Genomic DNA, 44368 nt, shown 5'->3' with positions numbered 1-44368 from the left:
GCATCTCGTCGATGACCAGGTGGTCACCGCCGTGGGCGAATGCGGCGGCCGCGGCGCACGCGGAGTGCAGCATACGTCGTCCGACGTGGCCGTAGCGGATGACCACGATCGGGTGGCCGTCCGCGTCGTGGCCGGTGCGGTCATACCAGAATCCGCCTCTGCTGAGGGGGCCGTTGCGTCCGCCGCCCCAGTTCGGCGGCACCAGGCCGAGCAGGGTGTCGATTCCCCAGTAGAGGAACGGGGTGTCGCTCTCGTCCTGGATGGCGCGGGCCAAGGTGGTCTTGCCCGAGCTCGAGGTTCCGTTGAGGAAGATGACACGGCTGGGGGTTCTGTGCTCGGCATCCGACCAGACTATTCAGCCGATCAGGGTGGGGAGAGAGGAGTCGTTAGCGAGATGGACCCTCCGCGTTTTCCGCACGTGGACGACTCATGGCTTGTCCCAGGGTTCCGGCAGGATTATCGCCGAGACCGGTACGGCCGGCGGCAGGCCGATGGCGATGACGAATCCCAGCGTGATCACTGTTCCGGCCTCTTCGGCACGGTGCGTGCCGACCGCAGCGGATACTCCTGTGCTTCAGTGATCGAATCAGCTGCTTCCGTGACCACCCACCACGGGGTGTCGGGTTCGAATGTGCCGATGCGGGGAATCACTACCGTGATGTTCCGCCGGAAACCTGCCCCGCGCTGCGTGTCCTCCGATACCGTGTCGGTGACGAAGGGCTGGAAGGCGCTGCTGTCACAGGCCATTGGGTTCCGGCCGGCCAAGGGGGGCGCCGCCACGATTCGAGGAGGCATCCCTGTCATGCGAACTCGCCGCATATACCTGATTCTGGGCGCCGCGGTGTCGGCCGTTGCGCTGATCGGCACGGCAACCGCGTCCGCTGAACCCGCCGACGTCATGTCGCACGATGGCGACTATCTGGTGGGGGCCGATATCCGGCCCGGTATCTGGGAAGCGCCCGGCACCGCCGATCCCGCCCGCGAATGTGAGTGGAAGAGGCTGTGGCGGCCGTGGACCGCCGACGACGATATCAACCAGAAATCGAGACCACTCCTCGATCAAGGCTTCACTCGCGAGCATCCGGTGCGAGTCACGATCCAGTCGACCGACGCCGCGTTCAAGACCACCAACTGCGGCGAATGGCGGCTGGTTTCACCGCTATCCAGCGGCTCGACCGGTGGCTGAACTTCTGCCGACCGGGGCATCGACTTCTCCTGTCTTCCGGAGTCGATGGGCCGGGACGCCTGTTCGGCGGCGTGGAAATCAGCTGAACACCGGTAGTTCGTGCCTGCTACTCCCGTAAGCGACAGCCGCCCCGTCGAAATGGGAATTCCGCGCGGTCCGGCTCGTAGACGGTGAGCGCGCCCTCGGCCGGAAGGCACGGTCGGAGCAGCGCCGATCCGGCGACGAGGTGTTGCCTCGACTCGTTGGAGCCGAACACCGTTCACTCCCGGAACAGTGCCACGGTGAGCCCGATCAACCCGAGGGCGAGCCGATGAGGGTGAGGTTCGCGCCCACTACCGTACGACCGCCGACCGGTGACGGCAGCGCGGGTCGGTGTATCGCGCCGGTCGGTGCGGACTCGGCGATGTTCGTGCTCTCGGGTGAGGGGCCGACAGTGGTTGCTTCAGCCATTGAGCCGGTCGAGCAGGAAATCACGTGCGACGGTGGAAGCCCGCTCGAACTGCTCTTCGTATACGGCGAAATGGCCACCGGGTATCAGCGCGAGTTGTTTGGGTTCGAGGGCGTCGGCGTAGCTGCGCAGAGCAACCTCGGTGGGAGTCAACGTGTCCTGTTCGGCGACCACCATGAGCAGCGGAGTGGGTGATACCCGGGATACGAAGGCCTCGGGAGCGTAGGACTGGAATTTGTCCACGCTGGACAGGGTCACTTCGTTACGCCAGGTCGGGATCTGCGGACCGTTCGCCATCAGCCATTCGTAGACTTCGAGGCCGGGCATCGCCACCATCTCGGTGGGGTCGTCGGAGGCCGCTTTGATCGTTTCGTGTGGTTTCCCGGCGAGCCGGCCGGCGCGGTCCGCGGCGATGGCCGCGTGGACGGTGGGCAGCATGACCGAGGGAACCAGCCGGGTGAACGTCGCCCAGCCGGCGGTCAGCGGCACCTGGGACACGACGGCCCGCACCCGTCGATCGGTGGCGGCGACGACCAGTACGTGCGCACCCGCGTAACTCGTTCCCCAGACGGCTATCCGCTCCGGGTCGACCCCGTCCAAGGTTTGGGCGAAGGTCACCGCGTCTCGATAGCCCTCGATCTGGGCCATCGGATCCACCTCGTAACGCGGTTCGCCATCGGAGGTGCCGAATCCCGGGTGGTCGTAGACCAGGCAGGCGAGGCCGGCGGCGCTGAACACCTCGGCGAACGGCGCGACCCACTCCTTGACTCCGGCGAAACCGTGCGTCATCACCACCAGCGGGGTTGGGTCCGTGGATTCGCCGGGGCGGTACAACCAGCCGCGCAACGTCACGCCGTTACTGTCGAACTCGATGTCCGTCCGCATGCCGACTCCTCTGATTACGTTACGTATCGTAATCAATGTAGGGCCGTCGAAACGTGACGTCAACCATAGATACCGCGGACGCGGTATAACTCTGTTCAGTGCCTGCGGTAGCCGACCGCGTCGAGGGCCGAACGCACCGTGAGCCGAACCAGTTCCGCATCGATCGGGCCCAGGGTGGGAACGAGCGCACGCATCAGCATGGGGCCGGTGATCAGATCGCAGAGCCACTCCGGGTCGGTCCCCGGGGCGATCTCTCCACGCAGCACCGCGCGTTCCAGAATCGAGGCGGTCGAGAGCCGGCGCGGCCCGAGAAACCGTTCATGGAAACGCTGTGCCAGGTCCGGACTGCGCGCCAGGTCGGCGAGCAGGCCGGGTAGCGCCTTGCGCATGACCACGTCGTTGAACAGCTCTTGCTGGTGCTGCTGAATCGCCAGCAGTTCCGCTTCGATTCCGCCGAGATCCTCGGCGCCGGGCTCGAGGCCGAAACGCTCCATCAGCATGGATGCGACCAGATCGGCGAGGTCGGTGTACCGGCGATACAGCGCGGGCCGGCTCGTCCCGGCAGCGTCTGCCACCGCCTGCAGGGTGACCGCGCTGTATCCGCGCTCGGCGATCAGATCCGCTGTCGCCGCCAGCAATGCGGAATCGAGCCGGGTGTCGCGAGGGCGGCCGGCGCGGGCCGCGGCTGTGCTATCGGTCATACGATGACCGTAGCGTCGGGGTTGCCCGCGATACGCCCGGGCACGATCCGACCGAGAGTGAGCCCGCGGCCGATTGGCGCCGGGGCATCCGGATGGGTATCACCACCGGCCGGCTCACCGAACCGCACGAGACCGCGGCGCTGGTCACTTTCCTGGCCTCCCCGGTCTCCGGGAACCTGACGGGCGCGGACCATCTGGCCGACGGTGGGGCGATAAAGACCGTCCGGCCCGAGTGGCGAGCTCTGAGCCGGGTGATCATGGGTGAAGCCCTTGGTTGATCGTATCTTCTTGCGACAGAAAACTTTCGACAACCAAAGGCTTCGATGATCAGTATGCACGATACCGACCGTGCCGGCCCGACCTCATCTCGCGCTCGGCTGCCAAGGGTGAGCAGTGGGCTCACCCTTGGCAGCCGAGCGCGAGAAGAAGATCAGTCGTCGGTGTGCGAGCAGGAGGTGATCTGGTCCACGAGCTCACGCAGCGGGGCGAGGATGCCGGTGAGTTCGTCGCCGTTCAGGGCGTACAGCCGAAGCGTGCCCCGGCGTTCGACGGTGAGCAGTCGCGCCGCTCGGAGAATCTTCAGGTGATGCGAGACCGCCGGTTGGGAGAGGCCCAACTGCGCGGCGATCTCTCCCACGCCGGCATTTCCCCCGGCTTTCAGCAGTAGGGCGATGATCGTCTGGCGCCGTTCGTCTCCGAGTGCGGTGAACAACGGCCGGCAGTGGGTGAAGGTGGCCAGGATGTCCTCGGGGGCGGTCACAGCGGCGTCCGAACCGGGAGACCGCTGCGAAGTTCGCGCAGCCGGGTCACCGGCAACGCGCGGGCCTCGCCCTCGGCGACCCAGCCGTCGAGCATCAGTCGGGTCTGATCGGCCACCTTGGTGAAATGGGCTTCCAGGTACCGTGCCAGGTCGAACGGGGTCAGGGCAGGCAACAACCGCAGCGCCATCTTCACCACCGATTTCGGCGTGCGGGGCCGGCGGCGTCCGCCGATCCGTGCGGCCACGATCGCTGACGCTTCGGCGGCGGCTTCGAGTGCCGGATCGACGTCGGAGAGCAGAGCGGGCAATGACCAGTTCGCCACCTCCAGGGCCGCGATGTAGGGCATGGTCAGGGCGGCGATGCCTTCGCCGGCATCGGCCCGGGTGGTAGGCCGGGCGCGCAGGCCACCGGCCCGCAGGGCGGTCGCCACCGCCTCGGCCCGAGTCCTGTCGGCTCGGTCGCCGAGCACCTCCAGGGTCGAGCCGGGTGGTATCCAGTACGCGATTCCCGGTGTCGGAACCTCGGCGGCCAACGGTGCCGAGTAGGCGAACATGGACGGTGCGACCTGCACGATCTGCTCGGCGGGCCAGACTTCCTCCAGTACGGCGCGGTCGTGGAGATCCTGACCGATGCTCACCACGGTCGCGGTGCCGATCGCGTTCCGCAGCTCGGACAACCACGACCCGCGCAGCGCCGTCGAAGACACGCACAGCCACACCATGTCCCATGTCCCGGCGGGGGTCTCGGCGTGCACTCCCTCGGGCCGGAGCCGCTGGGTGACCGGTTTCCCGAGCCTGCGCAGCCGATACAGCGTGCGACCCGTGTCGGCCCATCCGGTCCGTCCGGGCTTGACCAGGTAACTCACGGCCGCGCCGCCGAACCCGAGCCGTATTCCGAAGACCTGGCCGAGCGCGCCGTCGCCGACCACCAGAACCCGCATATTTACTCCATTCAAATATTTAAATGGAACAATACATGGCCCGGCTACTGCGTCGAATACCGTTGGCCGGCAAGGTCTCCGCTATCCGGTCGGATCGGCGGCACACCGGTATTGTGCTGGTGATCAGGCCGGGACCCGATCGGCGGCGACGAAATCGTCGACGAAGCCGATCGCCCGCGCCTCCAGTGCCGCGTAGTGGGCGTCGCGTGCGGCGCCGGTGAGGGCTTCGTCGAACAGCAGGTTGCCGTCGGCGTCCACACGCTGTCGTTTCTCCTCGGCACCGGGCAACAGTCCCACCGTCGACTGGGCCAGGCCGCAGTAGTAGGCGATGCCGTCGTTGAGTTGAGCGCTCAGTGACTGCTGCATGATCTCGACGACCGCGTCGTCGTCCGCCGCGCCGGCCAGACCGAGCCACAGCATTCGCTTACCTGCGAGCCGGGGTTTGCTGCGGCCGTACGCGAATCCGTAGGTCCACACCCGATCGATCCAGCCCTTCAGGATCGCCGGGATGTGTATCCAGTACACCGGGAACACCGCGATGACGATATCGGCGGCGAGGATTCGCCGCATATGGCTCTCGACCTCGGGGGAGTAGGTCTTGTCCCGATTGTTCCAATCCGGTGTGTCGGCAACGGTCATACGGGGATCGAAGTTCTCGGCATGCAGGTCGAGCAGGTCGATTCGGCAGCCGACCGCGGAGAGTCGGCGGACGGCCAGTCGGGCGATATGGGCGGTGAGCGAGTCGGGGCGAGGGTGGGCGACGACGACCAGGGCGGTGCGGTCGGTCGCGGTGTCTTCGTTCGGGGTGGGGGGCACAGGTTCCTCCATCTCGGTCCGGGTTTCTCGGACGAATCGGTTGGGTAGGGATCGGATTTCATTCCATACCCCGGACGATGGACGATCTATGGGTAAAGATCTACATTCGATAGGAGTTCGTCTACGCTTTTGCCGTGGACCCCTTGAGTAAGCTGCTGGGTGGTATTCGGGCCGAAGGCGCCCTGCTCACCCACGCGGTTCTGGAAGCGCCCTGGACAATCCGCTTCGCCGACCGCGCGCCACTGACCATGGTGACCGTGTTGCGCGGTGGGGGCACGCTGTTGTTGCCCGGTGGTGTCGAGCGTCGGGTTTCGGTGGGGGATACCGCGATCGTGCGCGGTCCCGAACCGTTTCTCCTCGCCGACAGCGCGGAGTCGGTCGAACTGCCGCATGAGGAGTACGAGATCGCCTGTTTCGCCCCCGATGCGATCTGTGAGGTCGGTCTCGCCGGCGGGCGGGGAGGAAACGACCCCGTCGGCGAGACCGTTCTGATCGTCGGCGCCTACCGGGCCTCGGGCCGGCGTCATGAACGGCTCCTCCGCGCGGTGCCACCCCTTCTGGTGGTGTCGGACGACGTGGACGTATGCGCCTGGATGGCATCCGTGGCCGCGGATGCGGCCCGTCGGCCCGCCGGGGCTCAGGCGCTGATGGACCGGCTGCTCGACTGGGCGTTGGTGTGCACGCTGCGCGACTGGTTCGAAGGGGAGGGCGCCGAAGCGCCGGGCTGGTATCGCGGGTCGGCCGATCCGGTGGTCGGACCGGCGTTGGAAGCGATGCACGGAAAACCCGCCGCCGGCTGGACCGTAGCGTCCCTGGCATCCGAGGCCGGCGTGTCACGGGCCCTGTTCGCGAGACGTTTCACCGAGGTGATGGGGCAGTCGCCGATGGCCTATCTCACCGAATGCCGGATGGACGAGGCGGAAGAACTGCTGGCCGACCCCGGTCTCACCGTGGCGCAGGTGGCGAAGGCCGTCGGCTACGCGGACGCTTTCGGTTTCAGCGCGGCGTTCAAACGACACCGGGGCATCCGTCCGAGCGACTTTCGCGCCCTCTCCGATATCGGGGCGTAGCAGAAACCGACAGTCACCCCAGTTGTGAACTGCTCCCCGGGAGTCGGACCGAGGAATTCGATCTCCGGATGCCTTTGAAATCCATTGTGGTCACAGCTGATCAAGCTCTACTGCGAGCTGGCGGCACCGTCGGTAGCGACTTCTTTCCACTTTCAATCTATAGCGCACCGGGGGGCTTGCGGCAAGACCGGGGTCATGCCGCACAATCGTCGGCCTGGAGTCAGTGCCTGCGGAAACGGGAGTAGAGAATGCGTGTGCTGTGGTCGACGGACGGACCGTGTGGGGACGTCGAACCGTCGGCGGGTGTTCGTGCGATTCAATGAGCTCGGTCGAGGAGGGGCCGGCGCCCACGTGAACCACACCGGATCGTCGCGTCGGGAAAGCGAGGGGTACGTGTCATCTCAGAGGTACGAGGACGAATTGCGGTCCGAGCAGGACTATGTGGCCGGGCTCTACACGTGGCTCGACGCCGAGCGCACGCGGGTGAAGGCCCGGTACAGCGCGGCATTGCGGGGAAACGGCGCGACGCTGGGGGACCGGGATGTCGAGGTGCGCACCCTGGCCAAAGAGGCGCAGCGGCTGACCGTGGCGGACAACGGGCTGTGTTTCGGTCGATTGGACACCCTCTCGGGCGAGCGTTCGTATATCGGCCGGATCGGCATATTCGACGAGGAGAACGAGTACGAACCGCTGTTGCTCGATTGGCGGGCGCCGGCGGCGCGCGCGTTCTATGTCGCCACCGCCGTGAATCCGGAGAACATGCGTCGGCGGCGCCAGTTCCATACCCGCGGACGTCGGGTGGTCGATTTCACCGACGAGGTCCTCGGCCGGCCCGGTGGTGGGGAGCGCGGTGATGCGGCCCTGCTCGCGGCGGTCAACGCGCCGCGCGGTGCGGGGATGCGCGATATCGTGGCGACGATCCAGGCCGAACAGGACGAGATCATCCGGCTCGACCACCCGGGGGTGCTGGTGATCGAGGGCGGTCCGGGAACCGGGAAGACCGTGGTGGCGTTGCACCGGGTCGCGTACCTGCTCTACACCCAGCGGGAGCGGATGGAGCGCCACGGTGTGCTCGTGGTCGGGCCCAACCCGGCGTTCCTGAACCATATCGGCCGCGTACTCCCGTCCCTGGGCGAGACGAACGCGGTGTTCATGACCACCGGCGATTTCGTGCCCGGTCTACGCGTCACCGCCGAGGACACCCCGGACGCCGCGCGGCTCAAGGGTTCGCTGAAGATCCTGGATGTGCTCGCGGCGGCGATCGCCGATCGGCAACGACTGCCGGAACAGCCGTTGCCGATCGAATTATCGGATGTCACGGTGCGGATCGACGCCGAGACCGCGGAGTGGGCCAGGGAGGAGGCGCGCGCGAGCGGGCTGCCGCACAACGAGGCCCGTGCGGTGTTCCGCGAGATCGTCACCTATGTTCTCACCGAGCGGGCGATAGCCCGGATCGGTCGGGGTTGGCTGACCCGGAAGGACCGCGCGGCATGGGCGGACCTGCGGGCGGACCTGCTCGCGGAGCTCGCGGAGCACGAGCGGTTCACCGCCGCGCTCGACGAACTCTGGCCGATACTGACCCCGGAGACACTGTTGGCCTCGCTGTACACGTCCCCGGAACGGTTGCGAGCGGCGGGCGCCGAGCAGGCGTTGTTCCGCGCCGAGGGCGAAGCCTGGACGGTGTCGGATGTGCCGCTGCTCGACGAACTGGTCGATCTGCTGGGCCGCGACAGGCCGGCCGACCGGACCGCCGAGCGGGAGCAGCACGCCGAAGCCGAGTATGCGGCCGGCGTGCTGGAGATCCTGATCGATCGCGAGGATCTGATGGACGACGAGGACCACCTGATCGCCCAGGACCTGCTCTACGCCGAGGACCTGGCGGATCGCTTCCTCGAACGCGACACCCGTGAACTCGCCGAACGCGCCGCCGCGGACCGGGACTGGACCTATCGGCACGTCGTGGTCGACGAGGCCCAGGAGCTGTCCGAAATGGACTGGCGGGTACTGATGCGGCGCTGCCCGAGCCGATCCTTCACGGTGGTCGGCGATCTCGCTCAGCGCCGGTCGGCGGCCGGAGCGACATCGTGGAACACGATGCTGGAGCCGTATGTGCCCGGCCGCTGGGTCTACCGGTCGCTGTCGGTGAACTACCGCACCCCGGCGGAGATCATGTCCGTCGCTGCCGCGCTGCTCGCCGAGTTCGCACCCGAGGTCCGGCCGCCGGATTCGGTTCGCGCGTGCGGTGTCCGGCCGTGGGCCAGGCGGGTCACCGAGGACGAATTGGACACTGCCGTCGAGGAATTCGTCCAGTACGAAGCCGGGCGCGAGGGTACCAGCGTCGTGATCGGGCCGCCGGGTGTGCCGGGCGCGGTGGTGGCGTCGGAGACGAAGGGTCTGGAGTTCGATGCCGTCTTGGTCGTGGAACCGGAACGGATCCTCGCCGACGGCCCGCGTGGCGCGGCCGAGCTCTACGTCGCCCTCACCCGCGCCACCCAGCGCCTCGGCGTCCTGCACCGGGGCCCATTGCCACCGGCTTTGAGCGGACTCGCCGAAGCCGTGGCATCCACTCGGGGCGGGGACCAACGGTTGGTGTAGCGATTCGCGTGCGGCCTGTTCCGGGCCTCGGCATGGCCGAAAGGCAACGGGGCCCGAGGGCAGGTGATGTCCTCGGGCGGGCCGTCGCCGAAACCGACCGCTTCTAGAGGAACATCATCATGGTGTACATCATGAGCATAAATGTCATCATGTCGTAGAACATTTCAACCCCGTTTCCGTCGATTCGATATCTCGTGCCCGGCTCCGCGTCCGGGCGCGACCAAATGTGCCGCTGTATGACGGTACGATACATAACGGCTTGTTTCTATGGAAGTCGTTCCCTGCGACGGGAATACGTGATCGACTCCCCCGGCCGCCTCTCTCGGACGTTCGGGGTGTGCGGAAGGGGGCGCGACAGACGTTCGGGGGCATCGGTTCGGCCGAAGCGCTCGACATCGCCCTGCCGCATGCCTTGCGCCCCTTGCGATCCCAGTCGGTGGTCCCGCTGTCCGGTGTCGATGCTCCGATATCGGTCCCTCGGCTATCGACGCGGTCCGCTACCTGCCGAACCGGTTCGCCCTCGTGCCGCGTGGTGCGCCGGCCGGCACTCTGCCGCGGGGCCGGCCGCCCGAATGCCGGTCGAGGAGCTGTCCTCAGGTCTCGGGGTTGCCTGTCGGAGAAGGCAAATACTTTTTCCCGCAGACCAGATCATGCGCGAGATTTTCGTACGAGACGTACGCGCGGGCCAGCTGTTTGCGGTTCTTCCCCTCTGGGCCGTCCAGTACGAACCGGTTGAACGAAATCGTGTACAAGTAGGCCATACGGCAGAAAATCGTGCCCAGGCCCTCGTGATGTTCCACGGAACCGATGGGGGGTTCACCCAGGATCCTGCATGCCTCCAGGTCGATTGCCGACATGTGCCGCTGTGCCTCCTCCCAGATGTCGAGGAACGGATCGGCGTCGACATCCATCGACGGCAATACCATGCCCCCGGCCCCCGAACTCCACATCGTCACCCCATCGCCCCAGCTCGGCCGCACCGCTTCCATGCGCCGGTGCACGTCGACGAGACCCGCGATGGACCCGAGTATCCCGCACCCGGGATCGGTCGCGCCCTTGCCGTAATCGGCTGTTCGGGCAAATATCGTCGACACGGCCCGGCTGTCCGGCAACGGACCGAAAACACCACGGCCTTCCACTGCGCCCCCATTCCTCGCCGCCGCAGCGGTCCTCATCGAATTCCCGAGATGGGACCTAGGGGCACGCCCGCACACAGCACCCCCTTCGCCGGCCCCGGCGGATTGCCGCCCACAGCCTAATCAACCTTGTTGAGCGCCGGCGGGAGATTCGTCCTCTCCGATCGAAACTCGTCGCCACGGCGGCGTCTCGCCGCACGGCCGGGGTCGAGTCGCGATGTCGTCGGTTTGCGGATGGCGTGCTCGACGCGCCGAAGGATGAAACGTCGTCTTTATTGCGAAGTGTGAGGTGGACGTGGTTAGCATGACTCCGGCGTTCTATAGCTGTTTGCTCTAAGAAGTGTCCGACTGCAGGGGTGTGGACACCGCTTCGGCCTGGCCGGAGTGCATATACAGGCGATCTCGAGCATGGGCAGGGGACGTGGTTCTGCCCGCCGCGGGGGCCTCCGAATCTGAGCGAGGGGTTGGAGAATGAATCCGAAGTCGGCCGCGGCTGTCGACCACGACCTGGATCTGATACCGCTGTCGCGGGCGCAGTACGGCATGTGGCTTGCCGACAATCTACCCGGCAGGCCGGCCGTCAATATCGCACATTACGTCGAGATCGAGGGCACGATAGACGTCGATGCGTTCACCGAGGCGGTGAACGACACCGGCAGGGAAACCGAGTCCCTTGTCGTCCGCGTGGTCGAACGCGACGGACACCCCTATCAATTCGTCGACCGCGGCATCACCTACGCCGAGCCCGTGCTGGACTTCAGCGACGAGGACGATCCGTTCGCGGCGGCCATGGAATGGATGCGCCGCGATTACAACACCAAGGCAATCGACCTGAGCCACGACCGGCTCACCGTGACACGGCTCATCCGGATCGCCGAAGAACGGTATCTATGGTATGCGCGCGCCCACCATCTCGTGATCGACGGCTACGGTGCCTTCAATTTCATGAGCCGGACGGCCGCGCGCTACAACGCCATCCTCGAGGGCACACAGCCGCCTCCCCTGATCGCGGCCGACCTGCGCGAGGTGGCCGAGGCCGAGCGCGCGTATCGCGCCGGATCCCGCTTCGAGGCCGACAGGGCATACTGGCTCGACAAGGTTGCCGACCTTCCGGCACCGGCGAGTCTGTCCGGCCGTACCGCGCGATGGAGTGAAGACGATCACTTCGCGGGCCGGCAGCTGCCGGCGCGGCTGTCCGAGCTGCTCGACCGTTTCGCCGACGACCTGCAGGCATCGCCCGCGCAGGTGGTGGTCGCCGCATTCGCCGCATTCCTCGCCCGGATGACCGGCGCCGACGATGTGGTGCTGTCGATGCCGGTCAGCGGCCGGGTGACGCGGCGCCTGCGCAACGCCTTCGCGATGTTGGCGAATATGGTGCCGATCCGCTTCGCGGTGAACCCGACGACCACGGTGGAACAGCTGGTCCGCGTATCGGTGTCCGAACTCGTCTCGGCGATACGGCACCAGCTCTACCGGTTCGAGGATCTGCGCCGCGACTCGAATGCGATGGACGCGGCGGCCAATTCGTTCGGCCCGGTCGTCAATATCCTCTTCTTCGACTCCGAGATCCGCCTCGGCTCGGCCGTGGGCCGCTACCGCGCCCTGACCTCGGGTGCCCTGGACGACCTGCAGTTGAACCTGTACCGGCCCGGAGCCGACGGGCCACTGCTGTTCGAACTGCACGGCAACGCGAATCTGTACGCTCAGGACGAGCTCGAATCGCACACAATACGGTTCATCGAGTTCCTACAGCGGCTGATGGAATCGCCCCTCGACACCCCCGTGGCCGAGATCCCACTCGTCGATTCCGCCGAGGAATCGCGCATTGTCGGCGAACTCGCCGGCCATGACGGCACGACCACCGATGCGACACTCGTGGATCTGCTCGCACGCCAGGCCGCGGCAACACCCTCCGCCGTGGCCGTGACGTCGGGGGCGACCACCCTCACCTATCGCGAGCTGGACGAACGGTCCGACCGACTCGCTCGCACGCTCATCGCGCGCGGTGCGGGGCCGGAAACACTGGTGGCCATCGCGATGCCGCGGGACGCCGATCTGCTCGTCGTCGCGCTGGCCGTACTGAAGTCGGGTGCCGGGTACCTGCCGCTGGATATCGCGCACCCGACCGACCGGCTGGAGTATGTGCTCGACGATGCCGATCCGATCGTCGTGGTGACGAACCGCGATATACGCGAGTACGTGCCCGCCGATCCCGGCCGCGTCGTACTGTTCGACGACGACCCCACCGAGGCCGCGGCGCCGATCACGGACGCCGATCGGACGGGCACGCTGCGCCCCGACAACATCGCTTATGTCATCTACACCTCCGGATCGACGGGCCGGCCGAAAGGCGTGGCGATCAGCCATCGAGCCGCCGCCACCTACCTGGTGAACGCGTGCGCCGAGATCGGTGTCCGCGGCGACGACGTGTGGACGCTGTTCCATTCGTTCGCGTTCGACTACTCGGTGTGGGAGATCTTCGGTGCGCTGGTCACCGGCGGCCGGGTGGTGGTGGTGGACGGCCTCACCGCACGTTCGCCCGACGATGTCGTCCGTCTGGCGGCACGCGAGAAGGTGACCGTCTTCAACCAGACTCCGTCGGCCTTCCATCAGTTCGCGGCGGCACGAGAGCGGTACGCGGACGCGGGCGCCCCCGAGGGGGAGCTGTCGTTGCGGCTGGTCATCCTGTCGGGCGAACGCCTCGATCCGGCGGGACTGGGAAACTGGTACGAGCGCAATCCACGGCACCCCGTGCTGGCCAACAGCTATGGCATCACCGAGACCACGGTTTTCGTCACCTACCTCCCCATGACACCGGCTATCGCGGTGCCGGGCGCGCCGAGCGCCATCGGACCGGCGCTGCCGGGTTTGCACACATATGTCCTGGATGAGCGGTTGCGGCCGGTGCCACTGGGTGCCTGGGGCGAGATCTATGTCGCGGGAACCCAACTGTCCCGCGGATATCTCGACCGACCGGCGCCGAGTGCGGCGCGCTTCGTTGCCAACCCGTTCGGCCGGCCGGGCGAGCGGCTCTACCGCAGTGGCGACGTCGCGCGCCGGAACCACCGAGGCGAGTTGGAATACCGCGGACGGGCCGACCAGCAGATCCAGCTGCGTGGATTCCGAATCGAGCTCGACGAGATCCGCACCGTGCTGCTGACCCACGACGCGGTCTCGACAGCGGTCGTCGTGGTGCATCGCCCCGGTACGGAAGCGGCCCGGCTGGTCGCCTATGTGGTATCCGCCGGCGACGAGGTCTGTGCCGGCGACGCCCTGCGCGCACATGTGGCGGCGGTACTGCCGGAATACATGGTGCCGGCGAGCATCGTCGTATTGCCCGAGTTGCCGCTGACGGTCAACGGTAAGATCGACCACCGCGCACTGCCCGAACCGGTCTTCGATTCGGCCGCGGCGTATGTGGCGCCCGGTACGCTCGTCGAGGAGACGATTGCCGACGTCTTCGCCGAAGTACTGGGGGTCGAGCGGGTCGGCGTCCTGGACCACTTCTTCGACCTGGGCGGCAATTCGCTCACCGCGACCAGCGCCGCCGTGCGGATCGCCGAGCTGACCCGATGCGAGGTATCGGTACGTGATCTGTTCGGCAAGCCGACCATTGCCGAACTCGCCGCGCACCTCGCCGGGGAGGAACGTCGAAGCCGGGTCGCCCTGCGGCCGCGGCCGCGGGGCGAACCGATCCCGTTGGCGCCGGCGCAAAACCGGATATGGCTGATCAATCAGGCCGATCCGACCTCGGCGGCGTACAACGTTCCGCTGGTGGTGCAGCTGACCGGGCGGCTCGATGTGGCGGCGCTGCGCACCGCACTGACGGATGTGATCGATCGGCACGAGCCTCTGCGCACCGTCTTCCCCGCCTTCGAGGGGACAGGGATCCAGGTTGTGCTGCCGGCCGAGCACGTTGCCGCCGGTCTCGACCTGACACCCGACCCGACCGACCCGGATGATATCGCGCGGCGAATCCACGAGACGGCGTCACTCGGGTTCGACCTGCGCTCGCATCCCCCCATCCGGGCCGCTCTGCTCGCATCCACCGATAGACATCGGCACGTGCTGGTCCTCGTTCTACACCACATCTGCTGCGACGGCTCGTCGCTGCGGCCACTCGCCGCCGACGTCGCGACCGCCTACGAAGCAAGGTCACAGGGAAAGACGCCGGATTGGCAGCCCTTGACGGTGCACTACGCCGATTACAGCATGTGGCATCGCGAACTGCTCGGCGACGAGAGCGATCCGGACTCGCCGGCGGCGCGTCAGTTGAGCTACTGGACACAGCAGTTGGCGGGGAAGCCGCCGCTGCTGAAACTGCCGACCGACCGCCCGCGCCCGGCGCAGAAATCCATGCTCGGCGATATCGCCGATACCGTGATCCCGGCCGAGGTATTCGCCGGGCTAGAGCGGTTGGCGCGCACGGCGAACGTCACCACCTTCATGGTCGTCCATGCCGCTTTGGTCATACTGCTCGCCCGGCTCTCGGATTCGGACGACATCACCATCGGGACACCGGTCGCGGGCCGCGGTGAACGGGCATTGGAACCACTGATCGGCATGTTCGTCAACACGGTGCCGTTGCGCACCGAGGTACTCGCCGACGAATCGTTCATGGCGTTTCTGGCGCGGGTCAAAGACGTCGATGTCGACGCCTTCGCCCACAGCGACCTGCCGTATGAACGCGTCGTGGAGGAGATCGATCCGCGGCGTTCGACGGCGCACGCGCCGCTGTGCCAGGTGTATCTCGCCTTCGAGAACATGGACCGTCCGAGCCTGGAACTGTCCGAGCTCACGGTGGAGGTCCTGGATTCGGGACCCCGACCGGCGAAGGTGGACCTCATCGTCACCGTCGCCGAGAACACGGCTGGCGAAGGCGATATCGCCCTGCGGATCGACTACGCGATGGACCTGTTCGATCGGGACACCGTCGAAGAGTTCGCCGCGCGGCTGAACCGGGTCCTCGCGGGGGTCGTGGCCGACCCGCATGCTCGCGTGGGTGCCGTGGACGTGCTGTCGACGGACGAGTGGACCGGTCTGGTGCCCGCTTCGGGTGGTCCCCTCGAGACACCGCGGGTGTTGGCTGAGGTGTTGTCGGCACGGGTTCCCGACGCGGTGGCGGTGATTTCCGGGGAACGCACCGTGTCCTACGGCGAACTGGATCTGTGGTCGAACCGGATAGCGCGTCGGTTGATCGAGTGGGGGATCGGCCCCGAAGACCGGGTCGCGCTGGTGTCGGCGCGGTCGGTGGAGTTCGTGGTGGGAATGTGGGCGGTGGCCAAGGCCGGGGCGGCGTTCGTCCCGGTGGATCCCCGCAATCCGTCCGAGCGGGTGACGCTCATGGTCGCCGATGCCGGGGTCCGGGTCGCGCTCACGGTCGGGGCGTACCGGGGCATGCTCGCGGAGTCGGTCCGGCAGTTGGTTCTCGACGATCCGGAGACCGCGGCCGATATCGCCGCGCGGTCGTCGGCGTCGGTGACGGACGCGGACCGGATGCGCCCCTGCCGTATCCGGGATACGGCCTATGTGGTGTACACCTCGGGCTCCACGGGCACGCCGAAGGGTGTCGCGGTCACCCACGAGGGATTGGCGAATTTCGCGGTCGAGCAGCGGGAACGCTATCGGATCGACAGTTCCGCGCGGGTATTGCAACTGGCGGCACCCGGATTCGACGCGGTCGTGCTCGAGCTGCTCATGGCCCATGCGAACGGTGCGGCGTTGGTGGTGGCACCACCGGATGTCTTCGCGGGACAGCAGTTGGCGGAGTTGGTCCGAGCGCAGCGGGTAACGCATGCGTTCGTGACGCCGAGTGTGCTGGCGACGATGTCGCCGGCCGGACTGGAGTCACTGCGCGTGCTGGTGGCCGGTGGCGAGGCGGTGTCGGCGGAAACGGTTGCGGTATGGGGGCCCGGCCGGCAGTTGTTCAACGGATACGGACCGACCGAGACCACGATCATGGTCGCGATCAGCGATCCACTCCGCGTCGGAGAGCGGGTCACGATCGGCGGCCCGATACGCGGTGTCGAGGCCGTGGTACTGGACACCCGCCTGCGGCCGGTGCCGGTCGGGGTGACCGGACAGCTGTATATCGCCGGGACGCAGTTGGCTCGCGGATACCTCGACCGGCCGGTTGCCACGGCCACCACATTCGTGGCCTATCCGTACGGTGCTCCCGGCGCCCGCATCTACCGCACCGGCGACCTGGCGCGGTGGACATCCGAGGGCGCCCTCGAATATGTCGGCCGCACCGACTTCCAGGTCAAGATACGGGGCCAGCGTATCGAACTCGGCGAAATCGAGGCCGTCCTCGTGGGGCATCCCACGGTGTCGGCCGCGGTGGTGGTGGGCGTCGCGACGGAGGGCGGAACGCGTGTGGCCGCCTACGTGGTGCCGGCGCATACCGCCGTCGACCAGGCGGAGTTGTCGGCATACACCGCGCAGCGCCTGCCGTCGCATATGGTCCCGGAAACCGTGCTGGTGCTCGATGCGCTGCCGCTGACGTCGGTGGGCAAGATCGACCGGACGGCATTGCCCGAGCCGGTGTTCGGGAGCACCGATACGGAATTCGTCGCGGCACGGGACGCGACCGAGCGGACCGTCGCCGAGGTGTACACGGCCGTGCTGGGTGTCGAGCGTGTCAGTGTTCTCGACAGCTTCTTCGACCTGGGCGGCAACTCGCTGTCGGCCACCCGGGCGGTGGCGCGATTGAGCGCCGCCTTCGGCGTCGATATCGCGCTGCGTGCGATCTTCGACGCACCGACGGTCGCGGCCTTGGCGGAGAGCCTGCGCACGAGCGAGGCCGCCGGACGGGAACCGCTGGTACCGCAAGAACGGCCGGAGCGTATCCCGTTGTCGCCCGCCCAGACGCGCATGTGGTTCCTGAACCGGTTCGACCCGGATTCACCGGTGTACAACATTCCACTGGTCGTCCACATGTCGGGCGCCCTCGATGTGGCCGCCATGCAGGCGGCGATCGCGGATGTGCTCGACCGGCACGAAGCACTGCGTACGCTCTATCCGGACAGCGACAGCGGACCGCATCAGGTGGTCGTATCGGCGGCAGCGGTACTGCCCCACCTGGTGCCGGTTCCGGTCGCGGCGAGCCAGGTCGAGGAGCGTATCGCTACGGCGGTGACGGCCGGGTTCGATGTCACCTCCGAGGTCCCGTTCCGGATCGCTCTGCTGCGCAGCGCACCCGATGACCACACCCTGGTTCTCGTCGTCCATCACATCGCCTTCGACGGGTCGTCGCTGGCACCCCTGGCCGCGGACCTGACAACCGCATACCAGGCCCGGGTCCGGCGCCGGGCGCCACGGTGGGAGCCGTTGCCGGTGCAGTACGCGGACTACGCGCTGTGGCAGCGTAAGCTGCTCGGCACCGAGGATGATCCGCACAGTCCGACCGCCGCCCAGGCCGAGTACTGGCGGGTGGCCCTCGCCGATCTGCCCGAAGTACTCGACCTGCCCACCGACCGTCCGCGACCGGCGAAACAGAGCTTCCGCGGTGCGACGGTAGCCACGACACTGCCCGCCGATCTCCATCGCGCGGTGGTCGCACTGGCCCGCCGTCACGACGCGACCGTCTTCATGGTGATGCACGCCGCCTACGCCGCGTTGCTGGCAAGACTGTCGGGAACCGGTGATATCGCGGTCTGCACCCCGATCGCCGGCCGCGGCGAGCCGGGCCTGGACGGCCTGGTCGGCATGTTCGTCAATACGCTGGTGCTGCGGACCCGCATCGAGCCCGGCACCTCGTTCCTCCGACTTCTCGATCAGGTCCGGGCCACCGATCTGGCCGCCTTCGAAAACGCCGATATCCCGTTCGAACGACTGGTCGAGGTGCTGAACCCGCCGCGCTCCACGGCACACGCTCCGCTGACACAGGTGGGATTCTCGTTTCAGAACATCCGAATCCCCACGGTGGAATTCGAGGACCTGACGGTGGCGGTCCGGATGGCCGACCCGAGCGTCGCCAAGTACGACCTGCATCTGAACCTCGTCGACGCTCCGACACCGGATGGTGAACCGGCCGGTATGGCGGTCGAATTCGGTTTCGCCACCGACCTGTTCGACGAGGCGTCGGTCACCGCGGTATTCGACCGCTATCTGCTGTTGCTGCGCGCGGCCGTGGCCGAACCCACCGGCGCCATCGGCGATATCGACCTGTTGACCACGGCCGAGAAGCGTGAACTGGCCGCGCGTTCGACCGGGAAGACGACACAGGCCCCGGCCGCCACGATCGCGGACCTGTTCGCCGCGCAGGCGGCGGCGACACCCCGGCACACGGCGCTGATCGACGCCGAGGACGGCGGCCGGCTCGATTACCGGGAGTACGCGGCCCGGGTGAATACCCTGGCCCGCACGTTGATCGGGCGGGGAATCGGCCCGGGGACGGTGGTGGCCGTCGCGATGCGCCGCTGTGTCGATCTGCCGACCACGCTGTACGCGATCCACGCGGCGGGTGCCGCCTACCTGCCCCTGGACCCGGATCATCCGGTCGACCGGATCCGTGCCGTTCTCGCCGCCGCACGGCCGAGTGCGGTCATCACCCGTCCCGGCGACGAGGCGAACCTACCGGGCGATATACCGGTGTGGTCGACCGCGGACCTCGGCGGTGAGTGCAAGGACCCCTCGCCGGTAATCGACGCCGATCGGATTCGGCCCCTGTACCCGGACGATCTGGCGTATGTCATCTACACCTCCGGCTCGACGGGCGTGCCGAAGGGGGTGGCCGTCCCGCATTCCGCGGTGGTGAACCAACTCCGGTGGATGCGGGATCACTACGGGCTCGGTGAGACCGATGTGATGTTGTTGCGAACGCCGGTGACATTCGACCTGTCGGTGTGGGAGCTGTTCTCCGCGTTGACATGTGGTGCGGCACTGGTGATCGCCGGCCCCGACGCACACCGTGACCCCGGGTCGGTGGCGCGTCCGATGGCCGAGTATCGAGTGACGACCGTGGACTTCGTGCCGTCGTTGCTCGCCGCGTTCCTCACCGCGGCCGGTCCGCGTGAGTTTCCGGAGCTGCGGCGTGTGCTGTGTATCGGCGAGGCGCTGCCGGCCGAAACCGTCCGGCGTTTCCGACAGCTCGGCGATGCGCGTATCGATAACTTGTACGGACCGACGGAGGCAGCCGTCAGTGTTACCGCCCACCGGATCGGCACCGTGGACGGCACCGTGGTGCCGATCGGCGTGCCCGAGTCGAATGTCACGGTAAGAGTGCTGGATTCGCGGTTGCGTCCGGTTCCGGTGGGGGTGATCGGTGAACTGTACCTGGGCGGTGTCCAGCTCGCCCGCGGATATCACGAACGCCGTGATCTGACGTGTGCGACATTCGTCGCCGACCCTCTCGGCTCGAGCGGTGCCCGGCTGTACCGCACCGGTGACCTGGTCCGCTGGGATTCCGGTGGCGGCCTGCGCTATATCGGCCGTGCCGATACCCAGGTGAAACTTCGCGGCCTGCGGATCGAACTCGGTGACATCGAAGCCGCGTTGGTCACGCACGATCGGGTGCACGCGGCCGTTGCGCAGGTGCGCTCCGACCGTGGTGAGCAGCGCCTGGTCGCCTACGTGGTCGCCGCGGAGCCGCTCGACGGCAGACAGGTCCGGGGTTTTCTGCTGGAACGGCTGCCCGCCTATATGGTGCCGTCATCGGTGGTCCGGGTCGACGCGATCCCACTCACGGCCAACGGTAAGGTCGATTACCGGGCGTTGCCGCTACCGGATCCGAGAAACCGCGAAGCCGAATACCGCGCGCCGCGGGGACTCGTCGAACATGCCGTGACCGGGGTCTTCGCCGAACTGCTCGAGCTTCCGGAGATCGGCGCGCAGGACGATTTCTTCGAGTTGGGTGGGAATTCGCTGTTGGCGACTCGCGCGCTGAGCCGCATCGGCGACATCCTCGACGTGTCCATACCGGTGCGAGTGATATTCGAGGCGCCCACCGTCGCCGACCTCGCCGAGCGTATCGGACGGTTGCGCGCGGTGCCGAGTTTTCCGGCACCGACCGCGCGGCCGCGCCCGGATCATATCCCGCTGTCACCGGCGCAGGTACGCATGTGGTTCCTCAACCAGTTCGATCCGAACGCCCCCGGATACATTGTGCCGCTGGCCATTCGGCTCGAAGGCGCACTCGATCTCGGGGCACTGGCGGCAGCGGTCGGCGATATCGTCGAACGGCACGAGAGCCTGCGCACCATGTACCCGGCGGTCGACGGAACGCCTACCCAGGTCGTGCTCGCCGCGTCCGAGGTCGTCGCGACGTGGGACCTCACCCCGGAGCCGATCGGCGAGCGGGAACTGTCGCGCCGGTTGGCCGATTTCTCGGCTCTCGGATTCGACGTAGCGGCGGGCGTGCCACTGCGTGTGGCGCTGTATCAGCTGTCGGACGAGGCCTGGGTGATTGCTCTGGCCGCGCATCACATCGGTTGTGACGGCTATTCGGTGGCGCCGCTGGCCGCCGATCTGGTGACCGCCTACCGGGCGCGCTCCGGCGGCAATCGGCCGGATTGGGCGCCGCTTCCCATCCAGTTCGCCGATTACGCCCTCTGGCAGCGCGAAGTGCTCGGCTCGGCGGACGATCCGGACTCGCGCGCCGCCCGCGATCTCGCCTATTGGCGAACGCAGCTCGCGGGAATACCCGATCTCCTCGAGCTGCCGACGGACCGCCCGCGGCCGCCCGAGCGCACCCAATGCGGCGCCGTCGTCCACATCACGATCCCGGGTGAGTTGCAGAGCCGGGTAGAGGCGCTGGCGCGGCGTGCCGGGGTCACGACGTTCATGGTGATTCATGCGGCGCTGGCGGTATTGCTGTCGAAACTGTCCGGGAGCGACGACATCACCGTGGGTGTGCCTCATGCCGGCCGCGGCCACCGCTCGCTCGACAATCTCGTCGGGATGTTCGTCAACACCCTGGTGATGCGCACCCGGATAATATTCGATCAGACGTTCCGGGGCCTGCTCGAACAGGTGCGGCGCACCGACATCCAGGCCTTCGAACATGCCACCATCCCGTTCGAACAACTGGTGGAAGCGCTGAATCCGGTGCGCTCGGCCGCCCATACGCCGCTGTTCCAGGTGATGCTCGCCTATCAGAACATGGCCCAGGCCCGCGTCGAACTGCCCGATCTCACCGTGGAGAACGTCGACCCGGGTGACAGTGCCGCGGTCTACGACCTGCTGCTGATGATGAGCGAGGGGCACGGCACCCACAACGAGCCGGTCGGTATGACGCTGCGCCTGACCTATGCCACGGACCTATTCGACGAGGACACCGTACGGGGCTTCGCCGACCGGTTCGTGCGCGTACTCGATATCGCCGCGACCGAGCCGGACTCGCCGGTCGGCGAGATCGAACTGCTCGATGCCGCCGAGCAGCACCTGATGCTGGAACGGTGGAATGACACCACAGGCCCCGCGGCGGCGGCCCGCACCCTGGTCGACATCTACGACGAGCAGGTGGCACGAACCCCGGACGCCCCCGCGCTCCGGCTCCCGGACGGTGGGGTTGTCGCCTATGGGGAATTCGATCGTCACGTCAATCGGCTCGCCCGGTGGCTCATCGCACGCGGTGCGGGTCCGGAAACAGTGGTGGCGGTGGCGATTCGGCGCTCGGCCGAATTGATCACCGCGCTGTACGCGGTGGTCAAGGCCGGTGCCGCCTTTCTTCCGATCGATCCCGACCACCCGAGCGCGCGGATCGCCCGTGTGCTGGACGCGGCCCGTCCGCTGCTGGTGCTCACCACCTCGGGGGACGGCCACGGTCTGCCCGCCGGCCGGGAAGCGGTGTGCATCGATCGGGTGGAGACGACAGACCTCTCCGATACCCCGATCACGGATAGCGAGCGACGCTCGCCGCTGCGGCCGAACAACGTCGCCTATGTTCTGTTCACTTCCGGCTCCACCGGGGTCCCCAAAGGGGTCGCGCTGACCCATGCCGCGACCGTGAGCCAATTGGCATGGGCACAGCGACAGTGGCCGCACGACGTCTCCGATGCGGTGCTGTACAAGACTCCGATCACCTTCGACATCGCCGTATGGGAATTGTTCTGGCCGCTGCAGGCCGGCGCGCCGATCGTGATCGCCGCACCGGACGGTCATCGCGACCCGGTGTACCTCGCCGACACCATCGCCCGCCATCGGGTCACCACGGTGCACTTCGTACCGTCGATGCTCGAGGTTCTCCTCGACACCACCGGCATCGAGCTGCCGTCGATCCGGCGGGTGTTCGTCGCCGGTGAGGCGCTGGCGCAGCGCACGGTCGACGCCGCGGCGCAGGTGTTCGTGAACGCCGAGGTGGTGAACTGGTACGGGCCGGCCGAGGCCGAGGTCGTCACCGCCCATCGCTGTCGGCCGGGGGCGAGTACCCGTGCCACGGTCCCCATCGGCACGCCGGTGTCCGATACGCGGGTCTACGTGCTGGACTCCCGGCTGAAGCCGGTGCCGGTGGGCGTGGCCGGTGAACTGTACGCCGCGGGTGTCCAAGTGGCGCGTGGATACCACGCGCGCACCGACCTCACCTGCGCCGCCTTCGTCGCGCACCCGTTCGGCCATCCGGGGCAGCGGCTGTATCGCACCGGCGACCTGGCCCGCTGGACGAAGGCCGGTGAACTGGAGTACCTGGGCCGTAGCGACTTCCAGGTGAAGGTCCGTGGGCAGCGGGTGGAACCCGGTGACATCGAAGCGGCACTGTGCGCGCTGCCCGAGGTCGCCCAGGCCGTTGCCGTCGCGACAGCGGAACGAGTCGTCGGCTATGTGACGCTCGCTCCCGGCGCGGTGATCGAGGGCCGTACGATCCGCGATAGGCTCGGTCGCACACTGCCGGCGTATCTGGTTCCGGCCGCGGTGCAGGTGCTCGAGACCATGCCTCTTACCCCCAACGGCAAGCTGGACCGTTCGGCGCTGCCGCAGCCGGTGTTCGCGGACGGCGAGGAATACATGCCGCCTCGTACCGAGCGCGAAGCGGCACTCGCGCAGATCGTCGCCCAGGTCTCGGGTGCCGACCGGGTGAGCGTGACGGCGAACCTCTTCGAGATCGGCGTCAATTCGCTTTCCGCCGCTCGGATCGCGGCACGGGCCGGGGTGGCTCTCGGGATCGAGGTCGGAATCCGCGATATCTTCGACGAACCGACGATCGCCGGGCTGGCCCGACGAATCGCGGCACGAACTCCTGTCGCGCAGATCCCGCTCGCACCGCGCCTCCGGCCGGAACGGGTCCCGTTGGCGGTGGCGCAACGGCGGATGTGGTTCCTCAACCAGTTCGACACCGACTCGGCGGCATACAACATCTGCTTCGCGGCCAGGCTGTCCGGACCGTTGGATATCGAGGCCCTGCGTGCGGCGTTCCTCGACGTGACGGCCCGACACGAGCCCCTGCGTACGACATATCCCGCGATCGATGGGGAACCGTGTCAGGTCGTCGGGGAAGTGCCGGTCGGCCTGGTGCCGGATCCGGAGCCGATCGCCGACGAGGCCGAGCTTGCCGACCGTATCCGACAGGTCACCGAGGCGGGTTTCGATGTCGCGGAATCGGCGCCCGTGCGGGTGCGGCTGTACCGCACCGGCGCCGGTGATCATGTGCTCGTTCTCGTGGTGCACCACATCGCGGCCGACGGCGCATCGATGGCTCCGTTGGCCCGCGACGTCTTCACCGCGTACGGAGAGCGCCTCCACGGCCGTGCGCCGCAGTGGGAACCCCTTCCGGTGCAGTATGCCGACTACGCGATATGGCAGCGTGAGCTGCTCGGCGCCGAGGATGATCCGGCATCGCCGATCTCGCGGCAGATCGCCTATTGGACCGAGGTCCTCGACGGCGCCCCGGAACTGCTCGACCTGCCGACCGACCGGCCGCGCCCCGCCACCGTGTCGACAGCGGGCGCCGGCATCCGCTTCGGTATCCCGGCGCGGCTGCACGAGGAGATCGTGCGGCTGGCCCAGGGTGAGGGCGTCACCGTGTTCGTGGTCCTGCACGCGGCATTGGCGCTTCTGTTGGCGCGCACCGCGCACAGCGACGATATTTCCGTCGGCACCCCGGTCGCCGGCCGCGGCCACCGGTCGTTGGACGATCTGGTCGGCATGTTCGTCAACACCGTGGTGCTGCGCACCCGGGTTCGTGAGGACCGGACGTTCCGGGAACTGCTGGCCGAGGTACGAGAGGTCGACGTCGAGGCGCTCGCCCACGCGGACGTCCCCTACGAACGGTTGGTCGATACCCTCGAATGCACCCGGTCTACGGCGTATACACCGCTCTACCAGGTGATGTTCGGGTTACAGAATATGCGCGAGGCCCGGTTGGGACTGCCCGGTCTCGGCGTCGAACTCCTGGACCCCGGCCTTGCGCAGGCCAAAACCGACCTCACCGTGGTGCTGCGCGAACGGTTCGACAGCGATCGGCCGGCCGGCATCGAGGGGGAGATCGTCTACGCCACAGATCTTTTCCTCGCAGCGACGGCGGAATCGCTGGCCGAACGGTTCGTTCGTGTTCTCGATGCGGTCACCGCCGATCCGGCCGCGGCGGTGAGCGCCATCGATCTGCTCGACGCCGCGGAAGCGCGACAGCTGGTCCCGGCCCGGGGTGGAGATGCCGCGCCACCGTGTCCGCTGCCCGAGCTGCTGGCCTCGGCCGTGGCGGCGGATCCGTCGGCGATCGCGTTGATCGGGGAGACCGAGACCCTTACCTACGCCGAGCTCGACCGCCGGTCGAACCGACTGGCCGCGCACCTGCTCGCGCTGGGTGTCGGCCCTGACGCGCACACCGCGCTGGCCGTACCGCGATCGGTCGACTATCAGGTCGCCATGTGGGCGATCGCCAAGGCCGGCGCCGCCTTCGTTCCGATGGACCTTCGATATCCCCGAGAGCGAATCGCCCATATGGTGGACGACGCCGGTGTCGACGTCGGCATCACGGTCGCGTCCGCACGGTCATCGCTGCCCGACGGTGTTCGATGGTTGGTGCTCGACGACCCGCGGTCGGCCGCCGAAATCGCCGCGCACTCCGACCGTCCCGTGACGGACGCCGACCGCACACGCACACCACGGATTCGGGACACGGCCTATGTGATCTACACCTCCGGCTCGACCGGGACGCCGAAGGGCGTCATGGTCACGCACGAGGGTTTGGCGAGCTTCGCGGCCGAGCAGCGTGCGCGCTATCGGGTGGACCCGACGTCGCGTGTCCTGCACGTGGCGGCACCCGCCTTCGACGCCGTCCTGCTCGAGGTACTGATGGCGGTCGCGGCCGGCGCCTCGATGGTGGTGTCACCCCCGGAGGTCTTCGGCGGTCGGGAGCTGGCGCAACTGATCCGATCACAGGGGGTGACGCACGCGTTCCTCACGCCGAGTGTGCTGGCGACGATGTCACCCGCCGACCTCGATACGGTTCGGACACTGGCGGTGGGGGGTGAGATGGTGTCGGCGGATCTGATCGCCTCTTGGGCGCCGGGGCGGCAGCTGCACAACATCTACGGTCCGACCGAGTCGACGATCGTGGTCACCATGAGCGAACCGGTACAGCCCGGGGACACGATCACCATCGGCGGTCCCATCCGCGGGGCGCAGGCCGTCGTGCTGGACGCGCGATTGCGGCCCGTGCCGGTGGGTGTGCCCGGGGAACTGTATCTGTCCGGTGCCGCCCTGGCCCGCGGATACCTCGGCCGCCCGGCGTTGACGGCCGCGGCGTTCGTGGCGAATCCCTCTGGCGATCCGGCCGCGCGGATGTACCGCACCGGCGATATCGTCCGCTGGACGGCGCGGCACACGCTGGAATACATCGGTCGCCTCGACTTCCAGATCAAGGTTCGCGGCCAGCGCATAGAACTCGGCGAAATCGACGCCGCGCTGGTGGCGCTGCCGGGAGTGGCCTCCGCCGTCACCGTGAGTCGCCACGGATTTGGCGGGCATCCGCTGCTCGCCGCGTACATCGTGGCCGAGTCCGCTGCGGTCGTCGATCCGAGCGCCGTGCGGGTTCGTCTCGCCGGCATATTGCCGGCCCATATGGTGCCGGCGGCGATCACGGTGCTCGATCGGATGCCGCTCTCCTCGACCGGCAAGGTGGATCGGAAAGCCCTGCCAGAGCCCGTTGTCGAGACCGGCGCGGGTGACACCGTCGCGGCATCCACCGACCTGGAGCGCACCATCGCCGCAGCCTTCGCGGATGTCCTCGGTGTGACGTCGGTGGGCGCGACGAGTTCGTTCTTCGCGCTGGGCGGTGATTCGATCATGTCGATCCAGTTGGCGTCCCGGCTGAAATCCGCGGGTGTCATCGTGCGGGCGCGGGACATATTCGAACGGAAAACCGTTCGGGGGCTGGCGCAGGTGGCCGAAGCCGCGGAACGGATGACGCTCGCGGAACTGCCCGGCGGTGGGGTGGGCGAAATCCCGCGCCCACCGATCGTGTCCTGGTTCACCGAGCGGCTGGGGGCGGCGAACCGGTTCGCGCAGTCGATGCTGGTGCGTGTGCCCGGCGACGCGCGCCTCGACCATGTGACCGCGACCGTGCAGGCGTTGCTCGACCGGCACGACATGTTGCGCTCGCGGCTGCGTGAACACCGCTTGGAGGTGTTGCCGGTGGGTGCGGTCGAGGCGGCGGATTCGGTATCGGTGCGTACCTTCCAGGAGGACGAGGCCCCCGGTAGCGACGGTTTCTCCGCGGTGGTGGAAGCGGCATTGCGCGCCGCGTCCGACCGTCTCGATCCGGCCGAGGGCCGGATGCTGCAGGTCGTGTGCCTGCTTCCCGCCCCAGGTGTCGGCGCCGAGGGTCGTGCCCTCGTCGTAATACACCACGTGGCCGTCGACGGGGTGTCGTGGCGGATTCTGCTGCCCGACTTCGCTGCGGCTTGGCAGCAGAGCGTCCAGGGGCGCGCGGTCGAGTTGCCCGCCCAGGGCACGTCCATGCGGCGGTGGGCGCACGCGTTGACCGCCGCCGCGGCCGAGCGCGTCGGTGAATTCGAGTTGTGGCATCGGATGGGCACGGCCGCTGATCCGCTTCTCGGGAGCGAGGCATTGGATCCCTCGGTCGACACCCAGTCCACGGTGCGGTACCTGACGGCATCCGTCCCGGCCGACGTGACCTCGGCGCTGCTGGAGGCGATACCCGAAGTCGTCCGCGGCGGTATCGACGACGCGCTGCTCGCCGGTCTGGCGGTTGCCCTGACCCGCTGGCGCGAACGGCGCGGCAGCGGACATGTGGGTATGAAAGTGCTGCTGGAGGGCCACGGGCGGGAAGAGCAGATCGCCGCGGGCGCGGATGTCTCACGCACCGTGGGATGGTTCACCAACGCCTACCCCGTGGCGCTCGATCTGGACGGATTCGACGGCGTGGACCTGCGTGCGGCGGTGAAATCCGTAAAAGACCAGCTGCGCGAGATCCCCGACAAGGGAATCGGTTACGGCCTGCTGCGCTATCTCGACACCGACACGGCCGACCGGCTCGCGGCGGCGCCGGAGCCACAGATCAGCTTCAACAATCTCGGCCGCGCCGGCATCGATCTCGCGGCACTGTCGGGTCTGGCGTGGGTGCCGACCGACGAACAGTTCGACCGGAGAGCCGCCTTCGATCCCGATATGCCGGCCGCGGCGGTCGTCACGATCGATGTGAATATCGTGGACACCGAATGCGGCCCCACCCTGTCGGCGCATATCGGCTATGCCTCGCGGTTGCTCGAACACGATGACGTGGCCGAACTCGTCGACACCTGGATCGATATCGTGACCGAGATCGCCGCCGCGGCCCGCGCGGACGACGACTGGGGACTGTCCCGAGCCGACGTCGCGCTCGTCGATATCACCCGGTCCGATCTGGACGCGTTCGCCGACCGCTACGGACCGCTGACCGACGTATGGCCGCCGGCACCCCTGCAGGCGGGACTGCTGTTCCACGCCGAATTCGCCGCGGGCGAACTCGACGTCTACACAGCGCAAGCGGTACTCACCCTGGCGGGTACGGTCGACGAGAACCGGCTCGGACATGCCGTGCAGGCGTTGCTCGTGCGGCACCCCAACCTGCGGGCCGCCTTCACCCGAACGGCCGCCGGCGTTCCTGTACAGGTCGTTCCCGCCGACACGCCTGTGCACTGGCGCAGCGTGGACCTGTCCGGAAGCGCTACCGACCTGGACGAGCTGATCGAAGCCGAGCGGGCGGTGATATTCGATCCCGCCGCCCCGCCGCTGCTGAGGTTCCTCGTCGTCACGGTGGGGCCGCGGGACTTCCGGCTGGTGTTGACGGCACACCACCTCCTGCTGGACGGCTGGTCGTTGCCGCTGCTGTGTCGTGAGCTGATCGGCTTGTACGCGGTGCGAGGCCGGCCGGACCTGCTGCCACCCGCACCGTCGTACCGCGATTACCTGGAATGGCTCGACCGGCGCGACCACAACGCCGGTATACAGGTGTGGCGTGAGGCGCTGCGCGATATCGACGGGCCCACAGTGGTCGCCGATCCGCACACCGCCGCCATCGCCGACATCCCGATCGATCTGCCGATCGTGCTCGATCGTGCCGCGACGGAGGAGTTGGTGGAATTCGCCCGGACCCGGGCGGTGACGATGGCCACCATCGTGCAGTTCGCCTGGGCGGTGGTACTGGGTAACCTGCTCGGTGTCGAGCGGGTGGTCTTCGGCAGCACGGTCTCCGGCCGACCCGAGGACCTGCCGGGCGTCGAGTCGATGATCGGACTGTTCATCAATACGATCCCGGTCGCCGTCGACCTCGGCCGCGACCGGACCATCGAGGACGCGCTGAACCGACTGCAGGCGCACAACACCCGTCTGCTCGATCACCACCACCTCGAGCTGTCGCAGATCTTGACGGCCGCGGGCGACCTCCACCTGTTCGACACCCTGGTGGTCTTCGAGTCCTATCCGGTCGACAGCAGTGGCCTCGGCGATGCCGATATCGACGGTATGCGGGTGGTCTCGGCCGAAGGGCGTGACGCGGCGCACTACCCGATCACAGTGCAGGCGCACCATACCGACGAGTTGCATATCCGAATCCGCTACCAGCGGGCCCGTGTCGCCGCCGATACGGCGGCCGGACTCGTGGCCCGTCTCGAAACCGTGCTGCGCGTGGTCGCCATCGAGCCGTATACCCGGCTCGGCGCCCTCGATCTGTTGTCGGCCGATGAGCGGCGCGAGTTGGTACCGGCCACGGGCGGCCGCGCCGAGCCGCCGCGCCTGCTGGCGGACCTGCTGGCGGCGGGCGCGGCCGTGGATTCGGATGCGGCGGCGCTGGTCTCGGCCGGCCGTACGGTGTCCTACGCGGAGTTGGACGCCTGGTCGAACCGGGTGGCGCGGCAATTGATCGATTGGGGCGTGGGCCCGGGTGATCACGTGGCGTTGGCGTTGGCGCGGTCGGTGGAGTTCGTGGTCGGTCTGTGGGCGGTGACCAAGGCGGGCGCCGCGTTCGTGCCCGTCGATTCGCGGAACCCGGCCGAGCGGATCGCGCTCATGGTCGAACACGCCGATATTCGGATGGCGATCACGGCCGAGGCCTTACGTGACCTGCTGCCGGACGCGGTCCGGTCGCTGGTCCTCGATGACCGCGGCACATCGGCGGCGATCGCCGTACGATCGTCGGACCCGGTGACCGACGCGGAACGCGTGCATACACCGCATATCCGGGATACGGCATACGTGCTCTACACCTCGGGATCGACCGGGACACCGAAGGCCGTCGCGGTCACGCACGAGGGGTTGGCGAACTTCGCGGCCGAGGAGCGGATCCGGTTCGAGGTGGACACCGGGGCGCGGGTCCTGCAGTGTGCCGCACCCGGCTTCGACGCGATGATCCTCGAGGTGTTGCTGGCGCATACGAATGGCGCGGTGTTGGTGCTGCCGCCGCCGGAGGTGTTCGCGGGCGCCGAGCTCGCGGAATTCATTCGGTCGCAGCGGGTATCGCACGCGTTCATCACACCCAGCGTGCTGGCGACGATGTCGCCGGCCGATGTGGACTCGCTGCGGGTGCTGATGGCCGGTGGCGAGGCGGTATCGCCGGAAACGGTTGCCGCGTGGGCGCCGGGCCGGCGTCTGGTGAACGGTTACGGGCCCACCGAAACCACCATTTTGGCCTGTATCAGCGGACCGCTGTCTCCCGGTGCTGCCGTGACGATCGGTGCTCCGATCCGCGGCGTCGAGGCACTGGTGTTGGACGCGTGGCTGCGGCCGGTGCCGGCTGGGGTGGCGGGGGAGCTGTACCTCGCGGGCGTACAACTGGCGCGCGGGTATCCGAGCCGGTCGGCGGCGACAGCGGGTGCCTTCGTGGCCAATCCGTTCGGGGCGGCGGGCTCGCGTATGTACCGCACCGGTGACCTGGCGCGCTGGGCCCCGGACCGCACCCTGGAATACCTCGGCCGCCGCGATTTCCAGGTCAAGATTCGTGGGCAACGCGTCGAGCTGGGCGAGATCGAAGCCGTTCTGGCCGCGATTCCCGGCGTCGAACACGCGGTGGTCGTCCAACGGACCGACGAGCGCGGTATCGACCGGCTCGTCGGCTACCTGGCCGGCGACGGGGAGGTGGATCCGAGCGGGGTCCGGGCGGTCGCACGCACACGGCTGCCCGCGCACATGGTGCCCGACGTGTTCATGGTGCTCACAGAACTTCCTCTCACCTCGACCGGCAAGCTCGACCGCCTGGCGCTTCCCGCACCGGAGTTCACCGACGATCGGGAGTGGGTGGCTCCGCGAACCGATGCCGAACGGTGCGTCGCGGAGGTGTTCGCAAAGGTCCTGGGCATCGACAGGGTAGGTGCGACGGACAACTTCTTCGATCTCGGTGGCGATTCGCTGTCGGCAACGCGGGCGGCCGCGCAGTTGAGCACGGCAGTAGGGGTACGGGTCGGTGTTCGAGACCTGTTCGAAACAGCGACGGTGGCCGACCTCGCCGCGGGCCTGGCCCGTTTCGGCCGTGACGGTCGGGCTCGACCGGCACCGCGCACCCGGCCCGCTCTCGTACCGCTTTCCCCGGCACAGCAGCGAATGTGGTTTTTCAACCAGTTCGACACCTCGGCCGGCGCGTACAACGTCCCGCTGGTCATCCGGCTGAAGGGAGAACTCGACCTCGACGCGCTGCGCCGCGCGTGCGAACTGGTCATCGACCGGCACGAATCGCTGCGCACCAAGTTCCCGATGACCGACGGGGTCCCGCATCAGGTCACGGTCGCGGTCGAGGAGGTCGCGCCGGCACTGGTTCCCCTCCCGGTCGATGAGCAGCAGTTGATGCAACGCGCGGCGGCCTCGGTCTCGACGGGTTTCGACGTGACCCAGGCACCACCGGTACGCGTCGAACTGTTCGCCCTCGGCGACTCCGATCACGTGCTGATGATCACCGTGCACCACATCTGCGCCGACGGACAGTCGATGCTGCCACTCGCGCGGGATATGGCAGCGGCCTATCAGGCGAGTAGGCAAGGGACGACACCGGCATGGCCGGCTCTCCCGGTCCAGTACGCGGACTACGCGCTGTGGCAGCACGAGTTCCTCGGCGATGAACACGACCCCGAGTCGGTCACGAGCCGGCAGTTGCGTTTCTGGAAGGAAACCCTCGGCGGGCTGCCCGAGCTGCTCGAGCTGCCGACCGACCTGCCGCGGCCCCCGGTGGCGTCCCTGCGCGGTAGCGCGGTCGGTTTCGAGCTCTCCGCCGAATTGCACACCCGGATCGGTACCGTCGCCCGTGCGGCGAACGCGACGGTGTTCATGGTCCTGCACGCCGTCTTGACCATCCTGCTGTCCAGGCTCTCCGGCGTCGACGATATCGCGGTGGGCAGTCCGGTGGCCGGCCGCGGGGCGCGTGAACTCGACAACCTGATCGGTATGTTCGTCAATACCCTGGTGCTGCGCTCGCGGGTGTCGTCGCGGCAGTCGTTCGCCGAACTGCTCGCCGCCACCCGGGAAACCGACCTGGCCGCGTTCGGGCACGCCGATGTGCCCTTCGAACAGGTCGTGGAGGCATTGAATCCGCACCGGTCGACCGCCCACCTGCCCCTCTACCAGGTGACGCTGGATGTCCAGAACCTGAGCAAGGCCGTCTTGCGGCTGCCGGGTCTCACCGTCGAGCCGGTCGAGCACGGCTTCGACCAGGCGCAGGCGGATCTGAACGTGAAGCTCGTCGAGCGGTTCGACGACCGCGGCCGGCCGGACGGCATGATGGGACGACTGACATTCGCGACCGATCTCTTCGTCGAGCAGACGATGACTCGGTTCGCGCACGCGTACGTGCGGATTCTCGAGGAGGTGACGGCGAACCCGGGAGTGGTCGTCGGCGATATCGACCTCGTGGATCCGGTGCAGCGGCGGGTATTGCTGGACGCGGCCGGGACCGATGGCACGGCAGTCGCGGAGACAACGCCGGCGGAGCTGTTCGCCGCCCGGGTCGCCGACCGGCCGGACGCGATTGCGGTGACCGATGGTGTGTCGAGACTGACCTACGCGGAGCTGGACCGTCGCGCCATCCGGATGGCCGCCCGGCTGATCGAGCACGGTGTGGGGCCGGAATCGCTGGTGGCCGTCGCATTGCCGCGCTCGGTCGACCTGGTCGCCGGTCTGCTCGCGGTGGCGCGGGCGGGCGCGGGATACCTGCCGCTGGATATCGCCTATCCGCCGCAGCGGTTGCGGTTCATACTCGACGACGCGCGTCCGGCGGCCGTGCTGGCATCGGTGGAGACCGCCCCGGCGGTACCGGAGTGCGCGGTACCGGTGGTGCTCGTCGAGGACTGTGCGGCCGACGTACCGATCGATCCCGTTCCGGTGGTGTCGGGCGTGCGGCCGGACAATGTCGCCTACGTGATCTACACGTCAGGGTCCACGGGCCGTCCCAAGGGGGTGGCCGTCGGCCATCGCGAGGCGGTTACCTTGTTCACCCACGCGGCCGAGCGATTCGATATCGGCCCCGACGACGTATGGACGATGTCCCATTCCTACGCCTTCGATTTCGCGGTATGGGAGATGTGGGGTGCGCTGCTGTTTGGTGGGCGGCTGGTCGTTGTCGACCACGATGTGTCCAGGACGCCGGAGGCGCTGGTCGACCTCGTGGTGCGGGAGCGGGTGACGGTGCTGAGCCAGACACCATCGGCGTTCTACGGGTTCGCGGCGGCCGAGCGCGAGTACCGGGAATCCGACCGTGGCGGCGCGGATCTCGCACTGCGGTATGTCGTTTTCGGTGGTGAGGCATTGGATGCCTCGCGATTGGCCGGCTGGTTCGCGGCGCACGATCCGGGATCGCCGCGATTGGTCAATATGTACGGGATCACCGAGACGACCGTGCATGTGACATTCGCCGAGATCACCGAGGCGAGGGTGGCGGGGATCGGCTCGCCGCTGCCGGGAATGCGGGTGTACGTGCTCGACGAGCGATTGCGACCGGTTCCGGTCGGCGTCGCCGGGGAAATCTATGTGGCCGGTGGCCAACTGTCACGGGGCTACCCGGAAGCGCCGGCGTTGACGGCGGCCCGATTCGTGGCGAACCCCTTCGGTCCGGTGGGCGCCCGGGTGTACCGGTCGGGGGATGTCGGCCGGTGGCGGATATCGGCGAACGGGTTGGAACTGCTCTACATCGGCCGCGCCGACGCCCAGGTGCAACTGCGCGGCCACCGCATCGAACTGGGTGAGGTCGAGTCGGCGCTGCTGCGTCATCCGGGCGTGACGCGGGCCGCGGCAGCGGTGCACCTCCATGAACGTGGCGTGGAACAGTTGATCGGCTATGTGGTGGGCGCCGATGGACAGCGGATAGATCCGGCCGAGGTCCGCGAGGTCGCCGCGCAGGTGCTGACGAGCTATATGGTGCCGTCGGCGGTCGTGGTGTTGCCCGATCTGCCGCTGACGGTCAACGGCAAACTGGATCGGAAGGCATTGCCCGAGCCGTCCTTCGATATTTCCGCCGTCGGGTTCGTCGCGCCGAGGACCCGCACGGAGAAACTGATCTGCGACGTGTACGCACAGGTTTTGGGGGTTCCGCGCGTCGGGGCGTCGGACGGCTTCTTCGATTTGGGCGGTAATTCGCTGCTGGCCACCATGGTGGTGAGCGAGTTGCGGGTGCACGGTGTGACGCTCTCCTTGCCGTGGATGTTCGACGATGCCACACCGCGGGCGCTGGCGCGCCGGGCCGGTGACTCGGAGAGCGGCTCAGGTCTGCAGGTGCTGCTTCCGCTGCGCGCGAGCGGATCGAGACCTCCGATCTTCTGTGTGCACCCCGCCGGCGGATTGGCATGGTTCTATGGTGGTCTGGTCGAATACCTGCACGAGGATCGGCCGATATACGGTTTGCAGGATCCCCATGTCGTGGCGGGGGAACCACGCGCGGAATCAGTGGACGAATTGGCCGAACGCTATGTGGCCGAGATTCGCGAGGTGCAGCCGGACGGGCCGTACCATCTGCTCGGATGGTCGTTGGGTGGGCTCATCGCCCATGCCGTGGCGGTCCGGCTCCAACGCGCCGGTGCGGTGGTCGGAGTGCTGGCCGTGCTGGACAGCGCCGTCGGAGCTCTCGATGGGCCGGACGCTTCGCCGGACACCATCGACGACCGCTTGCCGGGACGGTTGATGGCGGATCTGCTCGGTGGCTGGCGTGAGCTGTTCGAACTCGGTGACGATGTGCGGGCCGACACTCCCGAACAAGCGTGGGCCGTCGTCCGTGATCAGGTGACCGGAACCGGGATGTTCACCGCCGAACAGGTCGATCGGGTAATGACGAGTTTCGAAACCGCGAGCGATATCGCCGCCCACTACCGGCCGGAAGTTTTCGAGGGAGACCTGTTCTTCTTCACCGCCGGAAAAGACCACGCCGATCACGAGGCCCTGGCGCGGGGGTGGCGCCCCTCTGTGTCGGGAGAGGTCCACAACACGGTTGTCGACGCACGTCATCTCGAGTTGAGTCATCCGAACGCGCTGGCCGTTGTCGGCTCGACAGTAGAAAGGTTCGCGAACGAATGCTGAATACTTTCCGGACGCTCCGACTCGACGACGGCAGGACGGTCGACTGCACGAGTCCGGCGGAGGCCAGGTTCCTCTGGGGCGAGATAACGTCGGCGTCGGGGTTCTACCGGCGGGCCGCCGCTCATCTGCGGCCCGGGGACCTCGCCGTCGATATCGGCGCCAATATCGGGCTCGCCGCGATGCTGTTCGCCGATACCTGCCCCGGGGTCGAGGTGATCGCCGCCGAGCCCGTTCCGGTGACCTTCCAATGCCTGGAACGCAATATGACAGCCCATGTGCCGCAGGGGATCTGCCTTCGAACCGCTGTCGGGGCCGTGCCCGGCGTACTTCCGCTCACCTGGTATCCGCAGGCGCCGGCCAATTCCGGTCTCTACGCCGACCGCGAAGAAGACGACGAGGCCACCAGAGCGTTTCTGCGCAACAGCGGCCTGGACGACGACGCGATCGCGCTCATCACCGCTCGCCTGCACCACGGCGAGCAGATCGATGTCGAGGTCACCACTGTGTCGGCGATTCTGGACGAATATGGCCCGGAAGCCGAGATCGGGTTGCTCAAGGTCGACGTCGAGCGGGCGGAATTGGATGTATTGCGCGGTATCGCCGAAGCCGACTGGCCCCGTATCCGCACCGTTGTCGCCGAGGTACACGACCGTGACGGTCGCCTGGCACAGGTTCACGAGTTGTTGGGCCGGCACGGATTGTCCGCGCACACCCGGCAGGACCTGTCCCTGCGTGGAACCGACCTACATGAGGTGTATGCCGTCAGAGCGGGAAGCGGCCGATTCGTGTGCTCGGAGGGTTGTTGAGCCGGCACACCGCGCATCGGCCGCCGTTCTCGGTCACGGCCGCGCGCAGACGCGGCCTGGGCGAGAACCTCGGTGGGGACAACGACTCGAGCAGGTCCACGCAGTGACTGCCGTTCGCACGGGGACGGCGGCGGGGCGTCGGATGGGATCACCGGCTCGGTGAACCGCTCACCTCGCTGCCTGTTTTCTCCACCGCGGGCCTGCGCTCCGGCACGGTGAATACCGCGAGCAGGCAGAGTATCGCGACGGCGAAGCATATGAGCGTGTACCAGAGGTTGCCGAGGGGATCCCCGTTCTCGGTCACACCGTCCACGGCCGCGAAGAAGTCGGGCAGCGCGGTCGCCCAGAGAAGCGCCATAACGCCCAGGTACACCACGCCGTACCACCGGGCGAACTCACTCGTATACCCCGGAATCTCCGTGGTTTCCCGGCGCACCCGCGACCATTGCCGGGCCAGGGTCGCGGTCGCCACCATCGAGACCACGACCAGTTCCAGCGCGTAGATCACCCCCCGAATAGCCGTGCCGCCCATACCGAGCACGGTCGCCGGGATCGGCAGGATGAATGTGCCCGCCGAGGCGAGGAGGCCGACCACGATGGTGCGCCAGAGCAATTCGATCCCGGAGAAGCGCCGGCCCTGCTCGATGTGGCGGCCCACGAACCACTGGACACAGAAGGCCAGCGACATCGGCCACAGGGCGGCGAATACGACGACGCTGGGAAGCGGGACCGAATCGAACATGGGCTGGTTGATCGGATTGGTCGTCGACCACTCCCACCAGCGCAACTGGGGGCCGAGGTGGTCGAAGATCTCGTAGAACGCGTGGTGTACGAAGCCGACGCAGGCCGCGCCGACGAGTACACCGTGGCGCCGGAACACGCCGAGCATCCGAACGATATCGAAGGAGACCGTCGCCATGAACGGGTAGATCGCGACAATGTAGAGCGGCAGTCTGCCCCACAGGAAATCGACGGTGAACACATTGTGGGCGAACATCGTGTCCACGTGTTCTTCGATGCCGAATGCCGCGGGGAAGTACAGCGGGGGTTCGATGATGAACAGGTAGGCGGTGGCGCCGAACCACAGCACCAGGTTGGTGGGGTCGCCGTGGCGGCGCAGCCGTACGACGGCGAGCGCGAGCGCGAGCACCGCGCCGATGACGATGGTGAGTTCGAGAACCGGCAGGGTCCAGTTCTCCAGGGCGAAGGGATTGCGGAATTCGACGAGCCCGCCGGCCTCCTCGCAGGAGAAGCCGAGTTCCGTTGTGAGCCGGGCGAAGGTGGGAGAGCAGTGATCGGCCATGGGTCCGGCTCCTAGGATGTGACCGGTGCGGCGGTGTACCAGCGTTGCACGTCGTAGCCGGCGTCGTAGCGTTCGAACCACTCACCGGCGAGTGCGGGCAGTTTCTCGTGGGCGGGATTGTGGCCGGGCAGTTGACTGCGGACGATGCCCGTCAACGCGGTGAGCTGTTCGCGCCGCGGCAGATCATCGAATGCCCGCGGCATCGGTCCGTCGTTGGTCGGGCGCAGCCCCGGAACCCACTTGCGCAGCGTTTGCATGCGCCGGTACCTGGCGAACATCGCCAGCGCGTCGACCTTGCGTTCCTCCAGGGGTACATGCTTGTTGAAGCTCGCCGAGGCCAGCTTGATCACGTCGAGCACGTGCTTGAAGACCGAGGGCGCCATCCGCATCCGGTAGACGTCGCTGCCGACGACGGAGTCGAAGATGATGAGCGCGGAACTGCGATGCTCGACCTCCTCGACGAAATGCCAGAGGAACAGTGATGCCACGCGGTCGTCGCCGGGGCGGAACAGCGCCGAGTCGTTGTCGAGCATCAGCTTGAACACCGGGGTGAACGTCGCCTCCAGGTCGGCGGTGTAGGCGAGGCGATATTCGAGGGGGGTGTCCCTGGTGAGTTTGTCGAAGGCGTCGATCACTTCGTCGAGCGTCTCCTGGAGTCCGGGGTAGTTCCGGATGAGGCCTTTCACGTGCTGGCGGTGCGCGGTCGAGTGCTGGCCTTCCTGCCGCATGAACGCGTCGGCCTCCTCGGCTACCGCCGGATCGGTGATCAGCGGTTTGGCCTGCAGGATCATGTTCACGATCATCTTCTCGAAGCCGATCGCCAGGAACGAGACCACGTTGGCCATGCTCGAGAAGGCGGGGTTTTCCGGGTTCCACAGAAACGGCACGTCGTATTCGTCGAACGCGAAGTTCATCTTTCGTACTTGAAGATCGGTCACTGTTCCCTACCTCGTCTGACGGATGCGGTGGTGGCGCTCGACGCCGCCACGACGAAAGTAACCATACACACAACTGTCTACACGTATGATCACTTTCGTGTGTTTCACCGCCTCACGCCCCGACAGCGGGAGATCGGCCCTGTGATAGCGTCGGGCCTCTGATCCGGAGTAAGTCGGTGAGCCTTCCGCGGGAAGGAACGAGCGGCCGGCTCGGTTCTCGAGCCGAGGAAGCGGGGCGGTGGCACGAAGGCGCGGGTGGGGCGGCAGCCCACCGGACAGCGACGAAGAAGCGTCGCGTCGGATCGTCGCCGCCGCCGTCGAGCTGATCGCACGCACGGGTTCGGAGATCGGTATCGCCGATGTCGCCGAATCGCTGGGTGTCATCCGTCAGACCGTGTACCGGTACTTCCCCAGCGCGGAGACACTGATGAAGGCCGCGGCCATCGCGTCGGTCGACGGATTCCTCGACCGGCTCGCCGACCACGTGCGCGGCCTGACGGATCCGGTGGACGCGATGACCGAGGCCGTGGTCTTCACCCTGACCGAGGTCCGTCGAACGCCGCATCTGGGCCTGCTGCTCACCGGTAGGTATTCCAACATCCACAGCGACGGCATCACCTCCGACGAGGCGAAAGCCTTCGGCATGACGATGATCCGACGCTTCGACGTCGCCTGGGAACGCTACGGGTACGACGACGAATCCCTGCACGAACTCGTCGAATACGTCCTGCGCACCATGCAGTCGTTCTTCGCTTCACCGGGCAATCCGCCGCGCGGCGGCGACGAATTGCGACGCTATCTGCGTCGCTGGATGGGATCGGCGATCATCGCACAGGCGAAGGTGGGCGGCGGGGACGACAACCGGTCCACTCGGTAGAAGCCCTCCGGCCAGGTGTCGGAGGGCTTCCCGGATATGAATGCTTGCCGGCTCAGGGCCGAGCGAGACGCGGGCGAAGACGCCGGATCAGCATCCGCGGCTCTCGCGGTCGACGCCGGCGGTGTCGATATCGAGCTGCTCCACCGAACGCCCCATGGAGCTCGCATCGTCGTCGAAGCGGTCGCCCCTCGACTCGTCCTGCCCGGTGGCACGGTTTCGCGCCGCGGTGCCGGTCTACCCGGCCGGGGTCGCGTCGTAGTCGTCCCAGCCGGCATACCGGGGATCGATACCGTAGTGGACGAACAGTTCGTCCTCGGCTTCCGGGGTGATCAGGCCGTCACCCTCCAGGTGGGGCGCGGCTTCGACAGTGTCCTTGCGGACTCGCACCTGCAGTTCGTCGGCATTGTTCCCCCGCATCCGTGCCCCGGCCAGGGGCGCCAGTGAATCATCGCTGAACAGCCCGGTGCTGACGGCCGCCCAGGTGGGCAGGCCGGACGCATTGTCAACATAGACGCGCCTGACCTTGCCGATCTTGTCGCCATCGGAATCGTAAACGGCGTCGCCGATGAGTTGTTCGACTTGCCGGCCCATGTTCTTCCTCCTCGCTTCGTATCGCATACGGTGCTCGTCCGAATATGGCGGCTCGGCACCGCGCAATGACAGGTATCGAGTCGGTCGATCGCGTCGGTCCGGCGTGCGCTCAACCGCTGGGCGGAACCCGCACCTATGGGATGGCCGGGTCATTGCCCGGCATAGCGCAGATTCCACCATGAACCGAGTTCGATCGGCCGCTGACAAGCGGTTCGGGCACACAATGGCTACTACCCGGCGAATCGAGGAGAAAACAGGAATATGCCCGTGGACATGCTCGAATACAACTCCGAATTATCGGCCGGATATCGGGGCAACCCCACGGCGAGCACAATGATTCGGGGCGTGACGGCTCGGTTCTCCGGCGCCTCAGCTGCCCATGAGACGGATTTCGTTGTCCAGTTCGGTGGCCTGCTCGGTCAGGGTCGTATCGTCCGGGCGGTCACCGATCCGGGCCACGAGGTCGGCGCGCGAGACGATGAGCAACCCGAGGATTTCGGAGGTGGAACCTTCGAGCCGTACTCGCCCCTCCTCGAGGACGAGACGCGTGTCCGGTTCGTCGGCGGCCAGGAGCCGCCGCAGATCTTTCTCCGTGACCAGGGCAGAAGAATGTGCACCGGGTTGCGCCGGCGTCGATGCGGATGTCCCGGGATTCGTATTGTCGGCGTTCATAGTGGCCGGTTGCCCCGAGGATGCCGAGGGAAACCCGGCCGGCGTGAGCGACCGCCGCACCCGTATCCGTCGGCGGACGAGCGAGATACCCCATGGCCGGTGATCCGAATTCCGGATCTCGTCGCGGCACCTCCGGATTTCCGGTGCCCCGACGAACGAATGGAACTCTTCGCCACCGAGGTCGTGCCGCGGCTGTGCGGCTCGCACCGTACCGGTACGGAAACAGCACGGGCGTGCTGTTCCGTCCGCCACGACCGGAAAGCCTCGATGCCGGTAGTGCCAGTGGTCACATGCGGGGCTCGAGGATTGCATTCGATCTCCGGCTCGGCTTGATTCATGGACGCGCCGATATCGATACCTGGGAACACAGTCACAGAAACCTGGGAACACAGTCACAGAACCGTTGATCGATCAGCCGACTCATAAGGAGTGACGTATGGGAACGAGGGAACCCGAGCCCGGCCCGAGTCCGGCATCCGGGACCGGCACCGCCGCCACCGGCCGTGGCGACACCGCGACCAGGCGCCGGCTTCGAATTCGTTCCTGGCTCTCGCCCGTCGCGGTGGTCACCCTGCTCATGGCATTGCTGTCCACGGCCTACCTCGGTTACGTGATACACCCCGAGGACAACCTGCACGACTTTCCGATCGCGCTGGTGAACCGGGACGAGGGGGACAGGCTCGGCGATCGACAGCTCAATATCGGCGACCAGGTCACCGAAGCGCTCACGACGAATATTCCCGAGGACAAGGTCGATCTGCGGGTCGTCGGTATCACCGAAGCGCAGAACCTGCAGCGGGACGGTGCCATCTACGGCGCCATCATCATCCCGAGCGATCTGACCAAACGCCTGTCGATCCTCGGCACCGCGAGTGTGGTCCCCGGCGATGTGAGCCGACCCGTCATCACCGTGCAGACCAACCCCCGCACCGGCACCTATGCCACCCAAATCATGCAGCGCATCGCCGACCAGGCCATGCAGCGGGTCAACTCCGAGGTCGGGCGGCAGCTCACCGAGACCGTCGAGTCCCAACTCGCCCCCGCGCCCGGCGCGCCGCCCACCCAACTGTCCGGAGCGAGCCGGCTGGCACTGGAAAAGCCCATCGAGGTGATCGTCGATCCGTACCGTCCGCTGCCGGACGGCACAGGCAACGGTTTGTCGGCGTTCTTCTACACCCTGCTCGTGCTGTTGGCGGGATTCACGGGGGCGATGATCATCCACATAATGGTGGACTCGGCACTGGGTTTCACCCCCACCGAATACGGCCCCTGGTACGTGCACTATCCGCCCACCCCGCTGTCCCGCCTGCGCACCCTGCTGATGAAATGGGGCACGCTCACCGTCGCCGCGCCGATCGTGTCGGTGGTGTTCCTCGGCGTCGCGAAGCTCCTCGACATGCCGGTCGACCACCCGTTGGCCCTGTTCCTCTACAGCACCCTGGCCGTCACCGCCGTGGGCGTCACCGCCCTGTCCATCCTCGCGGCGTTCGGTGCGGCGGGAATGCTGCTGAACCTGATCCTGTTCGTCGTCCTCGGGCTGCCTTCGGCCGGCGGAACGATACCGATCGAGGCCACCCCGAAATATCTCTCCTGGCTCGCCGCCTTCGAACCGATGCATCAGATATTCCTCGGTGTTCGCGCCGTCCTCTACTTCAACGCCCACGGCGCGGCCGGTCTGGAGCGGGGCACCTGGATGGCGGTGTTCGGCCTGGTCTTCGGCTTGGTCTTCGGAGCCCTCATCACCGCCTTCTACGACCGGAAAGGCCTGACCCGCGCGCCGAACCGGTCCGACACCGACACGTAGTAACCGATCCGCGGCCGGTCGTGAGTTTCGTCCGGAGCGGTGATCGAACGGGGTGGTGGGCCCGATATCGTCGGTAGGTCCGCCCGAGCGCGCTGGTTCGATACGGAACCTCGATGCGCCTCGATCGGGTCCCGGGCGATCTCTCCCGCCCGGTCGGGCTCTCGGTGCCGGTCGCCACCGTGGTCACGGTCGTGACGACCTATCTGTCGTTCCGACAGAACCGGCATCCGCTCGGCTTGCTCTTTCCGGTCTTCGCGTTCTCGGCGGTGGCCGCCGCTCCGGGCACCCTCGACACCGTGCCGGTCGCCGCTGTCGTCGCCGGTGGTTGGGCGGTGTTCTCCTGGGGGTCGGGAATGCCGGTGCCAGTGCGGCCCGTGTGTGCAGGACGGTGTCGGTAGCGGAGCCCAACCCGCCCATCGGGGTCGACCGAGGGCGTGTGGCGGCAGGCGGCGCTGTCCGGCGTCGGTGTCGTCGTCGGGCTGCTGGTGGGTCTTGCGGGGCGACAGGTGTGGGAACGTGGTCAGCCGAGCCACGAGGTGCCGTGAGCCGGAGTGAACGCCGATTCCGTTTCCAGCCAGACGGCGCCGTCGGCGGGCAGGATGTGATCGGTCAGTGGCTCGCCGGCCAGCAACACCCGCATGTGCTCGGGTAGGGGAAGCGGCGGACCGGAAATGTTCACCAGGCACAGCAGGTCGGGTGGGCGGTGCAGCGCGAGGACACCGGGCGGGGCGGGCAACCAGGACCACGGTCCCTCGCCGAGCGCCGGATGTTCCGCACGCAGGCGTAACGCGGCGCGGTAGAGGGCGAGTATCGAGTTCGGATCCGATTCCTGGCGCTCGGCCGTATGCGATATCCAGTGTCGTGGCTGCGGCAGCCAGGGCTGTGTATCACCGGGACCGAACCCGAACGGTGGTCGGGAATCCAGCCACGGCAGCGGTACGCGGCAGCCGTCCCGGCCGCGTACCGTATGCCCTGAGCGCTGCCAGGTGGGGTCCTGCAGTGCTTCCTCGGGCAGGTCCTCGACCTCCTCCAGACCGAGTTCCTCGCCCTGATAGAGGTAGACGCCGCCGGGCAGGGCGAGCATCAGCAGCAACGCAGCCCGGGCGCGCCGCCGGCCCGATACCAGATCGACGGGAGCGCGCGATTGGTGCTGTGGCCCCTCTCCCCGGGTACACGTCCGCCCGTACCGTGTGACATGCCGGGTGATGTCGTGATTGGACAGCACCCACGTCGGTGGCGCGCCGACCGCGTCCAGCGCTGTGGTGGTGCTGTCGATGACCGCGCGCAGCGCGGCGGCGTCCCAGGAACAGCGCAGGAAATCGAAGTTGAAGGCGGTGTGCAGTTCGTCCGGTCGCACATAGCAGGCCAGCCGTTCCGGTCTGGCCACCCATGCCTCGGCCACGAAGATGCGATCGGCGCCGTAGGAGTCCGAGATCTTGCGCCAGCCGCGGTAGACCTCGTGCACTTCGTCCCGGTCCCAGTGCGGGTGCCGGGCCCGGTCCGGTGGCTCCATGACGTCCTCGTGGTCGACCGGGATATCGGGGAGACCGGGGTGCTTGGCCAAACCGTGCGCAACGTCTATCCGGAACCCGTCCACGCCCCGATCCAGCCAGAAGCGCAGGATCGCCTCGAACTCGGCGCGCACATCGGGATGGGTCCAGTCCAGATCGGGCTGGGTGGAATCGAACAGGTGTAGATACCACTGCCCGTCCGCGACCTGCGTCCACGCGGAACCCCCGAACACGCTTTTCCAATTGTTCGGTGGTCCGCCTCCCGGCACACCGTCGCGGAAGAGGTAGCGCGCCCGCTCCGGTGATTCCCGTCCCGCGGCCAACGCCGCTCGGAACCAGGGGTGCCGGTCGGAGGTGTGATTGGGCACGAGGTCGAGGAGCAACCGCATTCCCTGGTCATGGATCTCGGT

20 protein-coding genes and 1 pseudogene (1 of these 21 running past the window's edge) are annotated in these 44368 nt (G+C 67.4%); 9 read left to right on the top strand and 12 right to left on the bottom strand.

Going from position 1 to position 44368, the window contains the following annotated elements; translation table 11 throughout:
* Positions 1-274 (bottom strand): annotated as a pseudogene (locus tag ON20_RS22330) (chloramphenicol phosphotransferase CPT family protein); the annotation flags it as partial.
* Positions 275-802: 528 nt separating this feature from the next.
* On the opposite strand from ON20_RS22330, the gene ON20_RS22320 reads away from it, so the two are divergent.
* Complete coding sequence (locus tag ON20_RS22320; protein WP_040838279.1) at positions 803-1186, top strand: Rv1352/Rv1906c domain-containing protein; 384 nt, start codon at positions 803-805, stop codon at positions 1184-1186.
* A 442-nt stretch (positions 1187-1628) separates the two neighbouring features.
* Here ON20_RS22320 and ON20_RS22315 read toward each other — a convergent pair whose 3' ends face one another.
* Positions 1629-2519, bottom strand: coding sequence for an alpha/beta hydrolase (locus ON20_RS22315; protein ID WP_040838277.1), 891 nt, complete (start codon positions 2517-2519; stop codon positions 1629-1631).
* A 95-nt stretch (positions 2520-2614) separates the two neighbouring features.
* Complete coding sequence (locus tag ON20_RS22310) at positions 2615-3220, bottom strand: TetR/AcrR family transcriptional regulator (RefSeq protein WP_040838275.1); 606 nt, start codon at positions 3218-3220, stop codon at positions 2615-2617.
* Between the two features lie 92 nt (positions 3221-3312).
* Between ON20_RS22310 and ON20_RS22305 the strand changes: the two genes are divergently transcribed.
* Positions 3313-3498, top strand: a complete 186-nt coding sequence (locus tag ON20_RS22305; RefSeq protein ID WP_040838274.1) for a hypothetical protein — start codon at positions 3313-3315, stop codon at positions 3496-3498.
* Positions 3499-3650: 152 nt separating this feature from the next.
* Here ON20_RS22305 and ON20_RS38045 read toward each other — a convergent pair whose 3' ends face one another.
* From ON20_RS38045 to ON20_RS22290, 3 genes are all read right to left on the bottom strand, one after another.
* Complete coding sequence (locus ON20_RS38045) at positions 3651-3980, bottom strand: ArsR/SmtB family transcription factor (RefSeq protein WP_051163096.1); 330 nt, start codon at positions 3978-3980, stop codon at positions 3651-3653.
* A complete protein-coding gene (locus tag ON20_RS38040; protein ID WP_040838271.1) occupies positions 3977-4921 on the bottom strand; it encodes a ketopantoate reductase family protein in 945 nt (314 codons plus the stop codon). Before ON20_RS38040 ends, ON20_RS38045 begins: the two co-directional genes overlap by 4 nt.
* A 123-nt stretch (positions 4922-5044) precedes the next feature.
* On the bottom strand, positions 5045-5737 hold the full coding sequence (locus ON20_RS22290) for an NAD(P)H oxidoreductase (protein ID WP_040838306.1): 693 nt from the start codon (positions 5735-5737) through the stop codon (positions 5045-5047).
* A 134-nt stretch (positions 5738-5871) separates the two neighbouring features.
* Between ON20_RS22290 and ON20_RS22285 the strand changes: the two genes are divergently transcribed.
* A complete protein-coding gene (locus tag ON20_RS22285) occupies positions 5872-6807 on the top strand; it encodes an AraC family transcriptional regulator (protein ID WP_040838269.1) in 936 nt (311 codons plus the stop codon).
* A 393-nt stretch (positions 6808-7200) separates the two neighbouring features.
* Positions 7201-9402 carry an RNA polymerase recycling motor ATPase HelR gene (gene helR / locus ON20_RS22280; protein WP_174361917.1) on the top strand — a complete coding sequence of 734 codons (2202 nt, stop codon included), beginning with the start codon at positions 7201-7203 and terminating at the stop codon, positions 9400-9402.
* Between the two features lie 593 nt (positions 9403-9995).
* Here helR and ON20_RS22275 read toward each other — a convergent pair.
* Positions 9996-10496, bottom strand: coding sequence for a hypothetical protein (locus ON20_RS22275; protein WP_157228944.1), 501 nt, complete (start codon positions 10494-10496; stop codon positions 9996-9998).
* A gap of 513 nt (positions 10497-11009) precedes the next feature.
* Between ON20_RS22275 and ON20_RS22270 the strand changes: the two genes are divergently transcribed.
* Positions 11010-35456 carry a non-ribosomal peptide synthetase gene (locus ON20_RS22270; protein ID WP_051163093.1) on the top strand — a complete coding sequence of 8149 codons (24447 nt, stop codon included), beginning with the start codon at positions 11010-11012 and terminating at the stop codon, positions 35454-35456.
* Positions 35450-36262, top strand: coding sequence for an FkbM family methyltransferase (locus ON20_RS22265; protein WP_051163091.1), 813 nt, complete (start codon positions 35450-35452; stop codon positions 36260-36262). The genes ON20_RS22270 and ON20_RS22265 overlap by 7 nt, the downstream gene beginning before the upstream one ends.
* 148 nt (positions 36263-36410) lie before the next feature.
* Here the strand turns inward: ON20_RS22265 and ON20_RS22260 are convergent, their stop codons facing one another.
* Positions 36411-37565 carry a hypothetical protein gene (locus tag ON20_RS22260; RefSeq protein ID WP_040838265.1) on the bottom strand — a complete coding sequence of 385 codons (1155 nt, stop codon included), beginning with the start codon at positions 37563-37565 and terminating at the stop codon, positions 36411-36413.
* Between the two features lie 11 nt (positions 37566-37576).
* Positions 37577-38503, bottom strand: a complete 927-nt coding sequence (locus ON20_RS22255; protein WP_040838263.1) for a metal-dependent hydrolase — start codon at positions 38501-38503, stop codon at positions 37577-37579.
* A 238-nt stretch (positions 38504-38741) separates the two neighbouring features.
* Here ON20_RS22255 and ON20_RS22250 point away from each other — a divergent pair, with 238 nt between their 5' ends.
* Entirely contained in the window at positions 38742-39380 is a 639-nt protein-coding gene (locus tag ON20_RS22250) for a TetR/AcrR family transcriptional regulator (RefSeq protein ID WP_040838261.1), read from the top strand.
* 234 nt (positions 39381-39614) lie between these two features.
* On the opposite strand, the gene ON20_RS22245 is transcribed toward ON20_RS22250, so the two are convergent.
* Both ON20_RS22245 and ON20_RS36655 read right to left on the bottom strand, forming a co-directional pair.
* Entirely contained in the window at positions 39615-39971 is a 357-nt protein-coding gene (locus ON20_RS22245) for a PRC-barrel domain-containing protein (protein ID WP_051163088.1), read from the bottom strand.
* Positions 39972-40340: 369 nt separating this feature from the next.
* On the bottom strand, positions 40341-40643 hold the full coding sequence (locus tag ON20_RS36655) for a hypothetical protein (RefSeq protein WP_157228943.1): 303 nt from the start codon (positions 40641-40643) through the stop codon (positions 40341-40343).
* A 436-nt stretch (positions 40644-41079) separates the two neighbouring features.
* Here ON20_RS36655 and ON20_RS22235 point away from each other — a divergent pair, with 436 nt between their 5' ends.
* Together ON20_RS22235 and ON20_RS22230 are read left to right on the top strand one after the other, a co-directional pair.
* Positions 41080-42447 (top strand): YhgE/Pip domain-containing protein, encoded by a 1368-nt coding sequence (locus tag ON20_RS22235; protein WP_083865133.1) that lies wholly within the window; start codon positions 41080-41082, stop codon positions 42445-42447.
* 113 nt (positions 42448-42560) lie between these two features.
* A complete protein-coding gene (locus ON20_RS22230) occupies positions 42561-42845 on the top strand; it encodes a hypothetical protein (protein ID WP_040838258.1) in 285 nt (94 codons plus the stop codon).
* A 122-nt stretch (positions 42846-42967) separates the two neighbouring features.
* Here ON20_RS22230 and ON20_RS22225 read toward each other — a convergent pair whose 3' ends face one another.
* Positions 42968-44368, bottom strand: partial view of a glycoside hydrolase family 13 protein gene (locus tag ON20_RS22225; protein WP_051163086.1) — the 3' portion only. Its footprint extends 264 nt past the window's final position; the window shows 1401 of its 1665 coding nt (coding positions 265-1665); the start codon falls outside the window, past its right edge; its stop codon occupies positions 42968-42970.

It is taken from the genome of Nocardia brevicatena NBRC 12119 (genome assembly GCF_000308495.1).
Lineage (GTDB): Bacteria > Actinomycetota > Actinomycetes > Mycobacteriales > Mycobacteriaceae > Nocardia > Nocardia brevicatena.
Note: the sequence above shows the minus strand (reverse complement) of the source record. Positions and strands in the feature narration are given on the sequence as shown.

Coding starts and splice junctions, on each gene's coding strand:
- ON20_RS36655 (WP_157228943.1), bottom strand. CDS start 40,643: ATGAACGCCGACAATACGAATCCCGGGACATCCGCATCGACGCCGGCG.
- ON20_RS22235 (WP_083865133.1), top strand. CDS start 41,080: ATGGGAACGAGGGAACCCGAGCCCGGCCCGAGTCCGGCATCCGGGACC.
- ON20_RS22315 (WP_040838277.1), bottom strand. CDS start 2,519: ATGCGGACGGACATCGAGTTCGACAGTAACGGCGTGACGTTGCGCGGC.
- ON20_RS22270 (WP_051163093.1), top strand. CDS start 11,010: ATGAATCCGAAGTCGGCCGCGGCTGTCGACCACGACCTGGATCTGATA.
- ON20_RS22230 (WP_040838258.1), top strand. CDS start 42,561: ATGCGCCTCGATCGGGTCCCGGGCGATCTCTCCCGCCCGGTCGGGCTC.
- ON20_RS22305 (WP_040838274.1), top strand. CDS start 3,313: ATGGGTATCACCACCGGCCGGCTCACCGAACCGCACGAGACCGCGGCG.
- ON20_RS38040 (WP_040838271.1), bottom strand. CDS start 4,921: ATGCGGGTTCTGGTGGTCGGCGACGGCGCGCTCGGCCAGGTCTTCGGA.
- ON20_RS22310 (WP_040838275.1), bottom strand. CDS start 3,220: ATGACCGATAGCACAGCCGCGGCCCGCGCCGGCCGCCCTCGCGACACC.
- ON20_RS22245 (WP_051163088.1), bottom strand. CDS start 39,971: ATGGGCCGGCAAGTCGAACAACTCATCGGCGACGCCGTTTACGATTCC.
- ON20_RS22265 (WP_051163091.1), top strand. CDS start 35,450: ATGCTGAATACTTTCCGGACGCTCCGACTCGACGACGGCAGGACGGTC.
- ON20_RS22260 (WP_040838265.1), bottom strand. CDS start 37,565: ATGGCCGATCACTGCTCTCCCACCTTCGCCCGGCTCACAACGGAACTC.
- ON20_RS22320 (WP_040838279.1), top strand. CDS start 803: ATGCGAACTCGCCGCATATACCTGATTCTGGGCGCCGCGGTGTCGGCC.